Source organism: Pontibacillus marinus BH030004 = DSM 16465 (assembly GCF_000425225.1).
GTDB classification, from domain to species: Bacteria; Bacillota; Bacilli; order Bacillales; family BH030062; genus Pontibacillus; species Pontibacillus marinus.
This window is the reverse complement of the sequence record NZ_KE384334.1, coordinates 1-57,671: the sequence shown is the minus strand read 5'-3', so window position 1 is coordinate 57,671 and position 57,671 is coordinate 1. Positions and strand designations below refer to the sequence as shown.

General features: G+C 37.9%; 52 protein-coding genes and 2 riboswitches (1 of these 54 running past the window's edge). Of the genes, 41 read left to right on the top strand and 11 right to left on the bottom strand.

Going from position 1 to position 57,671, the window contains the following annotated elements:
• Positions 1 to 995: the 3' portion of a dihydrolipoamide acetyltransferase family protein gene (locus tag H514_RS0119830; RefSeq protein ID WP_027448529.1), read on the top strand. Its footprint begins 328 nt before the window's first position; the window shows 995 of its 1,323 coding nt (coding positions 329-1,323); its start codon lies beyond the left edge, outside the window; it ends in the stop codon at positions 993 to 995.
• A gap of 222 nt (positions 996 to 1,217) precedes the next feature.
• Here H514_RS0119830 and H514_RS0119825 read toward each other — a convergent pair whose 3' ends face one another.
• Positions 1,218 to 1,547: a zinc ribbon domain-containing protein gene (locus H514_RS0119825; RefSeq protein WP_161625886.1), complete on the bottom strand. Its 330-nt coding sequence runs from the start codon at positions 1,545 to 1,547 to the stop codon at positions 1,218 to 1,220.
• Positions 1,548 to 1,833: 286 nt separating this feature from the next.
• Between H514_RS0119825 and H514_RS0119820 the strand changes: the two genes are divergently transcribed.
• The 6 genes from H514_RS0119820 to H514_RS24100 all read left to right on the top strand — a co-directional run bounded on the left by H514_RS0119820 (position 1,834) and on the right by H514_RS24100 (position 6,792).
• Positions 1,834 to 2,835, top strand: a complete 1,002-nt coding sequence (locus H514_RS0119820; protein WP_027448527.1) for an LLM class flavin-dependent oxidoreductase — start codon at positions 1,834 to 1,836, stop codon at positions 2,833 to 2,835.
• Positions 2,836 to 2,964: 129 nt separating this feature from the next.
• Positions 2,965 to 3,537 carry a sulfurtransferase TusA family protein gene (locus H514_RS0119815; protein WP_027448526.1) on the top strand — a complete coding sequence of 191 codons (573 nt, stop codon included), beginning with the start codon at positions 2,965 to 2,967 and terminating at the stop codon, positions 3,535 to 3,537.
• Positions 3,538 to 3,549: 12 nt separating this feature from the next.
• Positions 3,550 to 3,939 carry a DsrE/DsrF/DrsH-like family protein gene (locus H514_RS0119810; RefSeq protein ID WP_027448525.1) on the top strand — a complete coding sequence of 130 codons (390 nt, stop codon included), beginning with the start codon at positions 3,550 to 3,552 and terminating at the stop codon, positions 3,937 to 3,939.
• An 18-nt stretch (positions 3,940 to 3,957) separates the two neighbouring features.
• Positions 3,958 to 5,088 carry an MBL fold metallo-hydrolase gene (locus H514_RS0119805; RefSeq protein WP_027448524.1) on the top strand — a complete coding sequence of 377 codons (1,131 nt, stop codon included), beginning with the start codon at positions 3,958 to 3,960 and terminating at the stop codon, positions 5,086 to 5,088.
• 89 nt (positions 5,089 to 5,177) lie between these two features.
• Positions 5,178 to 5,951, top strand: a complete 774-nt coding sequence (locus H514_RS0119800; protein ID WP_407946817.1) for a sulfite exporter TauE/SafE family protein — start codon at positions 5,178 to 5,180, stop codon at positions 5,949 to 5,951.
• A gap of 190 nt (positions 5,952 to 6,141) precedes the next feature.
• Positions 6,142 to 6,792, top strand: a complete 651-nt coding sequence (locus H514_RS24100) for a VOC family protein (RefSeq protein ID WP_051255247.1) — start codon at positions 6,142 to 6,144, stop codon at positions 6,790 to 6,792.
• 137 nt (positions 6,793 to 6,929) lie between these two features.
• Here the strand turns inward: H514_RS24100 and H514_RS0119790 are convergent, their stop codons facing one another.
• A complete protein-coding gene (locus tag H514_RS0119790; RefSeq protein WP_027448522.1) occupies positions 6,930 to 7,130 on the bottom strand; it encodes a hypothetical protein in 201 nt (66 codons plus the stop codon).
• Positions 7,131 to 7,316: 186 nt separating this feature from the next.
• A riboswitch (cyclic di-GMP riboswitch) is annotated at positions 7,317 to 7,401 on the top strand.
• A 106-nt stretch (positions 7,402 to 7,507) separates the two neighbouring features.
• On the opposite strand from H514_RS0119790, the gene H514_RS23580 reads away from it, so the two are divergent.
• The 5 genes from H514_RS23580 (at position 7,508) to H514_RS0119765 (ending at position 15,608) form a co-directional block, all read left to right on the top strand.
• A complete protein-coding gene (locus H514_RS23580; RefSeq protein ID WP_036841906.1) occupies positions 7,508 to 8,248 on the top strand; it encodes a hypothetical protein in 741 nt (246 codons plus the stop codon).
• Positions 8,249 to 8,403: 155 nt separating this feature from the next.
• Positions 8,404 to 9,420 carry an NAD-dependent epimerase/dehydratase family protein gene (locus H514_RS0119780; protein WP_027448521.1) on the top strand — a complete coding sequence of 339 codons (1,017 nt, stop codon included), beginning with the start codon at positions 8,404 to 8,406 and terminating at the stop codon, positions 9,418 to 9,420.
• The gene (locus H514_RS0119775; protein ID WP_027448520.1) at positions 9,421 to 10,497 is read left to right on the top strand and encodes a dihydrodipicolinate synthase family protein; all 1,077 of its coding nucleotides are present in this window, start codon (positions 9,421 to 9,423) and stop codon (positions 10,495 to 10,497) included. It begins immediately after the preceding gene.
• A 146-nt stretch (positions 10,498 to 10,643) separates the two neighbouring features.
• Complete coding sequence (locus H514_RS0119770; protein WP_027448519.1) at positions 10,644 to 13,433, top strand: CBM96 family carbohydrate-binding protein; 2,790 nt, start codon at positions 10,644 to 10,646, stop codon at positions 13,431 to 13,433.
• A 138-nt stretch (positions 13,434 to 13,571) separates the two neighbouring features.
• Positions 13,572 to 15,608 carry an alginate lyase family protein gene (locus H514_RS0119765; protein ID WP_036841904.1) on the top strand — a complete coding sequence of 679 codons (2,037 nt, stop codon included), beginning with the start codon at positions 13,572 to 13,574 and terminating at the stop codon, positions 15,606 to 15,608.
• A 56-nt stretch (positions 15,609 to 15,664) separates the two neighbouring features.
• On the opposite strand, the gene H514_RS0119760 is transcribed toward H514_RS0119765, so the two are convergent.
• On the bottom strand, positions 15,665 to 16,729 hold the full coding sequence (locus H514_RS0119760; protein ID WP_027448517.1) for a response regulator transcription factor: 1,065 nt from the start codon (positions 16,727 to 16,729) through the stop codon (positions 15,665 to 15,667).
• Positions 16,730 to 16,731: 2 nt separating this feature from the next.
• The gene (locus H514_RS0119755) at positions 16,732 to 18,561 is read right to left on the bottom strand and encodes a sensor histidine kinase (protein WP_027448516.1); all 1,830 of its coding nucleotides are present in this window, start codon (positions 18,559 to 18,561) and stop codon (positions 16,732 to 16,734) included.
• A 148-nt stretch (positions 18,562 to 18,709) separates the two neighbouring features.
• On the opposite strand from H514_RS0119755, the gene H514_RS0119750 reads away from it, so the two are divergent.
• The 10 genes from H514_RS0119750 (at position 18,710) to H514_RS0119705 (ending at position 28,076) form a co-directional block, all read left to right on the top strand.
• Positions 18,710 to 20,050 (top strand): ABC transporter substrate-binding protein, encoded by a 1,341-nt coding sequence (locus tag H514_RS0119750; RefSeq protein WP_027448515.1) that lies wholly within the window; start codon positions 18,710 to 18,712, stop codon positions 20,048 to 20,050.
• Between the two features lie 41 nt (positions 20,051 to 20,091).
• Entirely contained in the window at positions 20,092 to 21,051 is a 960-nt protein-coding gene (locus H514_RS0119745; RefSeq protein WP_027448514.1) for a carbohydrate ABC transporter permease, read from the top strand.
• Between the two features lie 29 nt (positions 21,052 to 21,080).
• The gene (locus H514_RS0119740) at positions 21,081 to 21,911 is read left to right on the top strand and encodes a carbohydrate ABC transporter permease (protein ID WP_027448513.1); all 831 of its coding nucleotides are present in this window, start codon (positions 21,081 to 21,083) and stop codon (positions 21,909 to 21,911) included.
• Between the two features lie 32 nt (positions 21,912 to 21,943).
• Positions 21,944 to 22,870 carry a helix-turn-helix domain-containing protein gene (locus H514_RS0119735; protein WP_027448512.1) on the top strand — a complete coding sequence of 309 codons (927 nt, stop codon included), beginning with the start codon at positions 21,944 to 21,946 and terminating at the stop codon, positions 22,868 to 22,870.
• 26 nt (positions 22,871 to 22,896) lie between these two features.
• Positions 22,897 to 23,679, top strand: a complete 783-nt coding sequence (locus tag H514_RS0119730) for a sugar phosphate isomerase/epimerase family protein (RefSeq protein ID WP_027448511.1) — start codon at positions 22,897 to 22,899, stop codon at positions 23,677 to 23,679.
• A gap of 2 nt (positions 23,680 to 23,681) precedes the next feature.
• Positions 23,682 to 24,686 carry a Gfo/Idh/MocA family protein gene (locus tag H514_RS0119725; RefSeq protein WP_027448510.1) on the top strand — a complete coding sequence of 335 codons (1,005 nt, stop codon included), beginning with the start codon at positions 23,682 to 23,684 and terminating at the stop codon, positions 24,684 to 24,686.
• 1 nt (position 24,687) lies between these two features.
• A complete protein-coding gene (locus H514_RS0119720; RefSeq protein ID WP_027448509.1) occupies positions 24,688 to 26,571 on the top strand; it encodes a beta-N-acetylhexosaminidase in 1,884 nt (627 codons plus the stop codon).
• 144 nt (positions 26,572 to 26,715) lie between these two features.
• Positions 26,716 to 26,967 (top strand): hypothetical protein, encoded by a 252-nt coding sequence (locus H514_RS0119715; RefSeq protein WP_051255246.1) that lies wholly within the window; start codon positions 26,716 to 26,718, stop codon positions 26,965 to 26,967.
• A 146-nt stretch (positions 26,968 to 27,113) separates the two neighbouring features.
• A complete protein-coding gene (locus H514_RS25030; RefSeq protein WP_169449782.1) occupies positions 27,114 to 27,275 on the top strand; it encodes a hypothetical protein in 162 nt (53 codons plus the stop codon).
• Between the two features lie 150 nt (positions 27,276 to 27,425).
• On the top strand, positions 27,426 to 28,076 hold the full coding sequence (locus tag H514_RS0119705; protein WP_027448507.1) for an SDR family oxidoreductase: 651 nt from the start codon (positions 27,426 to 27,428) through the stop codon (positions 28,074 to 28,076).
• Positions 28,077 to 28,129: 53 nt separating this feature from the next.
• Here H514_RS0119705 and H514_RS0119700 read toward each other — a convergent pair whose 3' ends face one another.
• Together H514_RS0119700 and H514_RS0119695 are read right to left on the bottom strand one after the other, a co-directional pair.
• On the bottom strand, positions 28,130 to 29,266 hold the full coding sequence (locus tag H514_RS0119700; protein WP_027448506.1) for a CAP domain-containing protein: 1,137 nt from the start codon (positions 29,264 to 29,266) through the stop codon (positions 28,130 to 28,132).
• 132 nt (positions 29,267 to 29,398) lie between these two features.
• Positions 29,399 to 30,121, bottom strand: a complete 723-nt coding sequence (locus H514_RS0119695; protein ID WP_027448505.1) for a YwaF family protein — start codon at positions 30,119 to 30,121, stop codon at positions 29,399 to 29,401.
• A 296-nt stretch (positions 30,122 to 30,417) separates the two neighbouring features.
• Between H514_RS0119695 and H514_RS0119690 the strand changes: the two genes are divergently transcribed.
• The gene (locus H514_RS0119690; RefSeq protein WP_027448504.1) at positions 30,418 to 31,071 is read left to right on the top strand and encodes a GntR family transcriptional regulator; all 654 of its coding nucleotides are present in this window, start codon (positions 30,418 to 30,420) and stop codon (positions 31,069 to 31,071) included.
• 19 nt (positions 31,072 to 31,090) lie between these two features.
• Positions 31,091 to 32,425: a serine hydroxymethyltransferase gene (locus H514_RS0119685; RefSeq protein ID WP_027448503.1), complete on the top strand. Its 1,335-nt coding sequence runs from the start codon at positions 31,091 to 31,093 to the stop codon at positions 32,423 to 32,425.
• A gap of 104 nt (positions 32,426 to 32,529) precedes the next feature.
• Here the strand turns inward: H514_RS0119685 and H514_RS0119680 are convergent, their stop codons facing one another.
• The 4 genes from H514_RS0119680 to H514_RS23575 form a co-directional block, all read right to left on the bottom strand.
• Positions 32,530 to 32,973 carry a DMT family transporter gene (locus tag H514_RS0119680; protein ID WP_051255245.1) on the bottom strand — a complete coding sequence of 148 codons (444 nt, stop codon included), beginning with the start codon at positions 32,971 to 32,973 and terminating at the stop codon, positions 32,530 to 32,532.
• Positions 32,974 to 32,984: 11 nt separating this feature from the next.
• Positions 32,985 to 33,680, bottom strand: coding sequence for a Crp/Fnr family transcriptional regulator (locus H514_RS0119675; RefSeq protein WP_027448501.1), 696 nt, complete (start codon positions 33,678 to 33,680; stop codon positions 32,985 to 32,987).
• 17 nt (positions 33,681 to 33,697) lie between these two features.
• Positions 33,698 to 34,123: a DMT family transporter gene (locus H514_RS0119670; protein WP_027448500.1), complete on the bottom strand. Its 426-nt coding sequence runs from the start codon at positions 34,121 to 34,123 to the stop codon at positions 33,698 to 33,700.
• A 209-nt stretch (positions 34,124 to 34,332) separates the two neighbouring features.
• Positions 34,333 to 35,448, bottom strand: a complete 1,116-nt coding sequence (locus H514_RS23575; RefSeq protein WP_051255244.1) for a phosphatidylglycerol lysyltransferase domain-containing protein — start codon at positions 35,446 to 35,448, stop codon at positions 34,333 to 34,335.
• Between the two features lie 358 nt (positions 35,449 to 35,806).
• Here H514_RS23575 and H514_RS0119660 point away from each other — a divergent pair, with 358 nt between their 5' ends.
• The 17 genes from H514_RS0119660 to H514_RS0119575 all read left to right on the top strand — a co-directional run bounded on the left by H514_RS0119660 (position 35,807) and on the right by H514_RS0119575 (position 55,912).
• The gene (locus H514_RS0119660; protein WP_027448499.1) at positions 35,807 to 38,884 is read left to right on the top strand and encodes a GNAT family N-acetyltransferase; all 3,078 of its coding nucleotides are present in this window, start codon (positions 35,807 to 35,809) and stop codon (positions 38,882 to 38,884) included.
• Positions 38,885 to 38,893: 9 nt separating this feature from the next.
• Positions 38,894 to 39,745 carry an amidohydrolase family protein gene (locus tag H514_RS0119655; RefSeq protein WP_027448498.1) on the top strand — a complete coding sequence of 284 codons (852 nt, stop codon included), beginning with the start codon at positions 38,894 to 38,896 and terminating at the stop codon, positions 39,743 to 39,745.
• 365 nt (positions 39,746 to 40,110) lie between these two features.
• Positions 40,111 to 40,959 carry a MurR/RpiR family transcriptional regulator gene (locus tag H514_RS0119650; protein WP_027448497.1) on the top strand — a complete coding sequence of 283 codons (849 nt, stop codon included), beginning with the start codon at positions 40,111 to 40,113 and terminating at the stop codon, positions 40,957 to 40,959.
• Between the two features lie 475 nt (positions 40,960 to 41,434).
• Positions 41,435 to 42,115 (top strand): RraA family protein, encoded by a 681-nt coding sequence (locus tag H514_RS0119645; protein WP_027448496.1) that lies wholly within the window; start codon positions 41,435 to 41,437, stop codon positions 42,113 to 42,115.
• A 179-nt stretch (positions 42,116 to 42,294) separates the two neighbouring features.
• Positions 42,295 to 43,185, top strand: coding sequence for an NAD(P)-dependent oxidoreductase (locus tag H514_RS0119640; protein ID WP_027448495.1), 891 nt, complete (start codon positions 42,295 to 42,297; stop codon positions 43,183 to 43,185).
• Positions 43,172 to 44,137 (top strand): tripartite tricarboxylate transporter substrate binding protein, encoded by a 966-nt coding sequence (locus tag H514_RS0119635; protein ID WP_027448494.1) that lies wholly within the window; start codon positions 43,172 to 43,174, stop codon positions 44,135 to 44,137. The genes H514_RS0119640 and H514_RS0119635 overlap by 14 nt, the downstream gene beginning before the upstream one ends.
• A 75-nt stretch (positions 44,138 to 44,212) precedes the next feature.
• Positions 44,213 to 44,668, top strand: a complete 456-nt coding sequence (locus H514_RS0119630) for a tripartite tricarboxylate transporter TctB family protein (protein WP_027448493.1) — start codon at positions 44,213 to 44,215, stop codon at positions 44,666 to 44,668.
• Positions 44,669 to 44,682: 14 nt separating this feature from the next.
• A complete protein-coding gene (locus H514_RS0119625) occupies positions 44,683 to 46,194 on the top strand; it encodes a tripartite tricarboxylate transporter permease (RefSeq protein WP_027448492.1) in 1,512 nt (503 codons plus the stop codon).
• Between the two features lie 37 nt (positions 46,195 to 46,231).
• Entirely contained in the window at positions 46,232 to 46,639 is a 408-nt protein-coding gene (locus H514_RS0119620; protein WP_027448491.1) for a hypothetical protein, read from the top strand.
• 149 nt (positions 46,640 to 46,788) lie between these two features.
• Complete coding sequence (locus tag H514_RS23570; protein WP_051255243.1) at positions 46,789 to 47,811, top strand: Ldh family oxidoreductase; 1,023 nt, start codon at positions 46,789 to 46,791, stop codon at positions 47,809 to 47,811.
• 72 nt (positions 47,812 to 47,883) lie between these two features.
• Positions 47,884 to 49,074, top strand: coding sequence for an MFS transporter (locus H514_RS0119610; RefSeq protein WP_324604060.1), 1,191 nt, complete (start codon positions 47,884 to 47,886; stop codon positions 49,072 to 49,074).
• 200 nt (positions 49,075 to 49,274) lie between these two features.
• Positions 49,275 to 49,745, top strand: coding sequence for a DUF4367 domain-containing protein (locus H514_RS0119605; protein WP_027448489.1), 471 nt, complete (start codon positions 49,275 to 49,277; stop codon positions 49,743 to 49,745).
• Between the two features lie 117 nt (positions 49,746 to 49,862).
• Positions 49,863 to 50,126, top strand: a complete 264-nt coding sequence (locus H514_RS0119600) for a hypothetical protein (RefSeq protein ID WP_027448488.1) — start codon at positions 49,863 to 49,865, stop codon at positions 50,124 to 50,126.
• Between the two features lie 189 nt (positions 50,127 to 50,315).
• Complete coding sequence (locus H514_RS0119595) at positions 50,316 to 50,951, top strand: 2OG-Fe(II) oxygenase (protein ID WP_027448487.1); 636 nt, start codon at positions 50,316 to 50,318, stop codon at positions 50,949 to 50,951.
• A 243-nt stretch (positions 50,952 to 51,194) separates the two neighbouring features.
• A riboswitch (purine riboswitch) is annotated at positions 51,195 to 51,297 on the top strand.
• A 172-nt stretch (positions 51,298 to 51,469) separates the two neighbouring features.
• Positions 51,470 to 52,369, top strand: coding sequence for a 5'-methylthioadenosine/S-adenosylhomocysteine nucleosidase (locus tag H514_RS0119590; protein ID WP_027448486.1), 900 nt, complete (start codon positions 51,470 to 51,472; stop codon positions 52,367 to 52,369).
• Positions 52,370 to 53,048: 679 nt separating this feature from the next.
• Positions 53,049 to 54,872, top strand: coding sequence for a M6 family metalloprotease domain-containing protein (locus H514_RS0119580; RefSeq protein ID WP_027448485.1), 1,824 nt, complete (start codon positions 53,049 to 53,051; stop codon positions 54,870 to 54,872).
• Positions 54,873 to 55,276: 404 nt separating this feature from the next.
• Complete coding sequence (locus H514_RS0119575; protein WP_027448484.1) at positions 55,277 to 55,912, top strand: 2OG-Fe(II) oxygenase; 636 nt, start codon at positions 55,277 to 55,279, stop codon at positions 55,910 to 55,912.
• A gap of 137 nt (positions 55,913 to 56,049) precedes the next feature.
• Here the strand turns inward: H514_RS0119575 and H514_RS23565 are convergent, their stop codons facing one another.
• Positions 56,050 to 57,573, bottom strand: coding sequence for an IS1182 family transposase (locus H514_RS23565; protein ID WP_051254966.1), 1,524 nt, complete (start codon positions 57,571 to 57,573; stop codon positions 56,050 to 56,052).
• Positions 57,574 to 57,671: the final 98 nt, after the last annotated feature.

Here is a 57,671-nt window from a genome sequence, read left to right as displayed (position 1 = left end):
ATCAAGCAGATGAAGATCAACCAATGAAGAAACGTTACTCACCAGCTGTATTACGAATGGCTCAAGAGAACGACATTGATCTCAATAAAGTAAAAGGATCTGGACGTGGCGGACGTATTACACGTAAGGACCTTGAAAAGATTATCGCATCTGGCGACATTCCAAAAGCAGGTGACAAACAGCCTGAACCAGCGAAACAAGAGGCTCCAAAACAAGAAGAACCTGCAGCACCATCTCAACCAGCAGCTGCAAGCGCACAACCTGCACAATCTGGCCCACAACCTACAGCGCAAGAAGGCGATGTAGAAATCCCAGTAACAGGCGTGCGTAAAGCTATTGCACAGAACATGGTTAAATCCAAAACTGAAATCCCTCACGCTTGGATGACAGTTGAAGTAGATGTAACCAACCTTGCTGAACTACGCAATGCGAAAAAAGACGAGTTCAAACAAAAAGAAGGCTTCAGCCTAACGTACTTCGCTTTCTTCGTAAAAGCCGTAGCACAAGCACTTAAAGAATTCCCAGAGCTTAACAGCACATGGGCTGGCGATAAGATTATCCAACGCAAAGCGATCAACTTAAACATTGCTGTTGCAAGCGGAAACCAACTTTTCGTCCCAGTCATCAAAGACGCAGACGAAAAGAGCATCAAAGGCATCGCGAAGGACATTACAGACCTAGCGAAAAAGGCCCGCGATGGCAAGCTAACATCCGCAGATATGGAAGGCGGCACATTTACCGTGAACAACACAGGTTCATTCGGTTCCGTGCAGTCAATGGGCGTCATCAACCACCCACAAGCAGCAATCCTACAGGTTGAATCCATTGTAAAACGTCCAGTATTCATGAACGGCATGTTCGCAGCACGTGACATGGTAAACCTATGCTTGTCCCTAGACCACCGTGTACTAGATGGACTTGTTTGTGGTAATTTCCTAGCTCGTGTGAAAGAGATTTTGGAGAATATGACGAAAGAGAATACGTCGGTGTATTAAAAATGAAAAACCCCCTATAGTGGCTTTTGGCTACTAGGGGGATTTTTTGTGTTTGAGGTGGAATGCTCATAAACGTGGGGAAGCGATCATAAAATTTAAGATGCGCTCATTTTTACTTCAAAACGATCATTAGTTTAATTTACCGATCATATTTTCATTGGACTCGCTCTAATATCCATCGTACCGCTCAAATATCCAAGTTTAACGCTCATATGAAAAGAGCTACGAGCCCAGCTTATTCTCCATAGTTAAATTACGCTCTCTATGCCCACATTTTGGACAAGATTTACGTGTTTCTTCATGCTCATAACCACATTTTGGACATGTTTTATATGCTGTACGAAGCTTTTTAGTGTGGACAGATTGTTGCTGTAGAAGCTCAGATATATGTTTTTGATTATCTATGATAATGTCTAATGCAAATAAGATTACTGCAATACATGCTCCACCAGTGACCCAAAATAAGCAACCAAAGAATGATTTTGTTGATACTCCTACTACTATGCTTGTGATTATGGCTATGATCCCCATTATTCTAAGTACAGTATTCATAAACACCTCTCCTTCCAAAACATCATCATCCATCATACATATTATTCCATAAACATAGCCTGTTTACCTCTAACAAAAAAATACATAGATTAGCGGAGCTTCTAATCGTGCATAAAAGGAAAAAGATGAACAAAACTTATAGCAATCAGATCCGGGTATCCAAGACATATGTCAATAAATAAGACTTTATTCTTTACCTTCATGCATATAGTTTTACATTTACTAGAATGCTTTTGTACCCTATGAAGTATAGCTTTTGAAACTTTAACAAGAAAGGACAAATCAAATGTCTACTATACAAATACCATTATCCGTTCTCAACCTAGTTCCGATTCGTGAAGGAGAGGGCTCTTCTGAAGCTATAGAGGCTATGGTTGATTTAGCACAAGCTACTGAAAAGATGGGTTATATTCGCTATTGGATTGCAGAGCATCATAATACTTCTACGCTAGTAAGCTCTGCGACTTCCATTTTAATAAAGCATACATTAGAGCATACAAAGAAAATTCGTGTGGGATCAGGCGGGGTAATGCTCCCTAACCATTCTCCATTAGTCGTAGCCGAGCAATTTGGAACAATGGAAACGATCTATCCAAATCGTGTTGATTTAGGACTTGGACGAGCTCCGGGTACAGACCAATTAACAGCAAGTGCTCTTAGAAGATCACAGAGTAATACGGTTTATTCCTTTCCTCAGGATGTGGAGACTTTACAAAAATTCTTCGGAGAGAAAGAGGTTCAAGATTATGTGAAAGCACACCCTGGTGTAGGAACGAATGTTCCAATTTATATCCTTGGTTCCTCGACTGATTCAGCTCGATTAGCAGCAAAACTAGGCTTACCTTATGCGTTTGCGTCCCACTTTGCGCCAGCTCATATGGAAGAAGCTTTAGCAATTTACCGTGATCGTTTCGAGCCATCCGAATACTTGGATGAACCTTATGTGATCGTAGGTCTTAATGTCATCGCCGCTGAGAGTGATGAAGAAGCAGACAGGGAAGAAACAACCATGCAGCAGTTCTTTCTGAATGTCATACGCGGTACGCAAAATCCTTTAAGTCCTCCAGTAGAAGATATGGACAAGATTTGGAGACCAACCGAGAAACAAGCTGCCTCAACGATGTCTAGTATGACATTAAAAGGTAGTAAAAACACGATTCGTGAACAGTTAACTTCTTTTCAAGAAAAGTATAATGTCGATGAAATTATGGCTGTCTCTTATATATATGACCGTGATAAGCAGAAACGGTCTTATGAGATTTTGAAAGAAGTTGTGGATGGGAAATGAAGCTTTGAAAAATAATAATGGCACACGTTCATTTTTGAACGTGTGTCTTTTTTTATCTCTTGTTTCCATTAACCAGAATGAAATGGAGAGGTTGCTAAATAATAACCCAAAAAGGAGGTATTTATTTTTGTGGAGGTAACCGTTAATAAACAATTGGATGCCAAAGGGCTAGCATGCCCAATGCCAATTGTGAAAACAAAAAAAGAAATTCAAAACCTTGAACCTGGACAAGTGATGGAAATCCAGGCAACAGATAAAGGCTCAACTGCGGATATCAAAGCATGGGCTGAGAGTACAGGACATCAATACTTAGGAACAAAAGAACATGATGAAGTTCTCAAACATTATTTACGAAAAGCGAGTGCTGATGAAGAAAAAGCTGAGACTAAGCATGAAGATATTTTAAGTTTAGATGACTTATTGGCTAAAGTTGAAGGAAATGAGGAAGTACAGATCTTGGATGTACGTGAGCCTGCCGAGTATGCTTTTGGTCATATTCCCGGTGCAGTTAATATTCCGTTAGATGAACTCGAAAATCGATTTGAAGAATTAGAGAAGAACGATGAGTTGAATATCGTGTGTCGGACAGGAAATAGAAGTGATTTAGCAGCACAGAAATTAACAGAAAAAGGCTTTGGAAATGTTAAGAATGTTGTGCCCGGAATGAAAGACTGGAAAGGTCCAATGAACACAAAACAATAAGGAGGAATTCACATGAAAGTAGCTATTATCGCCGCAAATGGTGGAATGTTTGATGCCTATAAAGTTTTAAATATTGCAACTGCAGCTGCTGCATCAGATGCTGAGGTAGGGGTTTTCTTTACATTTGAAGGACTAAATCTTATTCATAAAGAAGCTCATAAGCAATTACCGATGCCTGCCGGAACTGAGCATTATCAAGAAGGGTTTAAAAAGGCGAATGTACCACCGGTAGAAGAGTTGTTAGGTATGGCACAGGAAATGGATGTTAAGATGATCGCTTGTCAAATGACTATGGATGTCATGAGTTTAGAGAAAGAGCATTTTGTAGAAGGAATTGATGTAGGTGGGGCGGCATCATTTTTAAATTTTGCTAAAGATGCAAATGTAACTCTAACTTTTTAAAGAAAAGGTGTGAATGTTATGAGTGCAGATGTTAAAGGGATATCTGTCAAAGAAATCACTAAGAAAATTTTAAATGGTGAACGTGTATTTATTTTAGACGTGCGAAACACGGATGATTTTGATGATTGGAAGGTAGAGGGAGAAACGGTTGAAATCATTAATCAACCCTATTTCGATTTAATGGAAGGTATCGATCCGATAATGGATAAAATACCCAAAGATGAACCGATTTATGTGATTTGTGCTAAAGGTGGCTCCTCTCAGTTTGTTGCTGAACAAATTGCAGAAGAAGGGTATGATAACGTTTATTCGATTGAAGGTGGCATGAAAGCCTATAGTGAACATCTAGAACCCATTAAAATTGGAGATGTATCAGGTGGTAGTCTTCACCAATTTGTTCGTATTGGTAAAGGGTGCTTGTCTTATATCATCGAATCCAATGGTGAAGCTGCAATTATCGATACAAACCGGATGATTGAGCAATATGATGAGTTTATCAATCAACACAATATTAAGATTAAGCATGTGCTTGATACGCACTTGCATGCTGACCATATTTCAGGCGGGAAAAGGCTTGCAGATAAAACGGGAGCTACGTACTATCTGCCACCTAAAGATGCTGGTGAAGTTACATTTGATTATTCCCCTATTCAAGATGGGGATGAAGTAAACGTTGGCGATGTAACAATTAAAGCCATATACTCTCCTGGTCATACGATTGGAAGCACGTCATTTATTGTAGATGATCAATATTTAATGACCGGAGATATTTTATTTATTGATTCTATTGGACGCCCAGATTTAGCAGGAAAAGCAGAGGATTGGGTAGGAGATTTAAGAAACACCCTTTATGAACGTTACAAAGAGCTTGCTGATGATTTACTTGTCCTTCCTGCTCATTACATGGGGATCAAGGAAATGAATGAAGATGGTAGTGTGTCTGAAAAATTAGGTGTTTTATTCAAAGAAAATCATGGCTTAAACATTCAAGATGAAAGTGAATTTAGAAGTGCAGTTACAGACAATTTACCACCACAGCCAAACTCTTATGAAAATATTCGTAAGACAAATATGGGTAAACAGAACCCTGATGATGAAGAACAAAGAGAAATGGAAATTGGTCCAAATCGCTGTGCCATTCGAGAATAGTTAATAAAGTAATTGGTGTAATATGAATTAAATTGAAGGGTACTTAACGTACCCTTCATTGTTTAAAGGAGGAGTAATAGGTGGACTTCATGTTTCTACTAACCATTTTCCTTATCGGATTTGCTGGATCATTTGTATCTGGAATGGTTGGAATCGGTGGATCAATTATAAAATATCCAATGCTTTTATATATTCCTCCTCTCCTTGGTTTTACGGCTTTTACTGCTCATGAGGTGTCTGGAATTAGTGCAGTTCAAGTATTTTTTGCAACAATTGGTGGCGTTTGGGCTTATCGTAAAGGTGGATATTTAAATAAAACGCTAATTATTTATATGGGAATTAGTATTTTAGCGGGAAGCTTTATTGGAGGATATGGATCAATGTTAATGTCTGAGGATGCAGTAAACCTAGTTTATGGAGGATTAGCTACGATTGCAGCTATAATGATGTTTATTCCGAGTAAGGGCCAAGACGATATTCCACTTGACGAAGTGACTTTTAACAAGTGGTTAGCTGCAATTTTAGCTTTTATAGTAGGAATTGGTGCCGGAATTGTAGGAGCGGCTGGGGCATTTATTCTTGTGCCCATTATGCTTGTTGTATTGAAAATCCCAACGAGAATGACAATTGCAACCTCATTAGCAATCACCTTTATATCATCAATTGGAGCGACAATTGGTAAAGTGACAACCGGCCAAGTGGAATATATCCCAGCCGCTATTATGATCGTGGCAAGTTTACTTGCTTCACCACTAGGTGCAAATGCTGGTAAAAAAGTAAATACAAAAATACTTCAAGGAATTCTAGCTGTCTTAATTTTAGGTTCAGCCATAAAAATTTGGAGTGAATTTTTAGGATTCTAGAAAGAACCATTAGGTATTGAAGGATAAAAAAGATCACTTGAAGGTGATCTTTTTTGATGTGTGCTGTAAGTTAAATTTAAGAAACAACTCAGTCAAAAGTCGTAATAAACTTACATCAATGTCCTGAAGCAAGAAGCTAGTAAGAGTTGTACTTTATAAATAGATTAAAATTTGTGAAGGGAGATTCTACATGCAATTATTTCATTATCATTGGTGGACAGATAAACCGGAGGAGATGGAGAGGTTTTATCAGGAGTTAGGTTTTGAAACAAATCTAAGAGTAGGGAATTATAAAGGGGAAATGCAAACCTTTAAGCCTCCCTTGGAATGGGAAGACTTTAGAGATGAAGAAGTTCGATTTAGAATTATACAAATGGTTAAAGGACAAACCAACATTACATTTGGTCAGGGGAAACGAGATACCTTTGACCATATTGGAATTTTGGTTGATGAATCTGAGTACTCTCAAACGGTGGAAAAGGCACAAGAAATAGGATGGAAAGTCAGCGAAGGTGAACGAAGAACTTTTATTTCTACTCCATGGAAGTTTAAGATCGAATTGCAGAAAAGAACTGAGGTTGTAACAGAAGAAGAGCATACGTTTATCAAAACAATGGAAATCCTATTGCCGTTTAGTGAAAAAGATCTCAAGTCTCTTCGTTACATTTTGGATCTCAATATTGCTGAGCAAAATAGTGAAAGAGTCGAGATGGGAAACCCAAAGTGGAACCTTGTTTTTCGTTCTGATGAACAAACACGTTTGAACTCTGTTAAATTTCATTTAGGAGACGAATTTAATATAAATGACCCTGTCAAAGCGAGATTGATAGGTCAAAATTAAAAAAGTGCCTAAAAAAGTGCCTGACCCCCACTGTGATAACACGTTAAAGTGGTGGGGGTCAGGCACTTTTACGAAGGCATTTTTACGAAAACAAGACACGTGCCCGATTAGGCACGTGTCTTGTTAGTCTATATGACTTATTGTTTCTCTAAAGAATTAAATGAGATTTTTATATCCATTTCTGATTCTTCGAGTACATTTTTGAGTAAATCTATTTGAGAATCGAGCTGGGGTAAATAAGGTGAAGTGGTCTCGTTTATCTGCTTACGTAATTGTATAAGTCTGTTTAATTCCCTCTCAAATAATTCTTTTTCTACATAACTTAGTTTCTTTTTCAAGAACAATTCCCCCAACTTTAGCCCTTAGTAATATGTACCCAAAACAAGTATCTTAAAAACATCTTTTGTAGATATAGGATAAGGGAAAGATTGAGGAATATCAAATAATCTAGATATATTTTTCTAAAAATACTTTCCATCTTTCTATTATTATAATAAAATATACCTAGTAATAATTACCTGAAAATTAGATAAAGGCAAACTCATTGAAAAATGAGGACGCAAAGCCACGGATCTAAGGTGTGTAGACTATGATAGCCGGGTTGCCAAGTGTAAATAACGTTTTTGGCAACTCTATTATATTAGAGTTGCTTTTTTATTATCTAAATATATATTCTAATCAAGATTAAAATTAAATAATAGGAGATGGTGTCAGAATGAGTTTTTGGAAAGATCTTGGTAAAGGTGTTGGACAAGTAGCAGGCGGTGTAGTAGGAGGAGCAGTTGGTGTTGTCGGAGAAGTAACAGGCAGTAAGTTTGTAAGTGAAGTTGGTGAAGGGATCTATAAGTCTTCTACATATATGGGAGAACAACTAGGGAATGTTACACAAGGTGCATGGGACATAGGAGAAGGTATGATAACCAAGGATGACTCGAAAATAGATGAAGGATTTCATAATATCGGCACAGGAGCAGGAAACACTGGAAGAGCAGTTTATGGCACTGTAAAAGGCGTGACAAAAAGTGCTGGCGAAGTTGGTGGAGGTTTACTAGAGGATGATCCAGAACGTTGGAAACGTGGAGCAAGAGATTTAGGGAAAACTGCTGCCATTGGTGCTTTAGGTGTTAGTTTGTTGGATGTAGCGGATGTTGTCGATGTTAATGGAAACGAAGGTGGTAATAATGGAGTAACAACACCAACAAATAATGTGGCAATTGATTCTAACACAAATCATACTCCATTGATGCAAGAGGTTGAACAAGAAACAATCAGTGTAGAAAATCCTAATTCACACCATGTAGACGCTCATTGGGTTGAGGGCCATTGGAGAGATGGACAGTGGATAGAAGGATACTGGAGAGATGGTGATGGTGACACAAGCGTAAACACATATGATGGCTATGAAGCTAGTAATCCTGATTATCAAGTATCTCCTGATCATTACAATAAAGCTTAAATCAAGAGACACGTTTCCGATTGGATGCGTGTTTTTTTTATGAAGTTTAATACAACAAGAAACTCCATTAAGAATTAAGGTCCTATTAAAGACATTGTTCCCCTTCAATCCTTCCCATAAGATGAAGGTAAATGGGATAGGAGGGGGCTAATATAGTGAATAACATTCTTGATTTAGAGCAAAAAATGTGTGAACCATCTGTCAGTTTAATACGAGATCTGTCCTTACTTGATGGAGATATCATGATATTAGGCGTAGGAGGGAAAATGGGTCCTACCTTAGCCAAACTTGCTAAAAATGCAGTAAATGCATCTCAAAACCCAAAGAGGATCTATGCTGTGTCTAGATTCTCTAAAGGTTCACTTCAACGAGAACTTGAAGGGTGTGGCATTGAGACAATTGCTGCGGACCTAATGGACGACCAGCAGCTAAAAGAATTGCCTGATGTGAAAAATATCATATATATGGTGGGACATAAATTCGGAACTACGGGGAATGAACATTTTACATGGGCGATGAATGCTTATTTACCTGGTCGTGTTGCAGAGAGATTTAAAAACTCTCGTATTGTATCGTTTTCAACTGGAAATGTCTATCCTCTTTCTCCGGTCGTCAACGGAGGAGTATCAGAAGAACATCCCACAGGTCCAGTTGGCGAGTATGCTCAGTCGTGCCTTGGTCGTGAACGTGTATTTACCTATTTCTCACACAAATATAACATTCCACAACTTCATTTCCGTTTGAACTATGCAATCGATCTTCGTTATGGGGTCCTACTTGAAATTGCAAAAGCCGTCAAAGAAGGAAAACCTGTTGACGTAACGATGGGCCATGCGAATGTCATTTGGCAAGGGGATGCCAATGAAATGGCCATTCGTTCTTTACTGTATTGTAGCTCACCGCCAGAAACACTTAATGTCACAGGTCCTGAAACGATGTCCATTCGATGGGCTGCTGAAAGATTTGGAGAGTTATTTAATACAAAACCTTATATAATCGGAAAAGAGCAAAACACTGCTTTATTGAGTAATGCATCAAAAGCTCATAAGCTATTTGGATATCCAAGCGTTACAATTCGCGAAATGATTGAATGGACAGCAGGGTGGATTGAAAATGATGGGGAAGTAATTGACAAACCTACCCATTTCCAAGAAAGGGAGGGGAAGTTTTAAGTGGATACACGTCTATCACAAGAGAAATGGACATTGCTTCATGAAGGAACGGTTATTCCAGCTCACCCCTTAGCTTTGACGAAGAGCAAAACTCTAGATGAAACGAGGCAACGCGCATTAACTAGATATTATATGGATAGTGGAGCGGGAGGGATAGCCGTAGGTGTACACACCACACAATTTGAAATACGAGACCCTGAGATAGATTTATATAAAAAGGTTCTCAAAATGGCTATTGAAGAAGTTGAACATGCCAATCTAGATCGCCCTTTTTTGAAAGTAGCAGGAATTTGTGGACCAACCGATCAGGCGGTTTCAGAAGCTACTTTTTCAAAAGACATAGGGTATGATTTTGGACTCGTAAGTATGGGAGGACTTGATTTATCTGAAAGTGAGCACCTAGAGCGCATTAAACAGATTGCTAAAGTCATCCCGGTATTCGGATTCTATCTTCAACCGTCTGTAGGAGGAAGAACATTCAGCTATGAATTCTGGGAACAATTCGCTGAAATTGAAGGGGTATGTGCGATCAAAATGGCCCCTTTTAACCGCTATCAAACCCTGGATGTTGTGAGGGCTGTGTGTCATTCAAGTCGTCGAGATGAAATTGCTCTTTATACAGGTAATGATGACAATATAGTCGTAGATCTGCTTACGAAATATGAATTTATAGTTGATGGCAGCCCTGTAACAAAGCCCATTGTAGGTGGTCTGCTAGGTCACTGGGCTGTATGGACCTCGAAAGCTGTAGAACAATTTGAGGAGTTAAAGAAAGTTCGTAATCATCTGGTTCTTCCTACAACGTTACTGACTACCGCTACTCAAGTGACCGATAGTAACGCGGCTCTCTTTGACGCTGCTCATCAATTTAAGGGGTGTATTGCAGGGATCAATGAAGTGTTAAGAAGGCAAGGTCTTCTGGCAGCAAACACATGTCTAAGTGATCATGATGTCTTAAGCCCTAAACAATCAGAAGAAATCGAACGCATATATGCGCAATACCACCACCTTACGGATGACGATTTTGTGGAAGCGAACTTACAAAAGTGGCTATCTAAACAATCTAGTGTTCAATAGAAAACTAGTATAGTGCTAAATAACCATTTCTATTAAAGGACATTTAACGGTCAGTCTATATTCAAAATATGAACCATAAATTCATCGTAAAGGTGGTGGATTTATGGTTTTTTGTATTCAAAATTTAAGGATAAGGTGGTCTTTCTATGAAAAAATGGATACGACTTAGACTGATGGTTGCTTTTGTATTGTTACTCCCTCTTCTATTCTTCAACGGTGTTACCCCTAACACGGGGTATGCTGTATCTTCTTTAACCATTACATCACATGATAGTGGAGCCAATTTACCAGTTGGGACTGTACGAATATCAGGGTCTTACTCAGATGTTTCAAACATTCAACTTATTATTGATGGCATGAAGGTTTCACAAGCTCAGATGGTTCCAGATTCAAGCCAAACCCATACAGGGGAATGGTACTATGAGCTAGATACACGTCCTTATGACGGCGAAATCGAAATTGTAGCAAGAGGAACGAACACCTTAACAAGATATACTTCATGGTCTGAACCAGTCCTACTCTCCGTGGATAATAAAAAAGCGAACATACCTGCTGTAACAATCCTCGATCCAGAAACCAATACAACGATAAAAAAGCATACTAAGGTCAACATCAATGCCTCAGGGAAAAATACAATTGAAGCGGTCTATATTCGAATTAATGGTAATGAATGGGTCTCTGCTCAAAAACAAAACCAAAATAACTATTCTCATCAACTTAAACTCCCTATGGATAAAGACAAGACATATAGTTTAGAAGCGAAGGCTGTGGATTCTATCGGGAATACAGGTTATAGTTCAACGGTCTATGTGAGAACAGGGGAAGGGAGACCATCCTCTACGAATTTTGAAAAACAAGACCGTGCGATGTGGATCTGGGAAAATGCATCTTACAATTTAATTTTCAATGAAGGGTCTCGAAAGGTATTAGATGCAATGGCAAAGGACACCACAACATTTAACCAAGACCCGATTACAACGTTGTATTTAGGGGTAGATGAGTACTTCGGTGTTGATATGTTAGAAGACGAAAGAGATCGAGTTCGGGACCTCATCTCCTGGGCACACGACAATGGCTATAAAATTCACGCGCTCATTGCTGGGGGCACCAAACCACCTCACTTTGGAGCTTTTGAAAGATATCATGATGTAGCACTAAAAGAAGTTGAAAACATTATTAACTATAACCTCTCTTCCAAACAAGCTGAACAATTTGATGGGGTGAACATTGATATTGAGCCCTATATTGCCTCTCAATTTAAGACAGAAAAACCTTCCTTACAGCTTCAGTATCTCGATTTATTAGAGAAAACGGTGAATCTGAAAAAAGTTTCCGATTCAAGCTTGTTGATTGGAGCAGCCATTCCAAACTGGTATGATAGCTCACAATACGCTGAAGCCATTACATGGGGACCAAAACTTGAAGAAGGCGCTGAACAAACAAAATGGCTATCCCAACATATCCAAGATATCCTTGATTATATTTCGATCATGGATTATCGCGATTTTGCCGAAAGGTCAAACGGCATTATTGAAAGAGCCCGAGGTGAAATCGAATATGCCGAAACGATCGGTAAACCAAACTCTGTTGTGATTGGTGTCGAAACCAAGGACATTGCCGATGGAGGAGATCCAGAGCTCATTTCCTTCAGAGAAGAAGGCAGAACGTACATGGAAGCGGAACTGGATAAAGTGTATGCCTCCATGAATGGGTATAGCTCTTTCGGAGGGATCGCTCTACATCATTATGACACGATCCGTTACTTACCATCTGAATGGAGTAGTGACGGTGTGTTATGGCAACCGCCGCATGATACTGATCCTCCATCCATGGTGGATCGTCAACCAAATGCATCAACACTTAGTTATCAATCTATTCTTTTAGACTATGGAAGAGCTTATGACAATTACGAAGTGGAACATTATAACATTTATCGTGGTCTCAATGCTGAATTCACTCCTAATGAGAGTAACTTAGCTGGTTCTAGTAGAAGATTATCTTTTGTAGATAGCGGTTTGATGGCAGACACCACCTACTATTACAAAGTGGCAGCTGTAGATGTGAGAGGAAACATTGGTCCAGTTTCATCCGTTACTTCTACGACAACACAATCATCAAGCTTAAACCCAATGATAATCGGAGATGCTTCGATAACCTATGAAAATGGAAAAGCACATGTCTCCTTACAAGTCATCGATCAAAAGACGAAATCACCTGTAATAGCGAACATAAGCGGTCGTTTTGAGTATCTGAGCGGCAAAGTGGTTAGTGGCACAACTGATGAAAACGGAGAGATTACGTTTACATCAGAATCTTTCGGCACAAACAAAGGGAAAATTGGATTCAAAGTGAATACCATTGCTGCAAATGAGTATTATTGGGCTTCAGCAAGTGATGTTCTCTATGACTTATCCACTACCTGGTCCCTTGAAAGTATTTCAGCAAGCCAAGATGCTCATGTCCGGAGTGACTCGTATGGAGATACGAACTATGGGAGTGACGCCATATTAAAGGTAAAGGGGCTTGAAGAAACTATACAGAACTATGACCGAATGAGTTTTATCCAGTTTTCAAATAACCAATCATCCTTAACAGATACCAAAAGCGTAATACTCAAAATTTACGTAGATCGTGACATAAGTGATCCAGAAGTTCCAAGTGTTCCTGTATCCGTCTATGGAGCTCAGGACACATCATGGGATGAGGGGACGATCACATGGAATACACAGCCAGATCCACAAGCGTTCACGAAGTTGGGGCAGATCGATATCTCTGGTGCCGCTTGGTATCAACTTGATGTTACAGAATGGGTCTCTCAATTAGAAAATATCGATACCCTTAGCTTCCGTTTATCTGATGAAGCTCTAAAAGATCGATTAGTTCCGATTCATAGTAAAGAAAATGATAACCCAGCATTACTAGAAATCAAAAAATAAGCTCAGGGGGTTGTCTTTTAATGGAGGCAACCCTTTTACATAAAAGGTCATAATTAGGTCGTTGTATCTTCCTCCCCCTTTTTCTAAACTTTAATAAAGCTTGAAGAAATTTTGCTGACAAAACATAGGAGGATTCGGATGGACACTTCAATAAAAAAGAGTATCTTCTTCTATGAACGACATGATAAAACGTTTCTGAAAGACGTATGTGAAAAATACTGGAAAGATGAAGTGGAAGAGGTGATTCATAGAGCTGACCTCGCTTGTAACCAAACATTTGTGTTTACCCATCGTTGGGATATGGAACGCTGTGAAACCCCAATTACATTCGATCAGGAAGTCGATTGGACATTTCGTTATCAAGGAGATTTTGAGTGGACGGTCAACCTGAATCGTTCCAGGTTCATGGCAGAGCTGGGTCAGGCGTATTGGCTTACTGGAGATGAGAAATACGCTCAAGCTTTTATACATCTGATGAAGGATTGGATCCGCCAGAACCCTTTAACGGAAGAAGAGATTCAGCAGAGTAAAGCCAATCAATATAATGTGAAAGATACGTGGCGGAAGTTAGACAGTGGTATTCGAATTACCAATTGGATAAAAGGGTATTTTTGTGTGAAGGAATCAGAAGCCTGGGGAATTGAAGAAGAAAATCAATTTAGGGAGTCCCTTTGGTGGCATGGTCGATACTTACGTGTTGCTTATACCCCACATGATCAGCAAAGCAACTGGGGGTTCTTAGAAACAAATGGATTATTTCAAATTGGATTGTTGTTCCCTCACTTCAGTGAATCTCACGAATGGTTACAGGTAGCGATTCAACGCTTGGAATCGATGTGTGAGCTTCAGGTGTTTAAGGATGGCATGCATAACGAACAAAGTCCGATGTATCATCATGAGGTACTCCATTGTCTATTTGAACCTGTTTGGTTAGCTAACATGAATGGATTAAAAATTCCAGACCTACTAAATGAAACATTAAATGCGATGTTTACAGCTTCCTTAGCGTTTGTGAAACCAAATGGGCGCCAACCCATGATCAGTGATAGTGACCATACAGATATTCGTGATGTGTTAAGTCGTGGAGCAGTCTTATTTAATCGAGGAGACTTAAAATATAAAGGATACCCAGTATTAGACTTTGAAGGTCTTTGGTATTTTGGGAAAGATGGTATGAAAACATATGAAGCGCTCCAAAGTCATCCCCCTTCTTTTAATTCGATTCATCTGAACGAATCTGGGTACTCCATTATGCGTGATGACTGGAGCTCAGATGAGCATTATCTATTATTTGATGGAGGACACATGGACATCATTCGTGCCCATGGCCATGATGATTTTTTACATTTTGATTTAAGTGCAAATGGATCAGATTTGTTGGTTGATACAGGTCGATACACATACATGGAAAACGAAGAAAGACGATATTTTAAAGAGTCATTCCAGCACAACACAACCAGTGTGGATGACCAAACGATCTCCCTCTATCAAAACTCATGGAGCTGGGATCATGTAGCGCAACCTGTACAGCATTTTTGGAAGAGTGACCCTTCATTTGATTATGTGCAAGCAGGCCACAATGGATATTGGAGCCTAGATGATCCCGTTCAAGTACTTAGACAAATATTTTATGTAAAACCGCATTACTGGATCTTAGTTGATACCTTTCATTCAAAAGAAGAACACGATTATAAACAACATTTTCATTTTGATGAGCATGCAAATGTAGAAATCGACTCTATAAATGATAGCGTCCGAATAAAAGGGCGCAATGGTAGTAACTTAAACATGATTCAAGTGGAGTCTGTTCAATATGAGAAAGATACCTGTTGGATTTCGAGGGACTACAATCAAAAGCAAGCCTCAAATAAAATCAGGTGTCAGAAAAAAGGGAAGGGACTTACGAAATTCATAACAGCACTCGTTCCTTTTAAGGAAAATGAAGAGCCAGATATCTCCATTGAGAAAGTCGATGTATGGAATTCACGCTCACAAAAACTTTCCGAGGACAAAGTGACAGCCCTGCAGGTAAACAGAGGAGATGAATCAGAAATTATCGTGTTTTCTCATCAAGGTCCATACAGTTATCAATTCGCAGGAACACAGATGACTGGAGATGTTCTGTTTGTGAAACGAAATCAAGATCAGGAACAAAAATGGATTGTGAAAGTGTAAGCACTAAAAACATAGGAAGAAGGAGAGAAATCATCAGGATGAAGGTGATTTGTCTCCTAATTCGTTTCTTTGACAACACCAATTCTTTTTCTGTACTGAGAAGGGGTTACACCGAGAATCTTTTTAAAGGTTTTCGTAAAGTGTGGGTAGTCCCCATATCCTGTGGCATAAGCGACTTCATACGTTTTATAGGATGGGTTATTTAGAAGTTCCTTTGCTTTTTCCATACGTAATTTGGTTACATACTGCTTAAAACTAATCCCCATCTCCGCCTTAAATTCCATACTAAAATAGGAAGGAGACATACCAATCGTATCAGCAACTTCCACTAGTGACAGATCCTCCACAGAAAAATGTTCATCAATGTATTTAACAGTCGTTAATATACTGTTTCGGTGACCGATATTTCTGGATGTCTTAAGTTGATTGATGATATTTTGACACATGGAGATTATAGAATCCTTGATTTCCTTCTCATCATAGGGAATATCTGAAGCCTGAATAATGTCACCTTTAACAAGATTCGATTGTTTCTCTAGTTCTGAATGAAAATAAATTAGAAAATCTGCATACATGGAGCGTAAAGAATGGGTTTCACTCCTAGCGTCTTTCAGTTTTTCATGGTAGTCATCAATCAATTTGATGACTTGCTCTTCCTCTAAAAGCCACAATTGCTGCACGAGTTTCTCTGTATATGATTTAATGACTCCTAAACATTCGCTTCTTTCGTTTGTCGAGTTCCGCTCTCCAACGATTTGCTGATGAACTTTTTTTAAAGAGGAAAGGAACTGTTCAGGCTTAATCGGCTTCAATAAAAAGTCGACGACGCCATATCGAATGGCTTCTTGAGCATATTCAAATTCATCATACCCCGAAATAATGATGAATTTGGATTGTTTGTTTGCTTCTTTCACTTCCTTAATAAATTTGAGGCCATTCATTTTAGGCATTCGGATGTCAGTGATAATCAAATCCGGGTTACATTGTTGGTTTAAGCGCAAAGCTTCTTCACCATCTTTTGCTTCACCGACTACTTTAAAACCCGTTTCATTTCCTTCAATTAATGCAAGAAGACTCCGTTTAATCATCTTTTCGTCATCTACCAAAATAACAGAATACATGGTTAAGCCTCCCTTTTATTGAACGTAGTGTTGTATGGTAACCTTACCTCTATCGTCGTTCCTGACTCGTCCGACTTAGTTATATATATGCCGAATGGAGAGCCAAAATTGCCAAAAATTCGTTTATGAACGTTAATTAAGCCGATCCTCTTAGTCGTTTTATTATCAGTAGGAGGATCTTCGTTATGTGTGAATGCTTGATTGAACATGGATTGGGTTTGCTCGTTCATCCCTTTTCCTTGATCGACAATGGAAAGCTTATAGTAATCGGCGCATGATTCTCCATAGATCCCGATAAATGTTGGAGTGAGTTCATATTCCTCATAACCATGGATGAATGCATTTTCAATAATGGGTTGAATGGTGAGTCTTGCTGTCAAAACCTCTTTAATCTCTTCTTCTGAAACCTCAAGAAAGACATCCAAGTCCTCAAAACGTTCTCTTTGAATATCAAGATACGTTTGAATTTGGTTAATTTCTTCTTCCAGGGTTACCACGCTTTTCGTGTTGCTGACATTATAACGAAACATATCAGCTAAACTTGTGGTCATTTTACTAATCATCATTTGTTTCTCAATAATGGCATGTGAGTTGATGATTTCGAGCGTATTGTATAAAAAGTGTGGATTGATCTGTGACTGCATTGCTTGCAATTCTGATTCTCTTGTCTTCAATTCCATCTCTTTTTCTATTAATTTGGAATGCTTGATTTCTTTCATTAATCGATCCAGGTCACCGGTCATGTTGTAAAAGCTATTATACAAGTCGCTAATCTCATCATTTCTATAGAAAGGTAAGGGCTGCTTCTTTTGAATATTTAACTTACCAGATTGAGCTTTCTTCATTAAGTTTTGTAAGGTAGTTAACGAATAGGTTAGTGAAAAAGAAAAGCCGCCAATGAACAACAAAGCTATCCCGATAAGAAGGAGTCCAATCCAAATGGTGGAATTTCTTAAGCTGATGAGGTTCGCCATAATTTGATTCATCGGGACGTTGGCGACCATTGTCCAATTGGATTGAGGAGAATAGTCATAAACCATTAGTGTCTTTAAGCTTTCATGACTTTGAATGGAGAAACGATCATTCGATTGGTTTGACGCTTGTTTACTAGAAAACGTTTGTCCCAGCTGATCTTCATTAGGGTGATAGATGATCTTGTTTTGGTCATTCACAATCCACACTTGCTTAAAGTGACTTAATGTGACTTCGTTAATAATAGTTGAGATTTGATTCAAACGAAGGTTCACAATAAGAAGACCTGACGTATTATAGGTGTTCTTATCATATACTTTTCTTACGATCGTAAGGACAGGGGTGGAGTGGATAAAGTCTATATTAATAAACTGATAAGGTTCTAGCTTATCAACGTCGTCCCACAATTCTTCATTCATTTGTCTAATATGATCCATATTCAAATAATCGTTCACTTTTGAGTAGTTATGTACTTGCATACCATTTTGATTAATCAAGGATATGCCATAGATGTCGGAACGTCCATTTAATAGGGGAGAAAACGCTTCTTCTTGAATTTGTTGAGAGATAATGAATCGTTTGTATCGGTTTGAATTAAAGGTGTTCATATCAAGAAATTGCTGTACTTGAGGGTTAGATAGAAAAGGGTAGGTAGCTTGTTCTAAATCATGTAAATAAAAGTCCATGTACTCATTCGTTTGAGTCAAAAGATGCTGACTATATTGCACCGCATTTTCTTCAATGGTTTCGGTTGTCTTTTCAAACCAAATCAAGCCTAGAACAAGTAAAGGAATACATACAAATAAGAGGATTATCATAAAAAGCTTAGAATTTATAGAACTAAGTTTAAAAGATATCATAGCAAGCTCCTTTAAAATAGTAGAAACTTCCATATACTATTATTTTACTGAAGAAAACACAATATTTCAAATATTTTTACATTTTCTGAATTCAACCTTAGCTTTAATATAATATGTAAGCGTTTTCTTAAAAAGGGGAGGAGAAAAGATGAATCAGAAAAAGGTTATGAAATTATGGATGGCTTTTATGACTGTTTTTGCTTTGTTTATTGCAGGGTGTTCAGATGAATCTTCAGGTAAGGGTGGAGATGACTCAAGTGCTACAGAAATTACGTTAGGGTTTTATTCTTCAGGTAGTGCTGATGAGAAGATGCAGGAGTTGATCGACAAGTTTGAGGAACAACATCCTGATATTAAAATTAAAACGCAAAATGCTCCATACCAACAATTCTTCCAGAAGCTAGATACCCAAATCGCAGGGGGAACAGCACCTGATGTGTGGCTTTCTGATGGTGTGTTTGTTCAAAAGTATGCCGAGCGTGGGGCTGCAAAAGATTTAACGGAGTGGATTAATCAAGATCTCAATAAGGACGATTATTATGGTTTAGATTTCAACAAAGGGCCAAACGGTTCCTATTGGGCTGTTCCTCAAGGGATCCAAATTGCGTCACTTTTCTATAACAAGGACATGTTCGATAAAGCAGGCGTTGATTATCCGGATGAAAGTTGGACATGGGAAGATCTAAAAGAAGCTGGAGCTAAGTTGACAATTGATACGAGTGGTAAAACAGCGAATGAATCTGGCTTTAAATCGAATAGCGTAAACCAATACGGTCTTACCTTCTTCAGTATTACAGAAGGCTGGATGACGGTTCTGAAGTCTTATGGCGGTGGCATTCTGGATGATAGCTTAAAACAATCCATTATTGATACACCAGAAAATAAAAAAGCGATGGAATACATTGTTGATGGGATGGATCGCGGAATATTTACAGATCCATCAGACCTACAAGCATTTCAAAGCGCAATGTCTCCTTTCCCTAGTGAAACAGCGGCTATGAGAATTGGAATCTATGCTCGCGTACTAGCTGCGAATGAAACAGGTGTGAATTATGATGTTACTGTTCTTCCAAAAGGACCAGATGGAGAGCGTTTCTCCCCCGTTATTGCGAATTCATGGATCATTAACAATGATGCCTCCGATAAAAAAGCTAAGGCTGCTTGGGAATGGGTGAAATACTGGGTGTCAGAGGATGACGTTCAGAAAGAATGGGCTGAGCTAGGTGAAGCGGTTCCTGTGAAAAAATCTGTAGCACAGTCTGATATGTTCTTAAATTCTGGTGATAAACCAGCAAATAAGCAAGCATTTTTAGATAGTTTCGAATTTGCCGGAACACTAGATGTGAACGCAGTTTGGTCAGAATGGGTGAAGAAAACAGGAGACAACTTCAACCGAGCATTTTTGAAAGAAGCTAGTATTGAAGAAGCTCTAGAACGTGCAGATAAGGAAGTACAAAAAGTGTTAGATGAATTCTATGAGAATCAATAACACCTATAGCGTTGAATTCCTTATAGAAAGTGTGACGTGTAATGTTGGGTAATACGAGATTACAAAAAAACACAGCAAAGCCTAATTTGTCGAAACGAAAAAGAAAATTAAGTCATGAGGGTAAATGGGGATTACTGATGGTATCCCCATACCTCATTCATTTCATAGTTTTTATTGCCTTTACGTTATTGGCATCCTTATATTTTAGCTTTTCACGATATGACATGCTTAATGCTCCGCAATGGATCGGTTTAGAGAATTATAACAAGCTTATTAATGATCCAGTGTTCTGGAAGTCCTTATGGAATACGGTTTATTTCACAGTCTTATTTGTACCTACACAAACGATTTTAGCTCTAATTCTGGCGGTGGCGCTTAACCAAAGTTTAAAAGGGCTGAAATTTTTCCGGATAGCTCATTTTATACCTGTGATCTCCTCATGGACTGTTGTTCTTTATGTAGCAGATGCGATCTTTAACCCACGCTTTGGGTTAGCCAATGACCTTCTGGTGAAGATGGGGTCACAACCTCAACAATGGTTAAATGATGAAGCACTTGTGATTCCAGTCCTTGTTGCTGTCGCCGTATGGAAAGGCATCGGCTATATGATGGTCATCTTTTTAGCTGGTCTGCAAAATGTTCCTGAAGATCTCTATGAAGCTGCTGAGGTAGAAGGGGCAGGTATCTTGAAGAAATTCAGACATGTAACTGTGCCACTGATTTCTGGAACGACTTTTCTTGTTCTCGTGCTAAGTACGATCACAACGTTTCAAGCGTTTGAACAAATTTATGTTATGACAGGGAATTCAGGTGATATTACTGCAGCTGGTGGGCCGAATAACGCCAGTATGGTCTTAATGCTGTATTTATTCCAGCAAGGGTTTGCTTTCTTGAAAATGGGTTATGCATCCGCCATTGCATGGGTGCTGTTTCTCATTCTTTTTGTCATTACATTAATCCAAGTGAAGATGCAAAAGAAGTGGGTTCATTATGAAAAGTAGAGTAGCAATTTATATTAGAGGTGTTTGTAATGAAAAAGAATCCAAATAAAAGAAGAAAGATCATTAGCTATATCGTCATTACGTTTAGTGCCATGATTATGTTGACGCCTTTTATTACAGCAACCTTTAATTCATTAAAAACCTATAAACAATACACCGCTATACCAGTCGAATATATCCCTAATCCTTTCAGATGGCAAAACTACGTTGAAGTGTGGAGAATGACCGACTTTGCCCAATATGGATGGAACAGTTTTATCGTAACAGTTTTGTCCGTGCTAGGGGCATTACTTTCCTGTTCAATGGTGGCTTATGCCTTTGCTCGATTAGATTTTCCTTTTAAAAACTCCTTGTTCATCATGGTCTTGGGAACGCTCATGATTCCACCTGTAGTCATGATCATTCCTCAATTTATTATCTTTAAGCATATGGGGGCTCTCGATACCCTTGTTCCTTTATGGATACTGGAATGGTTGGCGCAACCATTTGGCGTCTTCCTCATGCGACAGGCCTTCCTGAGTATTCCAAAAGAATATGAAGAAGCGGCTAAACTGGACGGATGTTCTCCGCTTCAAACGTACTGGCGGATCTTCATGCCTATGTGTAAACCGCAATTGGCTACCTTAACGATTTTTACGTTTATGACCAAGTGGAATGAGATTATGGCTCCTGCTATTTACCTGTCCTCTCAGGAGAAATTTACATTACCTATAGGTGTCCTGTCGATGTCTGGAGCTTGGTTCGGAAAAGAACAATACTTAGTAGCAGCTGCTTTAATGTCCTTAATCCCAATCTTAATCGTCTTCTTTTTCACAGAAAAATTCTTTGTCAAAGGAGCTAGTTCTTCAGGTTTAAAATAATCGCTTAAATCGGAGAGATAGGATGTGAAGTTGTGAAAACCAAAGCGTTACTGATTGGCACGAAAGAGATGATCGATATCGTAAATCGGCTCCGTGATGAGTTTCCAGGGTTCACTTTTGTTCCTTTGGTTGTTGATCAGAACATGAAGTGTAATTTGAAAAAGTTCCACTCCGATGGGATTGACTGTGCCATCGTGATTCATCCTCTAGCTTTTAATCAAAATATGGTGGAGATGCTGAATGATCTCCCAGTTTATGAGTTGAGATACTCGATTACGGCATTATATAAAACGTTGTTCAAAAGTGTACTGACATCTTCGAATGAAGCGGGGGCTATCAAGCTGAGTGTAGATGTTTTTTGTGAAGAAAAGATGAAAGAAAAGCTGCAAAACGAAGGTGTTCAAAAAGCTCCCTTGTATATAAATGAGCACCATTCGAAGATGACCACACAAGAATTAGTAGAGTTTCATGTGAAGTCTATAGAAGATCATCAAGTTAAAACAATCGTAACAAGTCACCCGGAAGTTGTGGATGCATTACGTGATTATCCTGTAGAGGTAGACCTCGTTACTCCGACAGACACATGCATTCGCGAATTTTTGTATGATTTATCCAACAAAATCAAAGTTACATCATTTTCAGAGTTTCCGATTCGCTATGAAAGTGATCAAGCGATTGAACATTTTAAAAAGCGAGGTGTAAGTGGAGCGACGATTTATAAATTACAGTGTTTATGTGAATCGATCGGCCGCAACAACATTACAGCCGCGGAGCTAGCGAAGGGGTTTTCGATCACATTAAGAAGTGCAAGAAGGATCCTCACAACGTTAGAGAATCAAAAAGTGGCTAAGGTGGTAGGGGAAGAACAGTTAAATGGAAGAGGGCGACCGAGGTATGTGTATCACATTGATTTTAATCAAATGAATGAAGAGGTCGTACCTGTTGCTGTTATGAATTAAATCTCTTGGAGATAGGAGGAGTAGGATTGACTTCATTTTTCATGAATACGGTCCTTTTAGAGAAGAATCGATGGGAAGAAGGACAAAACCCGTCGATTGCAGTAAGTGATTGGCTTCCTAAATTGAGAACAGACGGGTTTGATGGGATTGAGTTATGGGAGAATCATAGCTTAAAAGCATCAGAACCTGAAATCCAACTTCTTAAACATTCCTCTATACCTGTAGAAGTCTACAACTCCTATGTAAGCTTTGAAGACGGTTTTGAACAACAAAGAGCCCAAGCTGCCAATATGGTGAACAGACTTCGAGCAAACAAAATCAAGTTCAATTTCGGTAAAGATCCGGAGCGTCTAGATGAGTACATTCAAAACTTTCAAGATTGGAAGGAACAATTACCAAACCAATGTACATTTCTTTGTGAATGTCATCCAGGTACTGTTATGGAAGATCCGAAAATAGCGAAGGGTGTTTTTAAGCGGATCGGCTCCAATGATATCGGAGCCATGATTCATCCTTTCCATAAGGGTACGGACGTAAAAAGCTGGTTTAAGCATTTAGGGGAGAAAGTTGTCTATGCTCACGTAAGTTTATTTGATGGCTCTCGTTTTCACCTGTTAGAGCGTTATCCTGAATTTGTTGAAAGTCGTATTCAAGTTCTTAAGGAAAACGGGTTTAACGGTGATTTCTCTTTAGAATTTACAGAAGGTACAGCTTTGGAAAATGAAAAAACAGAACAGCTATATCACAATGCAATACGAGACATAAGTTTTTTAAAAGTCAGATGGAAAAGTCTTGCTAAGGAGACATAAACATGTCATTAAGAGTAGCTTTAATTGGAGCGGGGATTATTTCTTCAGAGCATTTAAAAGCCATAAGTCGTATAGAAGAATTACAAGCGGTTGCTATTGCTGATATTGATGAGGCTAAAGTAAACACAGCTAGTAGAGAATATGACCTTATTGGGTATCTTGATTATCGTGACATGGTTCAAAAAGAAAAACCTGATATTGTGGTGATCAGTCTTCCGCATTTTTTACATAAAGATGCGGCTATATTTTGTGCCCGAAACGGGTGTCACATCTTATTAGAAAAACCAATGGCTCTAAACACGCTCGAATGTGATGAAATGATTCAAGTGGCTTCCGATCATGATGTTCAGCTGATGATCGGGCATATCCAACATTATTTCCCGGAAAATGATGTAGCGAAAAAACGCATTCATGAAGGGATCCTAGGACAGCTTGTTCAAATTAATGAAACCAGGCATATGAACTATTTTAAACAGGATCGCCCCGCTTGGTTTTTGGAATGTGATAAAGCTGGTGGGGGTATCATGATGAATTTAGGGGCTCATTCGATCGATAAGATCCAGTGGTTGCTGAATTCTCGCTTTTCAAGAGTAATGGCGAATTTGAGTTATCATCATCGAGATGTAGAGGTTTCAAGTGATATAGAAGGAAGCGGCCTAGTCTATTTGGAGACGGAAAACGAGATCCCTGTCACCATCTCTATATCGGGGTATGAAGTGGTTCCCAAGCATGTAACCGAACTTATTTTTACTAAAGGGATGATGAAGGTTGAGGTAGGAAAAGGAGTGTATGTAAGTCAGGGAGGATCATACGCTCAAGTACCAACACCAAGCGACAAATCACCTTTTGAAAAGCAATTCATGGAGCTGATTGATGCCATCCAAGGCAAACGCATTTTAGAGAATTCAGGTACCTACGGCAAATCAGTCGTTAGTGTAATTCAAGGAATCTATGAATCACATGAAAGCAGAAATATGATAGAGATTACTAGGGGGGGAGTCGATTGATATGAAACTTTCATTTAAAGGAGACTTGAAAGAGCTAACACAGGGGATGGAACAATTGAGCAGTGAGATAGGCTTCTCTCTATCAGAAGAAGGAGTGCCCGTATCTGTTCATAAGTGGGATCAACAAAAGCTTCAGGTAATCTACCAAAATGGAGAAGCACATATATATTACCAGGAGAACATCCACTTTTTCAGAGCTCTAGGACTTTTCTTGGAACATGTATCAAGGCGTGATTCTTTTACATTAGAAGAAAAGCCACAGTTTATAACCAATGGTATTATGCTAGATTGTTCAAGAAATGCGGTCATGCAAATCCAACAAATGAAACGTCTCGTAAGAACCATGGCTAAAATGGGCTTAAACATGCTTATGCTCTATATGGAAGATACGTATGAAATTAAAGAGCAGCCATACTTTGGATATATGCGTGGACGCTATTCAAAGGAAGAATTACGAGAAATTGATACGTATGCTCATCAATTCGGTATAGAAGTGATCCCCAGTATTCAAACCTTGGCACACCTTTCTACGTTTTTACGTTGGGATACGAGCAACCAATATAAAGATACCTCAGATATCCTTTTAGCAGGTTCTCCAGATACATATGAATTAATCCAGCAAATGATCGAATCGGCATCATCATCCTTCAGAAGTAACCGAATCCACATCGGCATGGATGAAGCTCATTTAATGGGAAAAGGACAATACCTAAAGAAAAATGGCTATCAATCCACTTTCCAAATCATGAATGACCATCTAAATGAAGTGTTGAACATTACAAGTGAAAAAGGGCTGAATCCCATGATATGGAGTGATATGTATTTTCGCATGGCATCTAAAGAAGGGCACTATTACGATCAATATGCCATCATTCCGAAAGACGTTATCGAGGAGATGCCAAAAGAGGTACAGTTTGTTTACTGGGATTACTATCATGAGGATGAAGCGGTTTATCGTGGCTTTTTAAAGAAACATAAAGAGTTTGGATCAACACCATTATTCGCTGGTGGACTGTGGACGTGGAACGGGATATCCATCAACTACGATAAAGCCTGGAATACGACACAAGCTGCATTATCTGCCTGTAAAAAGGAGGGCGTAACAGAGATTTTTGCCACGCTCTGGGGAGATGATGGAGCAGAGACGAATGCCTTTTCGAGTCTGTTAGGATTGCAATTATTAGCAGAACATAATTATTCCGATCATGTAGGCGTGGAAAAGGTAAAACGTCGTTTCCAATTCTGTACCGGGGCAGATGCTGACGCTTTTCTTGCTTTGGGGAAATTAGATCAACCTCCTTTTAAGTCTAAAGAGGTTCAGCTAGAACCAGACAATCCATCGAAATTTTTACTCTGGCAGGATCCTTTAATGGGGATGTTTGATAAGCAAATAGAAGGGATCCCACTTAACGACTATTATTGCGAACTTGAAGGAGAGCTGAAGGAAGCAAAGCAGAAAGTAGGTGAATGGTCATCAATTTTTGATGTACCGTCTCAAATTTGTTCTGTACTGAGTATAAAGAGTGAATTGGGGATTAGGTTGAAAAAACTTTACGATGCTCAGGATCATCAGTCATTAGAAAAATTCCTTAATCAAGACTTACCGCTATTAAAAGAAAGAATAGAAACGCTACGAACTCTCCATTGTGATGAGTGGATGAACCATCATAAGCCTTTTGGTTGGGAGACGCTAGACATTCGCTATGGTGGATTGCTAGCACGAATAGACACCACGAGAAGAAGGTTGGATCAGTACTTGCAAGGGGAAATAGATTCCATTGCAGAACTAGAACAAGAAAAACTGAAATATTTGAAAGAGCGAGATGCCCCCGGTTTTGTAAGGAGTAATGTTTATAAAAACATTGTAACTCCAAATGTATTTTAATTAGGAAATCTACAAATCCGGACTACTTTTACTAGCATGATATCGTGATAAATACCTTTTTTTGAGATATTCGTGTTTATATTTTATGCAAAATATTAACCCCCTCATAGGATAATCGTGATCAACTTATAGGGGGTGATGAATGTGGGTGACAATTATTATGGTTGTAGTGTTGTTGAGATTTTTCTAGGATTCTTAACAGGAGTAGCATGGTTATTACTTGTGTACTTTGGAGTAATTGGAAGTTTACTTGGCATACTAGGTCTTACAGGTATCACAACTGTATTGAATATTGTTATTACAATAGTTGGTCTTCTAGCATTTCTTCTCTTTGGAATATGCATCTTTAAGCGATTGTGGCGCTGCTGTTGGTGTAGAGGCAGTGGTGGATGTTAATTATATGGAAGTAGCTCTTTTTCTTTTTGAAAAAGAGATCATATTCAATAGCCTCTTTTCAGGGGCTGTTTTTTAAATTTAATAGCAGTTTTACATAGATGGTCTAATAATTGGCAGGATAACAAAAGATAATGGAGGTGCTATAAATGAGTAAGAAAAAATGGAATGAGGAAGCTGCAATGAATAACAATTTATCAGCAGAGACCTATGAAAATGAAGATCACGAATTTGCTGAAGAATTAGCCGATGGGGGAGAACGAAATCAAATGGCTGAAAAGCAAGCAAAGGCAGAGAAGAAGAGAAAGTAAATATTTGTTCCCAATAAGAGCTTTTAGCACATCACCCATGCTTGATGGTTCAGTGCAATGGGTACAGTACCAATGTGTTAACTTAATACATGTGTAAGCTGATTCATATATATCCTTAATATATGAGGATACACAGAAAGGATGAGGGAAATGAAAGTTCTTATTGTTGGAGCAAACGGCCAAATTGGAAAGCATCTCGTAACTTCTATTCAAGATCATAATCAACTTGATGCTAAAGCTATGATTCGAAAAGAAGAGCAAGCGTCTTATTTTGAAAATATGGGTGCAGAAACCGCTGTGGTGGATTTGGAAGGTGAGATAGAACCAATAGCTAAAGCGGCAGAAGGAGTAGACGCTATTGTATTTACAGCAGGTTCTGGACCAAATACAGGAGCAGACAAAACCGTTTTAGTTGACTTAGACGGTGCTGTGAAAACCATAAAGGCAGCAGAAAAGGCTGGCGTAAAGCGTTTTGTCATGATTAGTTCCTATGACACTACACGAGAAGCCATCCAATCTGCCTCGTCCTCTTTTGCACCTTATGTAGCTGCAAAGCACTATGCAGATGAATGGTTGAAGTCTACTGATTTGGATTATACGATTATCCATCCAGGGAAGCTGACAAATGATGAAGGTAGTGGAAGAGTGAATGCAGCTTCTCGAGTGGAGCGAGATGAAATACCTCGCGAGGATGTAGCAAACGTGATTGTCGCAAGTTTAGAAAATGCTTCTACGGTTGGGAAGGAATTTCAGGTTGTAAAAGGGAATACATCGATTGATGATGCAATAAAGTCACTTTAATTGAAAGTTAAAGGTTCCTTGTATAAGTGATTACAAGGAACCTTTTGCTTGTTTTATTTTGTTAGAAAGTTCTCCGTATAATATGGTCTTGCGTCTTCATTAAAAGCCACTCCCACAGCAAGCAATTCAAATTTGGAATTTAAGATGTTCTTCCTGTGCCCAAGTGAGTTCATTAGCCCTGCATGAGTGTAAATACTACTAAGCTGACCTGCTGCGATGTTCTCTCCAGCTGTGATGAACGAAATATTATCTTCGTTCATTCGATCAAAAGGAGATTGGCCTTCTGGGTTTTCGTGACTAAAGAAGTTATTTTCAGCCATATCTGAGCTATGAGCACGGGCTGTTTTTCTTGCTGAATCTGCCCATGATAAAGGTGGCAGGTCATGTTTCACTCTTGCTGCATTCGTTATATCGAATAATTGATACTCAAACCCTTTCTTTAGCTGAGCGCTAGGGTCAGGGTAGAAACCTTCCTTCTTTTGCTCGAGCTCAGAACTGATGATTTGGATGGCTGTTACCTTATTACTCTCATGTTTGTCATAAAAAATCGTTACATAATTCTCGTTAATAGAAAAGACATCATATTCTTCGTTACTTTGCCATTTATAACGTGTAAAACCTTTTCTAATTGACTGAAGAGGCTCATCTAACGTTTCAAGTACAGAGGACCTCGTACTAGTGAAGTTTATCCTAAGTTTAGACGATAATAAATCTTGGTTTGTATATAATCCCACCACTTTATTTTCTTCATTATAAGTGGCCATGAAAAAGTTATGATAATTCTCATGATACGTCACCCAATTAACACCATACTCATTCATTGAACTACGCTTGGGTTCACCCACACTTTGTTCTACTTCCGTACGAGTATCTCCAATTTCAATATTATGAATAGAAAAAGAGTTTTGATTTGGTGTATCTAGATCTGGTTTTTCAGGTGCTGGTTGATCTGAATCTGTTAGTTGGTTTCCCTCGAAAGTGTCTTCGATTTGTCTCATGATATACCGAAGTTCTCGATCAAATTGAGTTAATGCACTGCTTACTTTGGGGTTCTCTTTTATTTCCTTAATATCTTCCTGTATCTCGGCATAAGCCCCGTTTATGCCAGATTGTTTGATGCTATCTCCATAAACATTCCAGAAGACTCCTGCAATCAGTAATAACAGAAAGACTCTTATTACTTTTGACAACTATAACACTCCAGTCGTGTTGCGTATTATTATTATTATTCGGGGAGTGCCTGTCACTACCCGGAATATGTCGAATATAAACGTTAACTTCGACACATTTCAGGAGTTGATAGGCACATTTTCGAATGTAAATTAATGTCTCTTCATGAAACCTATGATCCAAAACGGTAAATAAAGAATAATAAAAGTCAAAATCGTGATGATTTCAAGCGGTAAAATATAAGCAGGCCAAGGACCTATATAATCAAGGATGGAAGGGTTGGCGGGCTTTCTCAATAAGTACATATAGTTTCCGCCAATAATCAAATTAACAAAGAAGAGAACCAAGGCATAGGTGTTTAACCACAAGAAAGCTTTCCAAATAGAGCGAACTGTGGGACGGAATTCTTCCACAAATACCATAAAAAGATTGGCAAGAACCGTTCCACCATGTGAGATGAAAAAGTGAACAAACCTATAATGGGGAAAGGTGTACGCATTAAGATCTGGAGTAACCATTGCCTGTAAAGCACTCCCTATACCTGCAAAATAGGTGAATTCAAATAAAGAAAAGCGCTTCGTTAATAGCAATAAAGCTGATAAAAGCAAAGTAATGCTACTTAAATGGAATGGGAGTGAGTGTTTATATTCCCATGCATCTATCCAATATAGCCACACATGCAAGCTAATTTCCGATAAGAGCAGCATGATGAATAACGAAAAGCGAACAATAAAATAATAAGGCTTTGTTCGTAATTTTTTCCGAAAGAAAAACATCAATACTGCTACACTAAGAACTACCAACAGCGTAACTAGATGTACAGTCGAAAATAAGTTGAACGAATTTTGACCATCCGGCAAAATGTATGATTTCATAAAAAACCCCACCAGTATTATTTTAGCTTAACTGATTTTATCAAATGACTAGTATTAAATTGAAAACGAAAAAGCCTTGGTTACATTATAACCAAGCCAATTGTGCTTTCATGCATGATCTTGTTCTGGATAATCAATATTTCTTGTTTTCAGAAAGTGCCTGGCACCACCCGGAATATGTCGAACACCAACGCTCAATTCGACGCCATTCGGGTGATGTCAGGCACTTTTTAATTCAGGCGGTTCCAGGCACTTTTTAAATTGACTGAATATTCGAAATGCGATATATTGGTTTTATGAAGACATACGATTCTATACAATCCATTCAGCGTCAATCACTCAGAGAACAAATTTATCAGCAACTTAAAACCGCAATCATACGTCTTGAACTTGAACCTGGTGAGAAAGTCCGTGATCATGATTTAGCCAATGAATTTAATGTTAGTCGTACGCCCGTTCGTGAAGCATTACGGAGGTTAGAGGATGAAGGGTTAGTTGTATCAAATCCAGGTTCATTTACACGAGTCGTTGAAATTAATTTGGAGGAGGTGAAACAAGCAACTGTTGTCGTTGCGTCTTTACATTCACTTGCAACAAAGATAGCCTTTCCGCAATTAACTGAAGAAGATATAGAAACATTAGAGTTGATAAATAAACAGCTAAAAAGAAAGTTAGAAAAAAAGGATGTAATAGGTGCAGTTGAAGCTGATGATCGTTTCCATGAAGTTTTTCTAAAGCGATCTAATAACCATGAGATTCTGAAGGCATTAGAACCTGTTGAATCTAAAATCAGACGATTGGAGTTTGCCAAGTTTAATTCTGTAGAAGGAATAAACTCTGTCAGCGACCACCATGAGATAATTAAAGCATGCAGAGAATCAAAGTCACAGACAGTCACAAACCTCGTTGAACAAAACTGGTTGAGTTTATTCGAGTTATTAACTCAATAAAAAATTGGAGGTTATTCGAATGAGCGTGACAGATTTTAAAAAAGAAGTGCATGATACTAAAGTTTTAGATTGGGCAAAGGATATTATTAATAATAGTCCTTCAGACAGACTTGTGGTTGACGAAGTGTTGAATTCAGTAAGACGGAATGAAATTTGGCGTGGGAATGAGTGTCTGAATCTTCTAGCACCCGAAGCTCCAACGAGTCCATTAGTTAGGGAGCTGCTTTCTTCAGAAGTTGGAACACGTGCAGCAGAAGGACATATTGGTAAGTTAGAACGTTGGTTTGCTGGGACTCAGTACATTGATGAAATTGAAGCACTATGTATGGAACTGCTGAAGAAAGCGTTTGGTGTAAATTATGCTGACCATCGCTTGGTTGCCAGCATGATTGGTAATATGACGGTTTATAATACGTTAACTAAACCTGGAGATAACATAATGAGTTTGTCGCAACCTTTTGGCGGTCACTCTAGTAACCGTTACGATGGTCCCGCGGGAGTTCGTGGCGTTAATATTTACGATATTCCAATGGATTCAAAGGAATTAACTGTTAATATGGATGAATTTGAAAAAGTAGCTAGGGAGGTTAAACCTAAGCTCGTTTCATTAGGTGCCTCAATGACACTATTCCCACTGCCAGTCAAAGAAATATCCAATATTGTGAGTGAGTGGGGAGGTAAAGTCTTTTTTGATGGTGCCCATCAGCTGGGACTCATTGGTGCTGGTTTATTCCAGGATCCACTTAAAGAAGGTGCAGATGTTATGACCGGTTCAGCGGGTAAGACATTTAGTGGACCTCAGAGTGGCATCATTCTTTGGGACGATCCGGAATTAACTGAATCCATAACAGAAACTATTTTTCCTACTCTTGCCGCAACGCACCAAGTAAATCGAGTAGCTGCACTTGCTGTTGCTGCTGCTGAGTTTATAGCATTTGGTGAAGCGTACATGAAACAAATTGTAGCTAACGCTAAAGCATTGGCGAAAGCTTTAAATGACCGTGGAGTTCCAGTTTTGGGTGATCATAAAGGGTTTACAGAAACACATCAAGTCATTGCTGATGTCAGTGACTTTGGCGGAGGATACCCAGTTGCGAACCTGTTGGCAGAAGCAAATATTATTGTAAATAAGAATCTTATTCCTAAAGATCGGCCAGAAGATTGGGATGAACCGAGTGGCATAAGGATTGGAACCACAGAAGTCACGCGTTTAGGGATGAAAGAGTCTGAAATGGAGGATATTGCAGAATACATCACAGGTGTAATAAAAGGGACTTCCTCCACGACTCATATAAAAAATAAAATTTTAGATATGAGAAGGAATTATAATAAATTACATTATTGTTTTGAGTAACCTTTTAGCATTGAGTTTAAAACAGGTTTATAGTTAACCGAAAGAAAAAAGCACTTATTTTAGTGCTTTTTTTTTGGCTTCAGAAATTATCGAATATTTAATCCCTAATGATCACCTTGTTTTTCTAACTTATAGACAAGCACGCCACCAATCAATAACGTAATTCCAAGTAGCTTCTGCCAAGAAAGAGCAGATGCTTCAAAGCCGAACCAGCCAATTGTATTAATGGTAAAGGCAATAAGGATTTGGGAGATAAGGGCGATGGAGATTGCGTAGGCTGGTCCTATCAGCGTTACACCTCTCATCAAAAAGAATACGATGCCTACACCAAAGACACCGCCAAACAAAAATATAGGGTTCACGTCTCCGAACTCAAGAAGACTTTTATCCTCAACGGAGAAAAAGACGACTAATGAACAAACAAGCCCAAGCCCCAGGACAAGGCTCGTTGTAGCCCAAGGGCCCGTTCTTTCTCTTACTCGAGCATTAAATACATTTTGAAGACTAATTAAGATGCCAGCGATAATGGCTAATACTATTCCTATCATCAAAAGCTCTCCTATTCATAAATATTCCCGTTCGCTAGAGTACTGAGTTTATCGAGATCTTGAATGATAATCGTACCATTAGACCGTTCAATAATATTGTCAGAAGCCATCTTCTTTAAAACACGGTTCAGATGGCGGTAACTCGTACCGATCCACTCTGCCAGCTCTCTTAAATTCGAAGTTCTCATTTCCTGATGAAACATCGTCCCTTCCCCTAAAGAGGAGATTGATAACAAATAGCTTGCAAGACGGACTTCAACAGGGTAGAGCATGTGCATACTCGTCGTATGAGATTCGGTATAAAATTTATGGGAAACGGTTTCCAGTAAAAAACGTATAAAAGCGGGATGGTCCTGTTCAAGCTTTTCTAATTCAGAGAAAGGGGCTGCAAGCATGAACCCATCCGTGCCAGCCTCTACTGAATTCATGACCACAGTCCCTTTGACATATTCAACATCACCAATAAGAGCGAGTGGACGCTTAAATCGATTAATCAAAGACTTTCCTTCAGGAGATAAAGTGAAAATCTTAATTTTCCCTTCTACAAGAAAATAGAGTTCACTTAGTTTTTCTCCAGTTGAAAAAAGAACATCTCCTGACTGAAAACGATATAACTTGATATGGTTTTGAAAATACTCAGGAAATAATCCATCTAGTTTATGTTGTTTCATGTAGGAATCTATATGAGTGGGCTGTATTTCTTTCATAATATAAACTCCTTCTTTTATAGTTGGAAAAGGATAACCCCGACAAGCATCATCGTAAGACCCACACCCTGACGTAATGTGATTGGAATTTTCCTTTCACCGAACCATCCTTTTGATTCTATAACAAATGCTGTTAGGATTTGTGAAACGAGAAGTATGGCGATGGCAGAGGCTGGGCCTATTTTATGAATCGCTGTCAGTTCTGAAAAGACAACAATAACGCCAAATGATCCCCCAATCAAATATAAAAAGGGCACCTTCTTAAAACTTCTTCCTTTTCCATCTCTTACATTCATATATATAGACATAGCTATGATAAAGGCAATAATGTGAACCATGGAAGTTGTATGCCAACCACCAATTGCGTCACTCATCCTTGCGTTAAAAATCCCCTGCATGGTAATACATAATCCACCAAACAGTGAAAATAAAGCACCTTTCATGTTACATCCTCCTATCCTGATACTATTTAAAAGGAAGAAGAATGGATATGAAAGGACATATGTCCCTAAATGTATAGAAAAGTGCCTGGCACGCCCCGGAATATGTCGAACATGAACACTCAATTCGACACCGTTCGGGTGGTGCCAGGCACATTTACAACAAAAAAAGCTTGGTACCGTGATAACCAAGCCTTTTGTTCTTTCATGCATTATCCTGTTTTGGATAATAAATATTTTATTTTCTCTACTACCTTATATTTAGAAGCAGGTTGTTTATTAATGAGTAAGAGTAACTGTATAAGCATTACAGGGAGAAAAGTTTTTTGGTAGGCTAAATACTTCGGTTCCCAGCTACTAGCAAATTTCCCCTTAAAGGTTTTTAGTCCTTTAAAATTATACTTTTTATTTCCATGGAGATACGCAAAGTGAAGAAGCTTTTCACTTATACGCGAATATTTACAATCACCAACATTTGATAAAGGTGCCATCCCAAGGCTACAAGTTTGATAGCCTTTTTCTTTTGCCCATTGGAAGATATGAATGAATAATACATCCATCGTTCCATGAGGGCTATCTGAGGCTTTTCTCATTAAGTCGATGATAATGGTTTCTTTGTAGTCAGTTGCTAATGTTGCAAAGGCAATAATGTCGCCATCTGGGTTAGATAAAAGGGCGATAGGATAACAGGAAACATATTCTTCACAAAAAGATACGACTGAAAACCCCTTCTCCTTCTGCGTTCCTAACCATGAATCTGAAACAAGCTTTAGTTCTGCCAGTATCTCTTCCGTATAAGGAGGATAAACAATACTAAATGTGTAAGAATTCCGGGCAAATTTATTGAATCTTGTTCGTAATTTTGCCCCTTGTTTCCCTGATATAGAAAAGCTTTGGAGGTTAACCTTCCCCTCTTCTCCTAGCTTTAGGAATTTATAGCCTGTTTCATGATAATATGGCATGAATTGAGGACTGATTTGATAAAATATAGGCGTTAATCCGTTCTGTTCACTATATTCATAGAACTCTTTTATAGCTTCTTTTATATAGGCTTTTTCTCCAACAGGATCTCCTAATACCACTGCTTTATTAGCAATCCGTTTATAAGCAATTAACACCCTTTGCTGTTGTCCCCAAAATATTTCTTTATCTTGTAGCAAGATTAAATGGGATATATGATTACCACCATTTTCTTTTAAAAAGGAGGTGATCTGTTCCCAAGGAAACGTTACGTTTTTATGAGAAAGTTCCGATTTAAACATAAACTTCTTTATATAATAGACAATAAAAATAACAAGTAATAGAAGGATGATATCTGAATAGGACATATGAGTACAAACCCTTCTGAAAATATTCACCTTTATAAAGATAACACATGAGATATTCAATAAGTAGAAAAATTTAAGGAAAAGTGCCTGGCACGCCCCGAAATATGTCGAACAGAAACGCTCATTTCGACACCGTTCGGGTGGTGCCAGGCACTTTTTTTATGCATAACCTCATTTCTATCTGAATATTCTTTACTTTGTGGGCGGTTCCCCATAAAATATATTGTGCATGATAATTTTTCCAATACATATTTGAAAGGAGGAGTTAGTGATGATCAGTATTATCACAATGAGTAAATATAAGGAAATGGTGATGTTTGGGCATTAGCGAACGATAAAATAGCTCGGAGGTAGTAATATGCAGACGTTAGAAAAAGTACAGATTGTTGAATATCATGATGATTACGCAAAAAGTGTTGCGCAAATGTGGAATGAGAGTGGTGAGAATTGGGGTGGTGACAAATCGGTTACCACTGAACAAGAGGTGATTGAAGAGGAAGCCAACTCTATCCATCTTGATACTTTCCTTGCCCTTGTTGACGATAAGGTCGTAGGGTATTGCGGACTCTCTGAATATAGAGAAGATGTCGGAGCGCTTTATATATCGATTATCAATGTACATCCTGAGTATCAAGGATTAAAGCTCGGGAAGAAGATGTTATTAGAATCAATCGATAAAACCGTAAAGTACGGCTGGCCACGTCTTGATCTATTTACATGGCCGGGAAATACAAAAGCGGTTCCTTTATATAAAAAGGTAGGGTTCTTTTGGGAGGATCGTGACGATACCACACACCTGATGAACTTCCTGCCTCAGGTTTTACAAATTGATTGGCTACGTCCTTTCTTTGAAAAGCATGATTGGTACGAGACTAGCCAGCGTCCTATCGAAATTAAGCCAGATGGAATAAAAGATGGTGACTATACGTTTTATGAGTACAAGTGGGAAGCAGGCGATGAGTTTGTTCGCATTCAATTTGAGCGAACAGGAAGAGGGATTCGCCTCATTGAGACAGAGGACCTTTTAGTTGAAATGAACCTTCCTGCTTTTAAACTGCTTGAAAATGAAGAGCATCAGGCAACTTACCGTGTTGTTAATAAGACATCTAAACCATGTCAGGTATCCATTTCCGATAACTCATCAGGCATTGTAGAACAAAAATCCGCAGAGGACGTTCAAGTGACTGATGAGTGGGTTGGAAAACTTCCTGTAAGCATCTCCATGCCGAAGAATGAACCAAACCCTTGGAAAACGCACCCTGTGATTGGGTCAAATATAAAAGTGAACGGTTCGACACTTCCTTTTCAAATGGGTGTTTTCCCAATAAAAATGGGAAAACTTGATCTCCGTTCTGTAACAAAGAACTGGAGGCCGAATCAAAAGGGCACATTATATCTCGATATGGAAAGTCAAATTGATGAAGACTCTACATGGATGTTAAACCTTCCAAATAACGATGTGGTGGAATGGGAGAACTTAGAGGTGAGCACGAAGGTAAAAGGCAAAGGACGTGTTTCCCTTCCGTTACCGTGTCGATTGCTTAAGAATGGTTTCCTAACAGAAGACGTTCAAGTACGTGTCCAACGTTCAAGTGGTGAAGAGCTTTCATTCACTACAAAACTAACATTGGCATTCCCAGGCTTTGGCGCAAAATTTGGTGGCGAAACCGAAGACAAATGGTACGGCTATAATGGTCCGAATTATGTTGAGATTCAAAAACGAAACAACCTGGTGAGAATTGGATCCGTTCGTTCCAAGGAGGAACCAATGACGTTCATCTCTCCTAAAATTGGGAAGCCATATAGTGAAGAACTGTCCAAACAGGAAGCAAGGGCCGTTGAATACATTGAGCTTCCAGAAGCCTTTGTAATCAAAACGACATTAGAGTCCCAAGCCTTTTCTTCCGTATTGCTCAATACCTACTACAGCATTTATGGGGATGGCATGGTTGAGGTAAAACATGAATTATTGAATAACAGTACCGATGAAAAAAGAGAGCTTTTCCTAAAACAACCGATTATTGCCGAATTAGGAGGTATCACACTTCCGTTGAGAGAGGGCGTAATGGTTGATCGAGAAAGGACTATTCCGTTTTTCGAATTGATCCGTGAAAAGGAAATCTCAGAGAAATGGCTTTTCTTGTCTAAACCAAGTGGTGAGACAAAGGGATTGTCATGGTCTGAAGACGCCTTACTAAAGAAAGATAGTTGGCGTTTTGGAATTGAATATCAAGCTGAAACACTACAACCAAATGAGAAAAAATGTTTCGGACCTATTCAAATCGGTGTAAATGTAGCCACTTCCTGGTCAGATTGGCGAGAACTCGTGTTAGGTGAAGAAGTAAAAGATCTGAAGGAAGTATCCTCTTTTGCACTAGAGGCTGAAAAGAATAGATTTATATCAACAGTTGGTGAAAAGGTCAATTTCGCTTTTCGTTCCAAGTTTACACCTCATGTCTCTGGTACATTAACGGTTCAACACGACGAACAAACGTATATCAAAGAGACAACCGAAGATGATGGTGTGAATCAAATCGATATTCAATTAGACTATCAATCTCCTGGAGTAAAAGAAGTTTCAGGAAAATTCCGTTCAAAAGGGCAAAAAGCAGAACTTCAAACTCTGCAGCTTGTGAAAGGAAAGCGAGAGATTGAAGTGAATCAAGAAGAGGATCGCTGGACAGTAAATAATGGGGTTCTGTCCTTTAAAGCATCTTCAGAATATTATCCAGGCATCTTTTCTCTGACCTATAACGGGAACGAGGCATTACACCATCAGTACCCTGAGCCAGGACCAAAAGCGTGGTGGAATCCATGGGGAGGTGGGTTAAGCTACAATTTACGAAAAGTTAGCCCATACTCGATGCGAAAAGAAAAAACAGAAGTGAAACCGATGACAAAAGAGGACCACCTCGGTAACGAATGGAAAGGCCTTTGCCTAAAGACTTCGATAACCGAGCACGAGGAAATGAAGGGTGTTACGCTTCGCCAATATGCACTAACACTACCTGAAGTGCCTGTGCTCGCGATTTACGCAGAAGTAGATCAAGGCTCAAATCGAACGTTCACAGATGAGATATTGGATTTAGAGGCATTCTTTAAACCGGCAGAAAAGCTCTCTTCTTGCTTTACGAACAAGAAAACAGAGGGCGTCTTCCACACCTACTATGCTGGTGTAGAAGAATATCTCATGAAGAGTGCGCCGAGCGTTACAGTAGGATCAGATGAACGAGATGAAAAGATTCACATGATTCATCCCACTGATAATGAGGAGGAAGGCTTGTATTTAAATCCAGAAGTATGTCTTGTAGAAACATCGCAAAAATGGTCTGCAACTTCAGGTGATGTAATCTCGCTAAATCCTACGATTCTATTTTTTGATGAGGATGAACAGTCTCATGACAATCATCCATTTCACGGGCTTTCGTTTAGGTAGGTGTAGATGATGAAAATCATTGATGCACACATCCACTTCTCAGATATCGAAACATTCAAATACACAGCCAGAAAACTATCTCACGTTGACTATTCAGGAAAAGGCTTAACGAAAGAAATGGAAGAGGGAAACATTGCATGTGCAATTGGTATGGGTGTGACGGAAACTCCAGAAATGGGGTTTCCTGACCACCATGCTTCTTCTCCTATGAGGCTAGACCTAGAGGAGTCATTACCTACTAGAGTAGCTGTCTGCCCAGGGGTGAATCCCTATCTTTTAGATCAGCCTGGATTAGATCGTTTGGAAAAAGAACTGCAAAAACCAGAGGTCGTCGGGATCAAAATTTATCTTGGCTATTATCCATACTATGCAACAGATGAAATCTATCAACCGGTTTATGATCTGGCCGCTGCTTATAATGTTCCGGTTGTCTTTCACACGGGTGATACATACTCAGAGCGGGGTTTGCTGAAATACTCACACCCTCTAACACTAGATGAAGTAGCTGTAATGCGTAGAGATGTGAATTTTATGATGGCTCACTTAGGTGATCCATGGGTGTTAACGGGAGCCGAGATCGTTTATAAAAATCCGAATATGTATGCCGATCTGTCTGGTTGGGTGGTTGGAACGAAAAGTACGCTTGAGAGGAAGCTAGAAGGAAACTATTTTTATCATGTCAGACATGCTTTAACGTACTGTGGTCATTATGAAAAATTGCTCTTTGGTTCAGACTGGCCTTTAGCGCCAATTAAGGATTATGCTGAATTTATAGGGGCGCTGGTGCCGGAGAAGCATCATAAAAACGTGTTTTATAGGAATGCGGAGGGACTATTTCCTAAGGTTGATCAATTATTATGAAGCGAAAACGAACTTACTTGCGGGTAGGTTCGTTTTTTTAAGGATGATTGATCTCAGCAGGACGGAGGGACATATACATCTTCTTTTAAATCTTAAATGGACAATGTACTTGTCCCAAAGTGCTTACTATATGAAATATGTAGTGGAATTAATAATAATATTCCTTAAGATTTGGAGGTCATTTTGATGAGGAGTTTAGGGTACACATTAGGATTCAGACCAGATTCTTAATATACTTATGGTGTTATGTATCACTTTAATAACCTATATTAAAGTGATACTATGAACTCATATGAAATATAAAAAACTCTCTAGTGTCAATAAATAATAAATTTTACATATGACTTTTAAATAGGGGAAATACAATGGAAAATCCAATATCAAATTTAATTAACAAAATATCAGATTTAACGGAAGCACAGCGAAAAGTAGCTGACTACATTTTGAAAAAGCCTATGGATGTAGCATTTTTAACGGTTGATCAACTTGCAGGAATAGTTGGGACTAGTACTACCACAATAATGAGATTAACTTATAGTCTTGGTTATTCAGGTTATACTGAATTTCAAAAAGGTCTTCAGGAACATTTTCGAAGTCAAACTGCTCCACAAAGTCGTTTAGAAGCAAATTTAAAAGGTCTCGATTCAGATGATTTATGGACAAGTTATGTTGAGCACCAAATTAACAATATTCAATCTACAGTTGAAATGATTTCTACAAGCACATTAAATGAAACAATAGAAATGATCGTATCTGCTGAAAGAATTTACTGTACAAGTGTTAGAAGTGGAATGCCAGTTGCCCAGTATTTAACTCATGGCTTTAACCGCTTACTTGGTAATTGTGAATTAATTTTGGCTGATCTTAGTGACTGGATTGACAAAGTTGTTAGTTTTACATCCTCAGATTTAATCATTGTAACAACATTTCCGAGGTACGCTAAAAGAATTATTGAGTTAGTTTATAGGGCCAAAGAAAACGGAGCGAAAGTAATAGCGATAACTGATAATTATTCTTCACCAATTGTGAAGTATTCAGATTTAGTAATTCCATCAAATTCTGACAGTATCGCATTCCACAATTCAGCTGTTCCGGCTATGTTTGTTGCAGATTATCTTATCAGTGCAGTAGCCATTAGAAATCCAGGTAAAACAAAAGAGCGTTTGGATAAGATTAATTCTATACTTACAGATATGAAATATCACCATCAATAAAATTATTATGTAATGCTATTGAATGATCAGAGAATGATCTTCAGTCTAAATAAAGTAACTTAAAATTAGAATGATTGTGTTGTATGATATTTACCTTTGAATGATGTGTGGTAAAAAATATTTCATTAATTTCTATATGAGTAATATCGAATGAAGATTCGATATTACTTATTTTTTTGCTTTTTTTTAGTTCTAATAAGACATAATTTACGTTGAAACCCCAATAAAATCGAATGCGAGAGAAGTTTTATGAATTTTTAAAAAATATTGTCTTTTGGTGTTATAGATGTTACTATAACCATACAATGTAGTAATAAATATTACATAAAAGATAAAAAGTGTTATTTTTACTACATATCTAACTGCTAAAATCAAGTTTCTATGAATAAAGTGCTCTTATTTTTGGATGTAGATGTAAACGCTTCCAATGTATGAATCTTTATTATCTTAAAATTACAAATAGGAGTGTATATCAATGAATGATTTACCAAGACTTTTATCGGAAGAATTAATAAAGAGGGCAAAACATCTGAATACAACTCTTATATCTGACGCAATGGGATGCACTGGCTCTATGGATTATAAAATAAAGCCAGTGGCGTCTGGAATGAAAGTTGTTGGAACAGCTATAACGGTAAGTATGAGACCTGGAGATAATCTGTTTCTTCACCATGCAATACATTCTGGAAAAGAAGGTTATGTATTAGTTGCAGATGGAAAAGGGCATACCCAAAATGCATATTTGGGGGAGTTAATGGCAAGAGCTGCTAAGGCAAAAGGATGTGAGGGGATAATAATTGATGGGCTTGTGCGCGACAAAGATGCACTAACAGAATTAGCATTTCCTATCTTTGCAAAAGGTTATATCCCAAATGGTCCATTTAAAGATGGTCCAGGTGAGTTTAATACACCTATTTCTTGTGGTGGTGTACCTGTACAACCTGGAGACTTGATCATGGGTGATGAAGATGGTGTCGTGGTAGTTCCGGAAGATAAAATTGAGACTACGCTTTCTAAAGCAGAAAAGAAACTAGAATATGAAGAAGTACGTCTTAAAACAATTAGAGAATATGAGGAAAGTAGAAAACAGGGGATGAATCCTGAAAAGTCCATTGAACCAGTGTGGTTAGAAGAAAAGTTAAAATCGTTTTTGTAAAAAAAATTTAATGAAATGAACCTCAATTAAAGGGGGTGAGGATTATGCAGTAAAAGGTCTATAGAGTAAGGGTGATATACCTGTTACTCAATTCGACCAGGCTGTAAAAATTAATTTGCAAAGAAAGTAAGTGAATTCTAAAAAAATCTACTAAGTATCAAACGCTAGGAGTATCTAACATGAAAATAGGGTTTATTGGTTTTGGTGAAGTTGGTTATGAAATGTCAAAAGGATTATTGGAAGATGGTGTAAAAGAAGTTTTTGCTTATGATCCCTTATATGACCAGGATTTTGTAAAGGAGAAGGCAAACTCAGTTGGAGTAAAACTTGTATCAAGTCCAGAGCGAGTACTACAACCAGAAGTTGATGTTGTCATTGTTGCAGTACCAGCTCATCACGCTTATAATGCTTGGGATAACATATATAAGCATCTCAATGATAATATATTATGCATTGATGTTTCAACTGCAAGTGCTAAAGTAAAAACTGAAATCTATGAAAAGCTATTAAACAAAGAGAAAAAGTTTGTCGATGCTGCATTAATGGGTCCGTTGCAAGTGCATAAACATCGTGTACCTATTATTGCTAGCGGTGATGGAGTCGATTTATTTATTAAATTAATGGGTCCATATAATATGAATATTGAGAAAGTTAGTGAAGTACTTGGAGATGCAACAAATATAAAATTCACTAGAAGTATTTTCATGAAAGGTGTATCAGCTCTTCTATTTGAGGTGCTAGAGTTAGCCCAAGATTTGAATATTGGCGATCGTGTTGTCAATTCAATTTCAGCAACAATCGATGAAAAGCCATTTGAGGAAATAATAAATAGGTTGATTACAGGTACTGCCATCCACTCTGAAAGGCGAGTTATAGAGATGGAAAATGTAATTAATCTATTAGACGAAAATAACAAAATGCCTGTTATGACAAATGCTACTAAGCAGAAGCTAATATCCCTAACAGAACATGAATTAAAAAATAAGTTTGATAATCAAACCCCTGAGGATTGGAAGTTAGTGATCGAAAAAATCAATAAAAAGGTGTGTGAAGAAAATGAAAGCGTTTAAGATGAAAGGCCTTTTAACTTTATTGTTTATCATATCAATCGTTTTATCAGCTTGTGGTAACCAGGAAACAAGTGGAGGGACAAGTGAAGACTTCCCAGATAAACCAATTAAAATTATTGTACCATTTGCAGCAGGTGGAGCTGCAACCCATACAGCACGTATCATCGCACAATATTCTGAGGAACATATGGGACAATCAATCGTCATTGAGAATAGAGAAGGCGGAGGCGGTACTGCTGGCCAGGGGTATGTAGCTTCTGCAGATGCTGATGGATATACTTTGCTTTTAGCTACTACTTCTGTTGTAACGAATCCTATCTTTAATAAAACTTCATATACGTATGAAGATTATCAGCCAATTATGCAACTAGTTAGTGATGTAACTATTATGTATGCGTCATCTGATGCTCCATATGATGACTTTGACTCCTTTGTAGAATATGCAAAACAGAATCCAGGTGAAGTGACAATTGCAACTTCTGGAGCTCAAGCATCAGATAATATTGCCGGACAAGAAATGATAAAGGCTTTAGGAATAGACGCAACTACTATTCCGTATGATGGTGGAGCGCCAGCAGTTGCTTCAGCAGCCGGTGGTCATGATGATATTGCTCTCGCAAGCTTTTCAGAAGGTGAAGGACAAGTTCAATCAGAAAATTTGAAGCCTATATTAGTGTTAGGAGAGAAGAGCCACAAAGAATATCCAAACATTCCGACATCCGTTGATAAAGGGTTTGATGTCACGGATGAGTCGTGGAGAGGGTTGGTTGCTCCTGCAGGAACAGATCCTGAAGTTATAGAGCATTTACATGAGGCGTTTAAAAAAGGATTTGAGAATGAAGAATACCAAGAAAAGATGGAAAACATGGGTATGGTAACTAGGGCTAGAGGTCCTGAAGAATTTAAAAAGTTGATGGATAAAGACTTTGAACGTATGAGTAAACTAAAATAGAAATGTAATGGCCCTCGTTGAGAGGGCTATACTTTTCATAGCAACAAGAACCTTAATGCCCTAGGAGGTAAAAATATGAAAAAAGTAAATTATGTATTAGCAGGATTCATGGTATTAATTTCATTGTATTTTTACTTTATAGGTAGTACCTATACTGAAGATGCAGGAATGTGGCCAGAGTTCTTCTCAATAGTTCTTATTTTACTTTCAATCGGTTTAATAATAGATACACATCTAAAGCCTAATAGGGAGAAGGATGACGGTAATGAACCACTAGAAAAAAATAGTAGAAATCATTATGTCATCTATACAGCAATTTCAATGATTGTTTATTTGCTGTTAATGAAGTATATAGGCTTCCTAATCTTGACACCACTATTCATTTGGCTATTACTTTGGCTATTAAATTATCGATCTATCAAAAAATTAATAGCCCTCTCATTTGGTGTAACCGTAGGAATCACATTAATCTTTCAAATATTACTGAAAATTCCTATCCCGCAAGGTATCTTCAGTAATCTGTTTACATAAAGGAGGAGCAGTTTATGGATATCTGGATTAATGCAATAGCAGATGTTTTCTCAATTTCGGTATTATTAATTATATTATGTGGGACTTTATTCGGAATCATCATGGGTTGTTTACCTGGTTTAAGTTCTACAATGTCAATTGCCATCATTATTCCATTTACTTTTACAATGGAGCCTGCACATGGAATCATTTTACTTGGGTCAATATATTGTTCATCCGTTTATGGTGGCTCTATCTCAGCCATACTATTAAACACTCCTGGGACACCAGCAGGAGCGGCAACAGTATTGGATGGTTATGAAATGACTAAACAAGGGTTGAGTAGGAAAGCTTTAGGATTATCTGCTATTTCATCTGGAGTTGGAGGAATAATAAGTGCAATTATTCTTTCGACTACTGCTCCTTTTTTAGCTCAGCAAGCCTTACGATTTGGTGCTCCTGAATATTTTGCTTTAGCGATTTTTGGTATATCTGTTATTTCTAGTTTAGGTGGGGTTAATCCAATTAAAGGTCTAATGGCCGGAACTTTTGGTATTTTGATTGCATCTGTAGGGATGGATCCAATTAATGGGTACCCAAGATTTAATTTTTCCTTACCTGAGCTTGCAATGGGTTTTTCTCTAATCCCGGTGTTAATAGGATTGTTTTCAGCGTCCCAAGCTTTTGAATTAATCAAAAGTTCAGCTTCTTCAAGCTCAAAATCTTCTATTAATAAGCCATCAGAAGGTGGCTTGCCAACCTTTAAAGAAGTAAGAAGGTTATTTCCAAATATGTTTCGATCCGGTATTATAGGTACTTTTATCGGAATTATTCCTGGAATTGGCGGAGATCCAGCAGCTTTTATAGCATATAACGAAGCAAAACGGTGGTCAAAACATCCTGAGCGATTCGGAAAAGGAGAACCTGGAGGTGTAGTCGCACCAGAGGCTTCAAATAATGCGGTAACTGGAGGAGCATTAATTCCACTACTGACCCTAGGGATACCTGGTAATACTGTAACTGCGATTCTTATTGGAGGATTATTAATTCATGGTCTTAGACCGGGACCGATGTTGTTTCAAAATAACGGCGATGTTGTGTACTCTTTATTCTTCAGCTTATTCATTTGTAATATTTTATTTATTGTAATTGGTTTGGTGGGTATAAAATATTTCTCATCCATTCTAAAAGTACCAGCTAAAATTTTAGGTCCTATTATTTTAATGCTAAGTGTAGTGGGAGCTTTTGCTATTCATAATAGTTATTTTGATATTTGGGTAATGCTAGCATTTGGTATTGTCGGCTATATGTTTAGACAAATTAATGTACCTGTTACTCCAATCGTTTTAGCAATTATTTTAGGTCCTATTGCTGAACAATCATTTAGACAAGCTCTATTACAGTCAAGTAATGATCCAAGTGTATTCTTTACAAGACCAATTAGTGCTGTATTCTTAATTCTTGCCTTTATTACTTTCTTAACACCGTTTGTAAGAGATTATCTTTTGAATAAGAATAGAAGTGCATCCGAAAGCATCGATAAGTAAATTATTACTTTAGTAATAGGTTCGTTGGAGGTTATGAATGTTATTTAAAAAGCGTTACAAGAAGAATCCAAAGACTATCAATATTAATGAGTATATTAACTATAATCGAACGCTTAGAGACCTTATAGAATTGATTTATTTGAAAAATAGTAAGGGAAATAATGGTTTGATAGTAAAAGGTATAAAGGAAGAATGTTTTCCTGAAGAACTTAAATTTGTAGAAAATGAAATAGAAAAAGTAAATACTGAGAGTTTTGAAGAGGATATATTTAATAAATCAAGTACTGAATTATATGCTCAGTTTGAAGCTAAGGCTAAAAAAGAATTTAATTACTCGATAGCAGAAAGTCGCTTAGAACAATTATTCACATTATTTACAATGAATTATGTATTTTCTACCTACAAGAATAGGAGGTTTAGGCGATTTTTAGGAATAAAAAAATAGTATTTTAATAGTTCAATAAATGAATCTTCACAAGCCTCTTTTCTGATATATTGAATTACATGTAAAAATGTCTCTCTCCGAATTCCATTTATGAAGAATGTAAAAGACAAGAGGTTGAGAGAATTGAAAAGAAAAGGATGGGCTTTAAAATGTCAATTGTGGAAGCTAATATAAGTGAACTCAAAAACAAATGTACAACTATTTTAGAAAATGCTGGACTAAATACTGAGGACGCTAATATCGTTGTTGACACCTTATTAGATGCTGAAATGCGTGGTGTCCATTCCCATGGGCTAATGAGATTAAAATATTATGTCCAGAGAATTGAGAACGGTTTGATCAACCTTGACCCAAACGTTAAGGTCATAAAAGAAAATGGTGCACTATTATTAATTGATGGTGACAACGGCTTAGGCCAAGTTGTAGCTAATAAAGTGTTAGATTTATGTATGGCCCACTCAGAGAAACACGGAGTTACCGCAGCAACCGTAAGAAATAGCAATCACTTTGGAACATGTGGTTATTATACAAGAAAAGCAGCTTCAGAAGGGTTTTATTCTATGGTTCAGTCAAATGCTGGCCCTACAATGGCTCCGTGGGGAGGTAAAGACCCAATGTTAGGTACTAACCCACTATCTATATCGTTTCCAGCTAGTGATTATGATGATTTCACACTAGATATTGCTGTTAGTGCAACAGCTAAAGGGAAAATTCGAAGTTACGAAAGGGAGAACAAAAAAATCCCCTTAGGATGGGCCCAAGATAAAGATGGGTTTGATACTACAGATCCAACAAAGGCAATAGAAGGTACCATTCTTCCAATGGGGGGGCATAAAGGTTACGGACTTGCTATTGCAGTTGATGCATTATGTGGAGGCCTTAATTTAGGTAATTTTAGTTATGAAACAGAATCGGTTACAAAAACTACGAAAAATGCTGGGACTGGACACTTTTTTTTAACAATGAAAATAGATGACTTAATCCCTGTTAATGAATTTGAAAATCATATAGGTAACTGGTTTCACAAAATGAAGGCTTCATCGAAAAAAGATGGTGTAGATGAAATCTTAATTCCTGGTGAAATAGAAAATAGACTGATGAAGGGGAATGAAGTAAGAATTTCTGTTCAAGAAGAAACATTAAATGAAATAGAAGAATTACATTTAGCGTGAAACGAAGATACAAAATTAATTTAAGTACTTATGGCAGAATTAATAAGAAGGAAATAGTACTTTTCTACCCTAATAACAATGGAGAAGTTTAGTATGAGGAGAAAAGTAATGAAAAAAAACTACAACCAATATTTAATTTTTATTTCTACAACTTTCTTTATGTTTAGTGTTGCAGGAACTAGACCTTTAGTTCCCTTGTTCTCAAGTCAATTAGGTGCAAGTAATATGCAAATAGGGATAATTGTATCCCTTTTTTCTTTGCTACCATTATTTTTATCTATTAGGTTAGGAAAGATTGTTGATAAAGTAGGAAGCAAAGTACCGCTTATAATAGCTATAACACTTGGTGGTTTTTCTCTCATTGTTCCTTACATTTTCTATAATTTAGGTGGGGTGCACGCGTCTCAAATAATATCAGGACTTTCACAAGTACTTTATGTCATCTCCATGCAAGCGTATATAGGTAGTTTTAGCAAAAGTAAAATACGTGATTATTACATCAACATATTTAGTATTAGTGTTGCGTTTGGTAGTTTTATCGGACCACTTATTGGTGGGTTTTTATCTGATAAAATTGGCTACTCAACTACCTTAGCAATATTAGGACTTATTTTATTCCTGTCACTACCTTCCATTGCGTTATTTGAAAAATCCAGAAAAAGAGAAGTGAAAGCACCAGAAGAAAAAAAGGTTCAGTCATTTGACTTATTACTTATACCCGAATTACGAAAAGCATTTCTTATTAGTGCCATAGTCCTTTTGTCTAAAGATATTTATATAGCTTTTTTTCCATTACTTGCATCAAGTAGTGGTGTTTCGAATTCATTAATAGGAATTATCATTTCTTTAAATGCAGGTGCAGGTATTCTAATAAGAGTAATCCTTCCTTTATTAGTGAAAATGTATGATAGAAGTTTCATTATATCAATTTCAATTGTAGTGGCAGGAAGCATATATCTAATTTATCCTTTGTTTAGCAATGTATATATGCTAGGCTTTTTATCATTTATTCTTGGACTCAGCATGGGAGTAGGACAGCCTTTGGCTATATCTAGTACTATATCGTTATTGCCCGAACAACGGGTAGGGGAGGGCTTAGGGTTAAGGTTATCTATAAACAAACTTACTCAATTCGTCACACCAGTTCTTTTAGGAGCAGCATCTTCAATAGTTGGTATGGGTGGAGTTTTTTATATATCTGGTTTCATCATAATGACAGGCTCTATAAATTATAAAAAATTCATGAAAATCATTAGAAGGTAACTTTGGGACGAAGGGACAGGTCCATCGTCTTTGAGTCTGAATAGGGACAGTGTACCTGTCCCTGTGTTCCTCTATATTGATCATATATTGTGAAATGAAACGAACTTACTTTTGGGTAGGTTCGTTTTTTACAAAGAATTGATCGTCCTTAAGTTCCCGCTAGATTAATCAGAGAATTGTTAAGTGAGGTGACAGTTGGTGTGAAAAGAATTCTCGGTGTTATTGTTTCACTATTAATAATGACTGGCTGTGGCCTAGAATACTCGCCAGAAAAAATAAGAGATACAGCAGACTTTCAGGTTTTACTTCCAGAGTACATTCCAAATGGCTTTGAGTATGAACGTGAAAGCATAAGTGAAGATGAAGTATTTATTAGCTTTTTGAAAGAAGATAAAGCAATTGATATTCATCAGGAAAAGTTCTCTACAGTAACATATCAAGATAGCTTAATGAAATATCTTGAAACTGGTGAAAATATTGAGGAATTAAATCATGAGATTCTGAAGGTAGGGGATTTCATTGGATTGTTAAGCAAATCTGCCAAAAGATCCGGTGTATATGATTATAGATTTGTTCCGAAAGATGTTCAGCATAATAATGATAGCTTGTACAACTTGCAGACGAATGTTACTAAAGAAGAGTTTATAAAGATCGTAGAAAGCCTGAAATAATACAATACGAGTGAGAATCTCTAGACAGGTACTCACCCTTTCTAGTCTCTACCTGTCCCTTATCCAGCTCCTGCAGATACTATTAGTCTTAATTATAATTGAGGGAGGGAAGAATCGTTGAGAATGTTTCTTTATTTGACCTTGTTGTTCGTGTTTATTTCAACAACAGGTTGTTCCTTTTATGAAGAATTTCAAGAAAAAGAAGATGCAATACATGCTATGAAGTCTGAGCAAGATGGTTTTTATGACATTTATATATTCGGGGAGTTTGATTCGAAGGTTCGTTTCCCAAAAGGATTAAACCAGAAATACTTAGTAACTAGAATGGAGGATCCTTTTTCAGCAGATAAGGATTATTTAAAGGTACTAGATTTAAACTAAACTACCCTGCAATATTGATTTTTGATGATGATGGTTTGGTCCTTGCTACTGAAAAACCAAAAGAGGCAATTGATTTTGTCAAGAGAAGGGAATAAAATTTAAATCAAATGGCAAAGAGATAATTTTTGTTTCCTACTGGATATTTTTAGAATATAATTAGATTATATTCTATCGAATGGAAGGTGTTCCATCTTGGTATCAACCACAATTCAGGAACAAACCATTTTTTCTCACCGAGGCAATCACATTGACACAGAAGACAAAGTCATCGATGTTGTATCAAAATACGAGGACCCTCTCGTCGTAATCTTGGACAATGTCGCAACTCACGAAGAGTGCAATACATTAATTGCTCAAGCCAGAGACCGCTTATCCCGATCGAAAATCGGACAAACGAAAGAGACAAGTCAAGAACGCACGAGCAGCGGCATGTTCTTTGAAGAGAACGAAAACGATCTTATCAACCGAATCGAAAAACGTTTGAGCGATGTGATGTGTATCCCCATCGACCACGCGGAAGGGCTCCAAATTCTACACTATAAACCTGGCCAAGAGTATAAACCCCACTACGACTACTTTAAACAATCTGAAAATAATCGTATCTCTACCCTTATACTATATCTGAACGACGTTGAAGAAGGCGGGGAAACCCTTTTTCCGAATTTGAACTTGGCAGTATCTCCGAAAAAAGGCATGGCTGTTTATTTTGAGTATTTTTATAGCAACAGTAAACTAAATGAGTTAACGCTCCATAGCGGCAATCCTGTTGTAAAGGGAGAAAAATGGGTCGCAACCCAGTGGATGCGGAGAAAGAAAGTTAGATAAATAAAAAGGTAGAAGGTTACTTTCCGTTCCCTCTGCTTCTTCGCTGATGAACAATAAGGTTTCAACAAACCATCAATTAAGAGTAAGAAAATTCAATTGAAATATACAAGGCAAATTTTAAGGATCATTTGCGAAAAATATGTTGCAATATTTTATGTAATAACACGAACATTAAAGCGTTATATTATGAAAATGTTCATGTTTTTATTGATGATCTCTTATAAATTTGCTATATTTTCATTGTAAATCTTAAATATCATGACTCGTATATCCTCGGTAATATGGTCTGAGTGTCTCTACCTGGTTCCCATTAAAGAACTAGACTACGAGTTAAAGTATTGGTTGTTCGGCTTTTTGCGTCGAATTTATTTAATAATCAGGCATTTAGTTCATTTTTTGCTTAGTTTTAACTATACTTTGACTTGAGTAGGTCTAGAAGGTAGAAATTATTCTATTTTCTGGACCTTTTTTTGACCAAAATAATTACGAGTATATCACACATCAAGGGGGAAAACGGAATGCAAACAACAAAGAAACAAACAAAAAGGCTATTTGAAAAGTTCGCTTCAATAACATTTGTTATTGTACTGCTATTATTAGCAGCTGTAGGGTGTAGTTCTTCAGAAGAGAATAAGACGAAACAAGAAAGCTCTAAAAGGCCAATAATCGTTCAAGGTCCAATGCCAATAGAAGCAGAGAAATTTGCGGATAAGTTAGAAAATGTAAAAGAAGAAAAGTCAGGAATTTATGAATTTTATATTGGAACTATAAACAACTATCCTGTTATCGTTTCGAAGACGAGTAAGGGAATGGAAAATACAGCAGCAGCTACAGCAGTAGCTATTGAAAGATATAATCCTATCGCTATCATCAACCAAGGAACATCTGGTGGCCATGATCCTAAATTACACGTGTTTGATATTGTTTTAGGGAAAAGGTCAGTAAATATAGGTTCTTTAAAAACAGGAAACAGGGGTGAAAACGAAGGAATAGCCCCAACTGAGTGGATCCCAATGGATTTAATGGCTTCTGAAGGAAGTGCAGGAGAAGACCCTGATGCTGAAAATATCCGTTACTATAAGGGAGATAAAGACTTACTAGAGGCTGCTAATGCCGTTAAAGACAAATATACGAAGGGGAAAGTTGTTGAGGGGACGATCGGTTCTGCTGATGTATGGAATAATGAAGTTGATCGAATTAAATGGTTCCATAATAAATATGGTACATCAGTAGAGGAAATGGAAACAGCATCAGCAGCACAAATCTCCAAGGCTTATGACATACCATTTTTAGGCATTAGAATACTTTCTAATAATAAAACAAACGGTGGCGAGTACAATCCAGATACAGCAACAGCGAATCAAAAATATGTTTATGAGGTAGTTAAAAAATATATATCTACGTTGCCAACCAAATAACATACCAATATTTGGTGCGACATTTCGTGGGTATAGAGTTACTCAATTATCAAGATCTTTCTAGTATGAACGTTATAACTATGTAGAGGAGAGGGTAAAGCCTCACCTTAAAGAAAACATTAAAAACTAAAGGTACCTGACCCATTTCATTATGAGATAGGTCAGGTACCTTTTTTACGGTTCTCAAGTTTGTTAATAACTTCACAAACGCTAGAACCGTCCCCATGTTTTCAGATCTGTTTGAACCAGAAGAATTTGATCATATTCTGATTGATGAAGTTCATAAAGCTGGAACAGAGTCTTATCGTAGAGTATATATAACATAGGGAGGCCCCCCCTTTTGTTTATAATTTCACAAACAGGAAAAGGTGGCGCTATCATCTCCACTGCTTTATAGATATAGCAGTGAGGGGAGCGGACACCTTTTTTCTACTTTATAATTTAGTCATCTCGACACATTTTTTAAAGTAATGAAAGTTACATGTAACGGAAAAGTCAGAAAATGTAGAATTACCCAAGTAACTGGCGAAAGAAAAGTAGCTTTGATATAAGGTTTCTACATAAATTTTTTAAATTATCTGATATATTGATGAAGCGTGACTAGTCCAAATGGTTCAAGGAGGTATTATTTGTAGTCAATTCGTAGGTAACGCAAATTAAATTTATGGGAGTGGTACGATTGAAGAAAAGAAAGATCTGGTCAACAGCACTTGCATTATCGTTAGGAGTTGGATTAATAGCATCCTCAGTTTTTGCGCAAACAAGCCCACAACAAAATCTATCTTTTTCACCAAAACTTCCAGATTATCAAAAGGTAGATCGCGATTTTGCAAATGAGGTTAAATCTAGGGGCGGAATAGTTCAGGGGAAAGAGATTCATGGCTATAATGGTAAGTCATATAGCAAGCCTCAGGAAACGGAAAGATTGCACCCTAAGAATGTTGAAGATCTTCACAAAAAGGGAATTGCTATCGTTGTTGATTTCCCTGTGGAAACAGAAGGTAATGTAAGTGATGTGCCTGGTGTTGACTTTGAACGAATTGGTGTAAATTATTTTGATGATTTAATTAATGGAGATGTTTATAATCCTTACGATATGCCTATGTTTGAACATCTTGCAGAATTTAAGGGTGAGTCAGCATCTACAAACAGAACTATGAAAAACTATTTTGAGGAAGCAAGCTATGGGCAATTTAGTATGGATATAGATGTCGCAGGTTGGTATGAACTCCCACATTCTTATGAGTACTATTTAGGTCAAGATAAAGGGTACTATAACGAAAATGGAGATGCCCATATTGGGGAGTTGGTAAGGGATGCGATTGAACTTGCATCAAAAGATGTAGATTTTTCACAATATGCAGTGCCAGCCAAGCCAGGGGATTTCTGGTTAAATGGAGATGCAACATCTATTGAAGTAGGTGGGGAAACGGTTGATATGATTGTTCCTAATTTACTTATTATCCACCGAGGTACAGGTGCTGAATTTAGTTTAGATCCAAGTGTGATTTGGTCTCATAAATGGGATATAACAAGTGCAAGTTATTTTGGGGAGTATTACAAAACTGGTACACCTCCTGATGTGTCATCATTAGAGCATACCGTAGTTGATGGGGTAGTAGTTGACACGTACAATATTGTTCCTGAAGTGGGGCAAGATATTACGGGGTATTTAAAATATTCATACCCTGAGTATTTTGGGCCAGACTATGAAGGTAGAGACCCTTCCCCACCTTCTGTTGGAGTATTTGCTCATGAATTTGCTCATGTACTAGGATTACCAGATTTATATGATTATGGATATGATTCAGAGGGAGTTGGAATGTTCAGCTTAATGGCGGGAGGTTCTTATGGTCGTGATATGCCTGACCGCTATTATAGTGGTAATTCACCAGTTCATCCAGATGCATGGTCCAAAACATATCTTGGATTTGCTGATCCTATTGAGGTCAATGAAAACCAATCATTAACACTAAGACCTGTTGAAGAATTCAAAGACATTTACAAAATAAATGTACCTGGTTCAGATGGCCGTGAGTACTTCCTATTAGAAAATCGACAACAAAAAGGATTTGATGCTGGCTTAGAAAATAACCTTGATGGAGCGGACTTACATGGCTTAGTCGTGTACCATGTGGTCGAAGATATTCTTGCACGTAATTTTAGTCGTCCAAACGAAGCTCAGAATTGGGATTTAAACCATCTTGGTCAATCGCAAGTTCCAGTAAATGCGGATAATGGTGAACGACACTATGCAGTAAGTGTAGTACAGGCAGATGGAAATTTTGATTTGGAGAAGTATATGAATGATGGAGATTCAGGAGATGTGTTCCCTGGTAAAAACAATGTTACTTCTATTAGCACAAAAGGAAATGTTGGGCCTAACACAACTTCATTATACAAATGGTCTAATAAAAGCACTCAAACAGGAATTCAGTTTGATAACATTGTAGAGAAAGCAGACGGGACAGTAACATTAGATGTTTCTTTTAACAAACAGTAAGTTATTGTTTGAATTGAGAGTGAATCCCCTTTAAGAGAGTAGATTGTGTTGAAATGTAATTTAAGCAAAACAAAACGCTAATTTAGTGAGTATTACTAGAGGCATCTCATTAGTTGAACTAACTTTTGAGATGCCTCTTTTATTTAGTTTATCTTCGATAATTAAAAACCTATTGCACATAGAACATTATCCCCGTAATTTTAAGAAGTGGGTGCTTCTTTTGTAACCATGAAGAAAGGGGCAATGGTACTGGTTCATCGTCCCTGCATGTCTAGAAAGAGGAACAGTGGAACTGTACCTGTGTGTTTCTTAGATTATATCAATTGGTAAAAAGATAATTTTGTTCCCTGCTGGATTTTTTTAGAATATAATGAGAATATATTCTATCGAATGGAAGGTGTTCCATCTTGGTATCGACCACAAATCAGGAACAAACCATTTTTTCTCACCAAGGTAATCTCATTGACTCAGAAGACAAAGTCATCGATGTTGTATCAAAATACGAGGACCCTCTCGTCGTTATCTTGGACAATGTCGCAACTCACGAAGAGTGCAATACATTAATTGCTCAAGCCAGAGACCGCTTATCCCGATCGAAAATCGGACAAACGAAAGAGACAAGTCAAGAGCGTACGAGTAGCGGCATGTTCTTTGAAGAGAACGAAAACGATCTTATCAACCGAATTGAAAAACGTTTGAGCGATGTGATGTGCATCCCCATCGACCACGCGGAAGGGCTCCAAATTCTACACTATAAACCTGGCCAAGAGTACAAACCCCACTACGACTACTTTAAAAAATCCGATAATAATCGCATCTCTACCCTTATACTATATCTGAACGACGTTGAAGAAGGAGGGGAAACCCTTTTTCCGAATTTGAACTTGGCAGTATCTCCAAAAAAAGGCATGGCTGTTTATTTTGAGTATTTTTATAGAGACAGTAAACTAAATGAGTTAACGCTTCATAGCGGAAATCCTGTTGTGAAGGGAGAAAAATGGGTCGCAACCCAGTGGATGCGGAGGAAGAAAGTGAGATAAATAAAAAGAAGAGTTTTTAACATAGGCAGTAACATAGGGACGTTTCTCATGTTTGTTTATAGCTTCACAAACACTAGAACAGTTCGAGATCAGTGAAAAAGTAGGCTTTTTTCGGATGAAATGGTAGGGTGAGAAGTTCAAATTGTTATATATACCATTAAATTTGGATTTGGCATCAAAAAAGAAGGAGTTTTGGAGGATAGTAGGGCTGCTATCCTCTTGAAATTAACCGCTATGGCGGTTAATTTCGCCTGATTGTCCATGCTTAAGAGGCCATACCCCCTAGCTCGGGATAGACCGTGGAATCGTTTGAGCTCCGCATTCTTTCCTTCTATGGAAGCTCGCTTTTTATACTTTTCCTTAAACGCCTCTGTCTTCTGGTATTGGGAAATGCGGTAAAATTCAGGCGTGTTTACCCCTACCGTTAGTATTCTTCTAGCCGATCTCTTGGCACACTGGTCATGGAGGGGACAAGCTTTACACTGATTCATTTCAAAATAATACTTATACCCTTCTCGTTTGCCATCTTTATTATTTGAGGTGTAATACTTCTTCTTGACTGTCGTATTTCCCTGGCTACAGTGCCATTCGTCGGCATCCTTATTGTAAGAGAATTGTTCTTCATCCATTCGGTACACGAGAGGACTCACAGGAATATATGCTTTCGCTCCAAGCGATTTGATGTCATCTAAAATATCTTTTCTGAAATAGGCTTTATCTCCGAACACTTCTTCGACACACAGCCCCGATTTCTTCGTTTCCGTCAACAAATCCTTCGTATCACTACCGTCGATTGCGGCACCATCGGAGGTGCGCACGGAGGTAATGATTCGCTCGTCTGTTGTCATCATAAATTCTGTTTTGTATCCATAAAACGATTGGTTCTTACCTTTTCTTCCTACACGAGCATCCAAATCAACAAGGGAACGAATACCTTTTTGAGCCATAAACTTCGGATCAGCCAGAATGTCCTTAGCCTCTTGAATTGCCTCAGATGTTTGTGGTTCGGTAGATGAACCTTGATTTTCGGCTTCATGAATTACTAATTCTAAATGGTTTTTCATGACGGCTTTAGCTTCTTTGTGATCTTCAATCTCTTGATAATCAGGGGTTTCAGGGATGTTGGTTAACGCCTCTTCCTTTTCTTCTTCAAAGAGCTGTTTAATGTTTCGTGCTAAATGTTTCATCATTCGTTCAGGGGTCTTTTTAATCGTATTCGCTTCGACATGGGTGGCATCAATACTGACGCCAGTTCCCTTGATAATACCTAATTCCACACACTGTTTGGTGATTTCAATCATCATTTCATCTAGTGTGGAATTACCTAGACGATGTCGACGAAATTTGCATAGAAGGCTTTTATCCGGAAGTTCATCTTCAGGATTGACGCCGATAAAATACATATAAGCTAAGTTTAAGTTAGCTTCCCGTATCGTTACTTCATCCGAAAGCTCGTAAAGATGTTGTATAAACAACAACTTACACATCAATTCAGGTTCTTTGGCAGGACGTCCAAAATTTGTACAGTAGGTCTCTTTGAGAAGCTCATTGATAAAACTGAAATCGATATAGGTATCAATCAATTTAAGGATATGATGTTCTGGAATTTTACTATATAATATAGAGTGAAGACTGAGTTGCTTTGGCTCTTGTCGAAGCACAAGAAAAACCCCCTCATGGTTCGGTATTTGGTCGTACTCATTATACCATGTAGGGGGTTTTTATTTTATATTGGTGGACTTTTTCACTGGTCTCGAAC

Coding starts and splice junctions, on each gene's coding strand:
- H514_RS0119825 (WP_161625886.1), bottom strand. CDS start 1,547: ATGAATACTGTACTTAGAATAATGGGGATCATAGCCATAATCACAAGC.
- H514_RS0119820 (WP_027448527.1), top strand. CDS start 1,834: ATGTCTACTATACAAATACCATTATCCGTTCTCAACCTAGTTCCGATT.
- H514_RS0119810 (WP_027448525.1), top strand. CDS start 3,550: ATGAAAGTAGCTATTATCGCCGCAAATGGTGGAATGTTTGATGCCTAT.
- H514_RS0119805 (WP_027448524.1), top strand. CDS start 3,958: ATGAGTGCAGATGTTAAAGGGATATCTGTCAAAGAAATCACTAAGAAA.
- H514_RS0119800 (WP_407946817.1), top strand. CDS start 5,178: ATGTTTCTACTAACCATTTTCCTTATCGGATTTGCTGGATCATTTGTA.
- H514_RS24100 (WP_051255247.1), top strand. CDS start 6,142: ATGCAATTATTTCATTATCATTGGTGGACAGATAAACCGGAGGAGATG.
- H514_RS23580 (WP_036841906.1), top strand. CDS start 7,508: ATGAGTTTTTGGAAAGATCTTGGTAAAGGTGTTGGACAAGTAGCAGGC.
- H514_RS0119770 (WP_027448519.1), top strand. CDS start 10,644: ATGAAAAAATGGATACGACTTAGACTGATGGTTGCTTTTGTATTGTTA.
- H514_RS0119765 (WP_036841904.1), top strand. CDS start 13,572: ATGGACACTTCAATAAAAAAGAGTATCTTCTTCTATGAACGACATGAT.
- H514_RS0119760 (WP_027448517.1), bottom strand. CDS start 16,729: ATGTATTCTGTTATTTTGGTAGATGACGAAAAGATGATTAAACGGAGT.
- H514_RS0119755 (WP_027448516.1), bottom strand. CDS start 18,561: ATGATATCTTTTAAACTTAGTTCTATAAATTCTAAGCTTTTTATGATA.
- H514_RS0119750 (WP_027448515.1), top strand. CDS start 18,710: ATGAATCAGAAAAAGGTTATGAAATTATGGATGGCTTTTATGACTGTT.
- H514_RS0119745 (WP_027448514.1), top strand. CDS start 20,092: ATGTTGGGTAATACGAGATTACAAAAAAACACAGCAAAGCCTAATTTG.
- H514_RS0119740 (WP_027448513.1), top strand. CDS start 21,081: ATGAAAAAGAATCCAAATAAAAGAAGAAAGATCATTAGCTATATCGTC.
- H514_RS0119725 (WP_027448510.1), top strand. CDS start 23,682: ATGTCATTAAGAGTAGCTTTAATTGGAGCGGGGATTATTTCTTCAGAG.
- H514_RS0119720 (WP_027448509.1), top strand. CDS start 24,688: ATGAAACTTTCATTTAAAGGAGACTTGAAAGAGCTAACACAGGGGATG.
- H514_RS25030 (WP_169449782.1), top strand. CDS start 27,114: ATGAGTAAGAAAAAATGGAATGAGGAAGCTGCAATGAATAACAATTTA.
- H514_RS0119705 (WP_027448507.1), top strand. CDS start 27,426: ATGAAAGTTCTTATTGTTGGAGCAAACGGCCAAATTGGAAAGCATCTC.
- H514_RS0119695 (WP_027448505.1), bottom strand. CDS start 30,121: ATGAAATCATACATTTTGCCGGATGGTCAAAATTCGTTCAACTTATTT.
- H514_RS0119690 (WP_027448504.1), top strand. CDS start 30,418: ATGAAGACATACGATTCTATACAATCCATTCAGCGTCAATCACTCAGA.
- H514_RS0119685 (WP_027448503.1), top strand. CDS start 31,091: ATGAGCGTGACAGATTTTAAAAAAGAAGTGCATGATACTAAAGTTTTA.
- H514_RS0119680 (WP_051255245.1), bottom strand. CDS start 32,973: ATGATAGGAATAGTATTAGCCATTATCGCTGGCATCTTAATTAGTCTT.
- H514_RS0119675 (WP_027448501.1), bottom strand. CDS start 33,680: ATGAAAGAAATACAGCCCACTCATATAGATTCCTACATGAAACAACAT.
- H514_RS0119670 (WP_027448500.1), bottom strand. CDS start 34,123: ATGAAAGGTGCTTTATTTTCACTGTTTGGTGGATTATGTATTACCATG.
- H514_RS23575 (WP_051255244.1), bottom strand. CDS start 35,448: ATGTCCTATTCAGATATCATCCTTCTATTACTTGTTATTTTTATTGTC.
- H514_RS0119660 (WP_027448499.1), top strand. CDS start 35,807: ATGCAGACGTTAGAAAAAGTACAGATTGTTGAATATCATGATGATTAC.
- H514_RS0119655 (WP_027448498.1), top strand. CDS start 38,894: ATGAAAATCATTGATGCACACATCCACTTCTCAGATATCGAAACATTC.
- H514_RS0119650 (WP_027448497.1), top strand. CDS start 40,111: ATGGAAAATCCAATATCAAATTTAATTAACAAAATATCAGATTTAACG.
- H514_RS0119645 (WP_027448496.1), top strand. CDS start 41,435: ATGAATGATTTACCAAGACTTTTATCGGAAGAATTAATAAAGAGGGCA.
- H514_RS0119640 (WP_027448495.1), top strand. CDS start 42,295: ATGAAAATAGGGTTTATTGGTTTTGGTGAAGTTGGTTATGAAATGTCA.
- H514_RS0119635 (WP_027448494.1), top strand. CDS start 43,172: ATGAAAGCGTTTAAGATGAAAGGCCTTTTAACTTTATTGTTTATCATA.
- H514_RS0119630 (WP_027448493.1), top strand. CDS start 44,213: ATGAAAAAAGTAAATTATGTATTAGCAGGATTCATGGTATTAATTTCA.
- H514_RS0119625 (WP_027448492.1), top strand. CDS start 44,683: ATGGATATCTGGATTAATGCAATAGCAGATGTTTTCTCAATTTCGGTA.
- H514_RS0119620 (WP_027448491.1), top strand. CDS start 46,232: ATGTTATTTAAAAAGCGTTACAAGAAGAATCCAAAGACTATCAATATT.
- H514_RS23570 (WP_051255243.1), top strand. CDS start 46,789: ATGTCAATTGTGGAAGCTAATATAAGTGAACTCAAAAACAAATGTACA.
- H514_RS0119590 (WP_027448486.1), top strand. CDS start 51,470: ATGCAAACAACAAAGAAACAAACAAAAAGGCTATTTGAAAAGTTCGCT.